This window comes from Maricaulis sp. W15 (assembly GCF_001924955.1).
Taxonomy (GTDB): Bacteria; Pseudomonadota; Alphaproteobacteria; order Caulobacterales; family Maricaulaceae; genus Maricaulis; species Maricaulis maris.
The window spans coordinates 286195-342963 of record NZ_LQXG01000012.1; the positions used below are offsets into that span (position 1 = coordinate 286195).

The window sequence follows — 56769 nt, forward strand, 5'->3', positions numbered from 1 at the left end:
CACGCGCCCAGTGCCGCACCGGCCAGGGTGACAAGGACAAGAAGCAGCAATTCCGACAGGCCGGTAGTGCCGCCCAGCTCCAAACCGAAACGGGTTCTGACAATTTCCGAGACCGCGACAAAGCCGATCCGGGTGACAAGAATGCCGATGATGGCGCCGGCTGCCGCGATGGACGCGGCCTCAAGAATGAGCAGGGCGAAAATGTCACGCGGTCGCGCCCCTGCAGCCCGCAGCACAGCCATCTCGCGCCGGCGTTCGTTCAGGCCTGAGGACAGGGCGGTCAATATCCCGGACAAGCCGACCGCAACCACCAGGCAGGAAATTGCGGTGAAGGCCGTTTCGGCGGCGCCGATCACCTCCCACAGCTGCGACAGCGCGACGCCCGGCATGACGGCGCTCAGGGCTTCGCCGCCATAGGTATTGATCTGGCGTCGCAGGCTCAGCACCCGAATTGGCGAGGTCGCACCAACAAGCACCGCCGTGATGCTGTCCGGGGTCAATGGGGCCGAGATGTTGGCGGTGCCGGTGCGTGGCGGTGCCCCGCTGTCCCAGCCGACATGTATGGCTTTGATGCTTTCGAGCGACACGTGGAGTGATCGGTCGACCGGCGTTCCGGTTCGGGCGAGGATGCCCACAACCGCAAACTCATACCCGGAATGCTCGGCAAAACTGACATCGCCGATCCCGTGCGACAAGGCGATCCTGTCGCCGATCCCGTAATTCAGTCGCCGCGCCACGTCGGCGCCCAGAACAACTTCGTGGCGGCCCTGGAAGGTCCGCCCGGTGGCGAGCACCAAGGGGCGGCTGCGGCCATATTTGTAGTGCCGGAAATAGTCGGGTGTCGTCCCGACCACGCGATAGCCGCGATGACTGTCGCCCAGTGATATCGGCACCGCCCAGTCCACATCCGGCGCCGAAGCGATCAGCAGATAGCTGTCCCAGCTCATATTGGCGGTCGGGTCTCCCAGGCGAAAGACCGAGTAAAGCAACAGGTTCAGCGCGCCGCCCCGCGCGCCGACGATCAGGTCGGTGTCGGAGATGGTCGAGTTGAAGCTGTCGCGTACTCCGGTGCGGATTTTCTCGACGCCGAGGAACAGGGTCACGCTGAGCGTGATCGCCAATATGGTCAGGCCGGCCGACAAGCTGCGGTTGACGAGGCTCTTCCAGGCCAAGGTCAGAAGCGGCGCCCTCATGCCGCTGCCGCATGATTGATGGTGTCCAGTTCGACCATGCGGTCAAACCGGTTCGCCAGCCTGCGGTCATGGCTGACGAACAGCAAGGCGGCGTCCGAGGCGCGGCACTCGGCGGCAAGCAGTGACAGGAAAGCGTCCCGGGTATCATGATCGAGGGCCGAGGTCGGCTCGTCGGCGATCACCAGGCCGGGGCGGCCCAGCAAGGCCCTGGCGGCCGCGACCCGCTGCTGCTGGCCGACACTGAGGGCCGTCGATGCCCGGTCCAGACCGTCGCTGTCCAGGCCCAATACATCCAGCAGCCGGGCGGCTTCCTGCTCCGGGCTCAGACCCGCCGCGCGCAGGCGGCTGGCGCGTTCCGGCGAGAAGCGAAGTGGCAGCAGCACGTTTTCGAGCGGGCTGAGATAGGGCACCAGGTTGAAGAGCTGGAAAATGACCCCCAAGCGCGAGGCGCGAATGGCATCGCGGCGGGACGGACGGTCCGGATCCATCACTTCGCCAAGCACGGTCACGTCGCCGGACAGGCACGGTGTGATGCCGGCGATCAGGCCGAGCAATGTGCTCTTGCCGCTGCCGCTGGCTCCGGCCAGGAACAGGCTCTCGGCGGCTTCCAATTTGAACGCGTCAATGGTCAGCAGGTCGGGGCCGCCGGGCCAGGCGAAACGCAGGTTTGAAATGGCGATTGCGGGCACACTCATCGTGCAAGGCGATGGCGTGGCGCGGCGGCGGTGAGCGCGAATCCTTCCTGTCCGCGCGGTGACAGGAAGACGGTCTCGATCTCTTCAAACCGCTCGAATGCCTCGAACAGGTCCGTCTCCATGCGGGTCAGCCGGTCCGGCTCGGCGCACGTGAATTGATAGACGATCCTTACATTCGAATGGGCGTCGTCATCCGGGTATTCATCGTCGTCCATTGACCCGTCTTCGAACACGCATTCGGCCTCATTGTTGAACCTGACCACGTGGTTCCCGTCCGCAAGCTGCGACCGGGCCAGATCGGCGATGCGCTGCTCCGCGGCTGTCCGGGGCGCGCCTTCAAAGCCGAACAGATTGTCGCCGGGTGTTTGCAGCTCTGCCAACAATACCCCGTCGGCATCGATGGCAATTGTCAGATGGCCCACGCCGTGAACATGGGCGCTGTGCGCGGGGGCGGCGTGATGGTCCGCCGTGAGGACAATCATGCCCGCCAGAAAGAATTCAGTCGGTCCCAATGCGAGCCTCCAGACCTGTTCAGTTCATGCATTGTCAATTTGATGATACGTTATTATGTAACATTGAATTCGCCAAGCATCCCGTCATTTCAATTTTGTCATTTTCAGGAGATCCCCATGCGCCGCCACGACGCGATAGGAATTGGGCTGTCCGGGCTTTGCCTGGTCCATTGTCTGGCCCTGCCGGTTTTGATCTCGGTCAGTCCGGCGCTGTTCTGGATCGAGAGTGAGTGGACCCATTTCGGGCTTGCCATGCTGGCGCTTCTGGTCAGCGTGATCGCGATGCGAAACTGGGTTGGCGGCGTTCGGGGCATGGTGTTGCGGTGGATGGCCGCAATCGCCGTCGGCCTGTTGTTCTATGGCGCGCTGGCGGACATTTCGGAGTTGGCGGAGCAAGGCGTGACGGTTGTCGGCGCAATCCTGCTTGCCCTGTCCCATTCGATGGCCTGGATCGCGGCACGATCAAGCGGCGCGCATCGCCACTAGCCGCGCCGCCGCCGCTGGCGGGCCATCAGATCGCTTGATGTTTGAACCCCATCCGCAATCACCGCAGACCTTGAACGCAGCACCTCACAGGAGACAGGCCAATGACTTCAGATACCGGGAAACACCCCTTGCCGACCGAGTTTTTCAACCGGGAGATGGCGGCTCGCTATGATGAGAGAAACAGCAAGCTCTCACCGGTCTCGGACTGCATGCATTTCCTTTTCAGACTGGTTCTGGAGGACCTCCCGCCGGACGCACGGATTCTGAGTGTCGGGGCCGGGACCGGCGCGGAAATCCTGTCGCTGTCGAACGCCTTCCCTGGTTGGCAGTTTGTGGCCGTTGATCCGTCCGGGCCGATGCTCGACGTGTGCCGCGCGCGGCTGGAAGATGCGGGCGTGATGGACCGGTGCGAGGTTGTGCAGGGCGAGGTGCACGATATTGCCGACGGCGACACATTTGATGCCGTGCTCGCGATCATGGTCGCGCATTTCATCGACCGGGAAAAACGACAGCGCTTCTATCAAGCCAGTCACGCGAGGTTGCGGCCCGGTGGCTTTTTCGTCAGCACCGAGATCAGCTACGACCTCGCTTCGCCCGAATACCCGTCCATGCTTGAAAACTGGGGCCGTATCCAATCGCGGATGGGAGCGACCCCCGACAGTCTCAAGACGCTTCCGGAAACGCTTCGCAACGTGTTGACCGTTATCGCCCCGGATGAAACCGAAAACCTGTGGCGTGATGCGGGATTCGCGCGGCCCATTTGTTTCTTTCAGGCCCTTATGGCGCGTGGCTGGTATGCGCAAAAAACCGGGTAGGAGGCCCACAGGCTGTGTGATCGCCAGCCCAAGCCGACCGCCTCGCGGTTGCGGCCGAACCGCGCTCCCACCGTACGCCTTCTGGCGTCATTTCCCGCAAGAAGCCTCTGTTCCAACACGAAAAAAGGAACGAATTCGATTTCGGAACAGGAGAAAAGGAGTGGCGGAGAGGATGGGATTCGAACCCACGGTACGCTTTTGGCGCACACTCCCTTAGCAGGGGAGCGCCTTCGACCACTCGGCCACCTCTCCACTGACGGGTTTAGAATGCGGCGGCGCGGGCATCAAGTGGGAGTTGCGGCGATTGCGGGACGGATTGCAGGCCGCGTGGTCTGCTCTCCCCACTTTCATATCCCTTTCTGATTGACGATTTACCCCTCACTATCTTAGCGTGCTCAGTGTGTCATTTTTTGAAAAGGGGAATGAGCATGAGAAATGTTATAGTCACGATGGCTGTGTTGGCAGGCACGGTGGGGCTTGCCGTTGGCGGCGTCGCCGTGGGTGGACAAGAGGCGACCAGCGCGGCGGACAAGATTCGCGCCGATGACGTGCGACTGAGTGCGTCTGAAATCAACGCCTATCTCAGGGAGGACGCCCGTTCTGTGCCGGACAATTGCGTCGTCCACTACAACCAGTTCACTGGCGAGTGTTCCGCCGTTGTGTGCACAACGAGCACGGGGTGGCAGACCGTTCATGAGTGTTCCGAGTTCGGCCTCTGACGGCAAGGTCCTGCGAAAATCTGTGGTGTGAGATTGCGGCCGCCTCGAGCTTCGGGGTGGCCGTTTTCTTGATCGCTCGGCGTTGATTTCAGTTCACGCTTTCAAGCGTGCCATGTCGAGCCAGCGGCGATTGGTGCGCTGGACGAATTTGGGAGCATGTCGGGCAGCGGTCAGGATTTCCTGCCAGCGGGCGCGGGCGGATACCGTGTCGCCCTGGACATCGAGCAACATGGCCCAGCGGGCACGCGCTTCCGGACCGGGGAAATAGTCGGCGACGCTGGCATAGGTGGCCAGCGCTTCGTCGATCCGGCCGAGCGCTTCCAGCGTCCGGGCAAACAGCAGGTGGGCTTCGGGATGGCGGATATCCGGGTGGGCGGTCTGCATCGCTTCAAGCTGGGTCAACGCCTCGCCGAACTCGCCGGTCTCATAGAGCGCTTGGGCGAGGGTGAACATCATGGCCGCGTCTTCGGCGAAAGCACCGCTGGCGGCCTCGCGGGCCAGCACCAGCGCATCGTCGGCACGCTTGGTTGCGAGCAGTGCGGCGGCGGCGCGGCGCAAATTGCCCGGCGTCCGGCTGATCTCGATCTGGACCAGGGCGTCGCGCGCCTCGCGACCCGGATCGAGTGCTTTGCGGGCAGCGGCGCCTGCCTTTCGGGCTGAGGTGCTGCCGGCGGCCGAGGGCAGGACTTCCGCGAGCAAGTAGACAATCGATCCGAGGGCCGGGAAGGCGAACAGGATGAAAATCCAGTACATCTGCCGTTGTGTACGAATGACGTGTACGGCGCAGCCGAGCGCCACAAGAATGTGGAGTCCCATCAGAATCGGCATCGTGTCCCCCCGCTGACCAATTCCTGATAAGCGAGACGGTTGCAGGGGGCAAGCGCGCGCGTACTGCGCGTCTTGATCAGGCGCTAGAAAAAGGCCTGCAGGCCTGTCTGTGCCCGTCCGAGGATCAGGGCGTGCACGTCATGGGCACCTTCATAGGTGTTGACGGTCTCCAGATTGGCCATGTGGCGCATGACCTGGAATTCCTCGGAAATCCCGTTGCCGCCGTGCATGTCACGCGCCATGCGGGCGATATCGAGTGCCTTGCCGCAATTATTGCGCTTCATGATCGAGATCATCTCCGGCGCGGCCTTGGCCTTGTCCATCAGGCGGCCGATGCGCAGCGAGCCCTGCAGGCCCAGCGTGATCTCGGTCTGCATGTCGGCGAGTTTTTTCTGAAAGAGCTGAGTCTGGGCCAGCGGCTTGTTGAATTGGTGTCGGTCGAGCCCGTATTGACGCGCCGCATGCCAGCAGAATTCGGCGGCGCCCATGGCGCCCCAGGAAATGCCGTAGCGGGCCCGGTTGAGACAGCCGAACGGGCCTTTCAGGCCGGACACATGCGGCAGGAGGGCGTCTTCGCCGACCTCGACATTGTCCATCACGATTTCGCCGGTGATCGAGGCGCGCAGGGACAGTTTGCCGCCGATTTTCGGGGCGGAGAGGCCTTTCATGCCCTTGTCGAGCACAAAGCCGCGGATTTTGCCGTCATGGGCGTCGGACTTGGCCCAGACCACGAAAACATCGGCGATGGGGGAGTTGGAGATCCACATCTTGGCACCGTTGAGGGTATAGCCAGTCGCGGTCTTGGTGGCGCGGGTCTTCATGCCGGCCGGGTCGGATCCGGCATCCGGCTCGGTCAGGCCGAAACAGCCGATCCATTCGCCCGAGGCGAGCTTGGGAAGGTATTTGGTGCGCTGTTCTTCCGAGCCATAGGCGTAGATCGGATACATCACCAGAGAGGACTGGACCGACATCATCGAGCGATAGCCGCTGTCGACGCGCTCGACTTCGCGGGCGACCAGACCATAGGCGACATAGCCGAGGCCGGCGCCGCCATATTCCTCCGGCAGGGTGCAGCCCAGCAGGCCCTGCTCACCCATTTCGCGGAAAATGGCCGGATCAGTGTGTTCCTCGCGATAGGCGTCGATCACGCGCGGTTGCAGCTTGGCCTGGGCATAGCTGTGCGCGGTGTCGCGAACGAGCCGTTCTTCCTCGGTCAGCTGATCATCGAGACGGAAGGGGTCCTGCCAGTCAAAACGGCCCAGATCCGGAGCATCCTTGGCTTTCAGCGTCGGCTTGTCGGTCATGATGATATGGTCTCCCCGGACGTCATTGGGTTTTGCTTTGATGCCGGATTAGCCGGGGCGGGCAGCGGGGGCAAGCCGCCGGAGCGGTTCGACGTGGCGTGGTATCGCAAACACGGCTAGAGCTGTCAGCAAAGGTGGCCGCATGGTCGCGCCAGGCGCCGTTCGGGGAGGGATGGATGTCGCAGGACAACATGATCGTGCTGGCCACGCTGGTGGCCTACAAGCTGATCCTCATCGGGGTTGGTGTCTGGGCCTCGCGGCGCAATCGGACGGAAAGCGATTTTTTCATCGCCGGTCAGGGCTTGGGGCCTTGGGTCGCGGGCCTGTCCTATGCCGCCTCGACCTCCTCGGCCTGGGTGCTCTTGGGCTTTTCCGGCTTCGTCTATCTCACCGGCCTGTCGGCACTGTGGATGGTGCCGGGCATTTGGGGCGGTTATGTCGCCGTCTGGCTGTGGTTCGGGCGTCGCCTGCGGTCCGAGACCGCCGCGGAGGGCCATGTCACCACGGCGGATTTCCTCGCCGGCGGGCAATCGCCGGGCGGCAAGCGGCTGATCGCCGGCGTCGCCGCGGCCATGATCCTGTTCTGCTTCATCTTCTATATTGCCGCCCAGTTCGGCGCCGCGGCCCAGGCCTTCGAGACCCAGTTCCACTTGCCGCGGATGGAATCCGTGCTGGTCGGGGCGGGGGTGGTCCTCATCTACTCCTTGCTCGGCGGTTTCTGGGCGGTCAGCGTGACCGACATGCTGCAGGGCGCGCTGATGCTGCTCGTCGCCTGCCTGTTGCCGGTTGCGGCGCTTGTTGCGGCGGGCGGTCCGTCCGGCGTGATGGCGACGCTGCAAGCCAATGAGGCCGACGCCTATCTGAGTTTTGGCGGTGACATGCCGGTCATGCTGCTGGCCGGCTTTGTGGTTGGCGTCTGGGGTGTGGGCCTTGGCGCTTTGGGCCAGCCGCAACTCATCACCCGCCTGATGGCGGTCAAGGATGAGGCGGCGCGGCGGCGAGGCTTCCAGATCGCCATTGTCTGGGCCGTGCTGGTCTTTATCGGCATGACGGTCCTTGGCCTGTCCGGCCGGGCGCTGGTTGGTGCCGGGTCAAACGGCGAGGCGCTTTTCTATCAGGTCGCACGCGACTATCTGCCACCGCTGATCGGCGGTCTCGTGATCGCCGCCGTGCTGTCGGCGGTGATGTCGACGGTCGACTCCATCCTGCTGGTGGCGGCCTCCGCCGTCAGCCGCGATCTCGGCGTGTCACGCCGGTTTGCCGGCCAGGAAGTCACCGTCTCGCGCATCGTCATGGTCGCCATTGCCCTTGTCGCCGTGTGGATGACGCTGGCCCTGCCATCGACCATCTTCGCCCGCGTCCTCTTCGCCTGGGCGGCGCTGGGCGCCGCATTCGGCCCGATCATCGTGATGCGGGTGATCGGCGTCCAGTCCGGTCACAGGGCTGTGCTCGCCGCGATGATTGTCGGTTTCGGCCTGACGGTCTTCTTCAATGCGATGGGCGCGATGGATGCCGCGACGCTAAGCGGCCCCGGCGCCGTCGCGGCGCAATGGACACAACTGCCCGGCGACCCGTTCGAGCGCGTGTTTCCGTGGATTCCTGCGCTTTTGATCCTGTGGTTCGGGCGGGTGAGGGCGACGGCGTGATCCCCCCTGCGACACCCTGCGCCTTGACCTTTTGTGCCAGTCGTAACACCACGCCTGCATGATTGCTGAACTCGGGCAATTTGCCCTCATCCTGGCCTTTGTGGTCGCGCTCTTCCAATCCGTCGCCATCTTCGCCGGGCTGCGGACGGGCGATGCTGTGGTGCATGGGTTTGCGCGCACGGGCGCCATTGCGCAGTTTGTGCTGGTTCTGGCGGCCTTTGCCTGCCTGACGGCGCTGTTCGCGATGTCGGACTTCACGGCGCTGGTGGTGGCCGAGAATTCGCACACCGACAAGCCCTTCCTCTACAAGCTGACCGGCGTTTGGGGCAATCATGAGGGCTCGATGCTGCTGTGGGTGCTGATCCTGACGGCCTATACTGCGGCGCTGGCCTGGTCGGCCAAGCCGGTCGAGGCGCGGTTGATCTCGCTGACCTTTGCAGTCCAATCACTGATCACGGCGGCTTTCACGGCCTTCCTGCTCTTCACCTCCAACCCGTTTGCCCGCCTGTGGCCGGGGCCGGAGAATGGCCAGGACCTCAACCCGCTTCTGCAGGACCCCGGTCTCGCCTCGCATCCGCCCATGCTCTATGCGGGCTATGTCGGTTTCTCGATCACCTTCTCCTTTGCGCTGGCAGCCCTGATTGACGGCCGGGTCGATGCTCGCTGGGCGCGGATCGTGCGACCCTGGGCGCTGGCCGCCTGGACCTTCCTCACCATCGGCATCGCGCTGGGTGCCAGCTGGGCCTATTACGAGCTGGGCTGGGGCGGCTGGTGGGCCTGGGACCCGGTCGAGAATGCCTCCCTGATGCCTTGGCTGGCGGGGACCGCCTTCATCCACTCGCTGCGGGTGATGGAAAAGCGCGATACGCTGAAGGCCTGGAGCATCCTGCTGGCACTGTTGACCTTTGCCCTGTCGATGGCGGGGACATTCCTGGTCCGATCCGGCGTCTTGACCTCGGTCCACGCTTTTGCCGTCGATCCGGAACGCGGTGTTTTCATCCTGGCCATCCTGATCGCCCTGATCGGCGGGTCGCTGCTGATCTATGGCCTGCGGGCGGGGCTGCTCAAGCCGACCGGCGTGTTTTCCGCGATCAGTCGTGAGAGCACGTTGCTGATCAACAACCTCGTTCTCGTTGTCGCCTGCGGTCTGGTCTTTTTCGGGACTTTCTATCCGCTCTTCATCACCACGGTGAGCGATGAGACGGTGACCATCGGGGCGCCGTTTTACAACAATACCTTCAACCCTTTCATCGGGGCGTTATTGGTGCTGGTGCCGATATCCGGCCTGCTCGCCTGGAAGCGTGGCCGCCTTACGCCGGTCCTCAAGGACCTCGCGCCTGCCGCCATTGCCGCGCTTGTCGGCGGACTTGCGGCCTTCTGGATCGCCGACCGGGGCTTGTTGGCCGGCGCGCTGGGCACGGCATTGGCGATCTGGATCGCGCTCGGCGTGCTGATCGATCTGGCCAAGCGTTGCAAGCTGTTCCAGATCGACTTCAAGGCCTCGCTGGCGCGGGCGGCCCGCCTTCCGCTGGGTATTTGGGGCATGGCTGTGGCCCATTTCGGGGTCGCCGTGGTGGTCTTCGCCATCACGGGTGTCAGCGCCTGGAAACAGGAGACGAGTGCCTTTTTGATGCCGGGCCAGCATCTCGATATCCGCCAACTCACCCTCACACTCGATGATGTCGAGCAGATCGAAGGGCCCAATTATGTCGCCGAGCGCGGATATCTGACGGCGCGGCGCGACCAGCAGGTGGTCAGCAATCTGACGGCTGAACGGCGCTTGTACCTGGTGCGCGGCATGGCGACGACCGAGTCGGCCATTCATGCCCGCCTGACGGGCGATATCTACGTCACTATCGGTCAACCCAATCCGGACCGCGGCTGGCCGGTCTTCGTCTATATCTACCCGTTTGCGATCTGGCTGTGGATCGGCTCGGGTATTCTGGGTCTGGGTGGATTGTTGTCGATTTCCGACCGCGGCCGCCGGGCTCTGGCGGTTCGCAAACAGCCGCGCGAGGCACAAGCCCGTCCGGAGCCGGCCGAATGAACCGCGTCTTCCTCTTTCTGCCATTGGCCATCTTCTTGGTGATGGGTGTCTATTTCGGCCTCGGCCTGCGCGAGGATCCTTCGGCCATCCCCAGCCAGATGATCGACCGACCGCTGCCGGTGTTCGATCTGCCCGGCATTGCCGATGGCGAACCGGGTCTGGCGAGTAGCGATCTGGCGGGGCATGTCTCGCTGCTCAACGTGTTCGGCTCCTGGTGCCCGCCCTGCGAAATCGAGCATCCGATGCTGATGCAGATCAGCCGCTCGGGACGGGTGCCGATCTATGGCGTCGACTGGCGCGACCGGCCCGGCGATGGAGCGGCCTGGCTGGCCCGGCATGGCAATCCCTACCAACGTGTCGGCGATGATGCCCAGGGGCGGTTGGCGATCGATCTCGGGATCACTGGCGCGCCGGAAAGTTTCCTGGTCGACCGTGAGGGGCGGGTGCGTTTCCACCATGTCGGCATCATTGACGAGACCGTCTGGCGCGATGTCCTCCTGCCCCGTATCGAGGCCCTGGAAGCGGAATGAGACAATTGGCCCGCCTTTTCCTTCTCTTTCTCCTGCCGGCACTCCTGCTCGCGGCACCGGTCGCCATGGCGGCTCCGGAGCCGGATGAACGCCTGCAGGACGAGGAACTGGAAGTGCGTGCGCGCGCCCTGTATCGCCAGCTTCGCTGTGTGGTCTGTCAAAGTCAGAGCATTGACGAGAGCAATGCGCCGTTGGCCGCCGACATGCGCGCCGTTGTGCGCGAACGCCTGCTGGCCGGCGATAGCGATGCAGAGGTACGCGCCTGGTTGCAGACCCGTTATGGCGATTATGTGCTGATGATGCCGCCGCTGCAGGGCAATACCATTTTGCTGTGGTTCTTCCCGGTGATCGCCTTTGCTGGCGGCGCGGTGCTGATCATCCTGTTCGTCCGTGGCCAGTCGGACCGCGCGGCGCCGGCGCTGAACCCGGATGAGGAAGCCGAGTTGGCGCGGCTGCGCGAGGAGGAGGGGCAGTCATGATCTGGTTCCTGATTGCCGCGTTGGCCAGCCTGGTGGCGCTGGTGTTGGTCCTGCCCGTCATGCGCGGTGTCCGCGGCGATGTGTCGGATGGCCGCGCGGTGTTCGACGGCCAGCTGGCTGAGTTGGCGCGGGACCGCGAGCTGGGCTTTATCGACGAGGACGCGGCCCGCCAGGCCGAACTCGATATCCGGCGCCGTATGAGTCAGGCCGGGACAGGGGATGCGGCCGCGTTGGCGCCGCCGGCACCGGCGTCGAAATGGCTGCGGCACGGCCTGGTGGGCGGGGCTGGTGTCAGCGTCATCCTGGCGGTGATCATATATATGTTGATCGGCAGCCCCTTCCTCGTCGGCATGACCCCGGCCCGGGCGCCAGAGCTGCCGCCCGAGGCGCAGGCCGTCATGGCGGAGCTGGAAAATCTTCGCAACGAACTCGCGGAGCGTCCCGACAATCCGCAGGGCTGGGCGGTTCTCGGTCAGGCTTATTTGCGGATGGGGCGGTATGGCGATGCGGCGACCGCCTTTGAAACGGCGATCAATTGGGAGCCGGGTTCGGCGTTCCTGTTTGCCGCGCTCGGTCAGGCGCGCCTGTTTGAAACCGGTGGCATAATGAGTGCCGCCGCGCGTGAGGCCTTTGCCCGGGCGCTGGACATTGATCCGCTCGACGTGCGGGCCCGTTTTTTCATGGCGGAGGCCGTTTATCAGGACGGAGATCGCGAGGCCGCGCTGGCGAGCTGGCAGGCGATCCTGGACAGTGCCGCGCCTGATGCCGCCTATCGCGGCATGGTCGAGGCGCGGATTGCAGCGGCTCTTGCCGACGGCGAGGCCGCAGCATTATCCGGCGATGAGATCGAACCCTAGGAGGCCGGCAATTCGCGGGGTGCCATCTGCGGCACATTGGCGTCATTGCGAGCCCAGGAGACGAAAACGTCGAGCTGGCGCTCGGCTTCTTCGTATACATGGTCCGGAATTTGGGTCCGTTCGGTCACGGCCGTACGGACTGATTGCGGGCAATTCACCGCCAATAATGAAACGGCAAGCGCTCCACCCAAGATGATTGCAGTCGTTTTCATCCACAGCTCCCCAGCGATGAATCGATTAGCAAGTATCGTTACGAAAACGTAATATCGGCGCGAGGTCCATCCCGACTATCGATAAGTCTGCGAAAATTTGCGGCATTGTGCCGTCTTGCTGCCCGGTATGGTTGCTTGTGCCGGTGCAGATGGGCGTTTACCCTGTGGGCACTGGGCGAGGCAGGGTTGGCTGGCAAATTTGGGGCGCCGGTCTCCCGTTTTGGAATGTATGGACAAGCTGACAAAATCAGCGCGCGCCGGTTGTTGGGCGTCGACGCAAGAAATCCTGTTGCAGCTGGTGCAAATCAGCACGACGGGCGAGGGTGGCCATGATGCCTGTATCGACCAGTTGCTGGATACCGTGGCGCAATATTTCCGTCTGCCGCTCGCCATTATTTCCCAGATCGAAGATGGTCGCTACGAGGTGGAATTCGTCCGCGACGTGAACAACGCCGTGGTCGTCGGTCAAGTCTTTGACCTCTGCGAGACCTATTGTGAACGCGTGATTGCGCTTGAACAGCCGATCTATGTCGACCGGGCCTCCGACAGCCTGTTCGCGGACCATCCATTTTATCGGAACTTGGGGCTGGAGACCTATCTCGGCGTGCGCCTGTTCGTCGATGGTGTGGTCTACGGCACGTTGAACCTGACCGGACCGGAAGCGCGCGACAAGCCTTGGTCACCGGAGGAGGTGGCCGTGCTGGAAACCGCCGGAGCCTTGGTCAGTCACCGACTCGCCTTGCGCCAGGCGGATCGCCGCTTCTCGCTCGCAGTGAAAGGAGCCAGCGTCGGCCTGTGGGAATGGGATGTGCGAACCGACGCGGTGTTCTGGTCGCCCCGCTTCATGGAGCTTGCCGGGATCACCGATCCGGATTTCCAGCCTGTATTCGACGATTTTGCGGATCGCCTGCATCCTGCGGATGTCGACCGGGTGATGTTGGCTATCAATGACCATCTTTCGCAGCGGAAACCGTTCGCGATCGAGTACCGGTGGCGGCATGAACACGGCCATTATGTGTGGGTTCAGGCGCGTGGGCAGGCCGCTTGGGCGCGCGGTGGCCAAGCCTTGCGTATGGCTGGTTCCATTGATGACATTACCGAGCGGAAGAATGTCGAAATGCGGGCGAGTGATCGCCTGCGCCTGCTCGAAATGGCCGGGAAAGCGGCGCAGATTGGCTATATCGAGATCAGCCCCGAGGCCGGACTGGGGACGGCGAGCGATGAAGTTTATGACATACTTGGTCTCGATCGGGCCCGGTTCGAACTCTCTTTCGACAATCTCCTGTCATGCGTGCACCGGGATGAGGCCTCGACCGCACGTGTCTTTGTCGAAGACGCGTTGGAAAGCGGTCATCTGGCGTCGGAGACCTTTCGGTTTGTGCGAAAGAGTGACGGCGATGAACGCCTGGTCCACGTGTGGATCCGGGCCGTGCGGGAAGCGGACGGGCGCAATGTGCGGACATTCAGCGTCATTCAGGATGTCACCGTGCAGCGGGCCGATGAACAGAAATTGCGTCATCAGACGGTGGAACTGAAACGCACCAATGTGCAGCTGGAACGCTTTGCCTCGGTCGCTTCGCATGACCTTCAGGAGCCCCTGCGCAAAGTCTCGACCTATGGCGGTCTCCTGGCGCGAGATTACAGCGAGGTGCTCGATGCACGCGGGACCAAGATGGTCACCCAGATGGTCGATGCATCGCAGCGCATGCAGCAACTGATCGCCGACCTGTTGCAGTATTCGCGCTCGTCCCATGTCGCGTTGAAGCTGGAGGACTTGTCTCTGGCGACGTTGATCGAGGAGGTCATGGCGGACCTTGAAATGGCGATCACCGACTGCCACGCCACGATCAACTATCCTGTAGATGCCGTCATCAAGGGTGATCGGGTGTTGATGCGCCAGCTATTCGTCAACCTGATCGGCAATGCCCTGAAATACCGGGACAACACGCGGAAGCCGGTGGTTGATATCGGCGTCCAGGCGGCAACGAATTGCTGCCGGATCGTCGTCAGCGACAATGGTATCGGCTTCGAGCGCAAGCATGCCGGCCGGATATTCGAAGTGTTCCGGCGCCTGCATGCGCGTGATGCCTATCCCGGTACGGGTGTCGGCCTGGCCTTGTGTCAACGCATTGTCGAGCGTCATGGCGGTACGATTCGGGCCGATGGTGAATGTGGTGTCGGTGCAAGTTTTACCGTCGAGTTACCGCTCGAGCCGGTTGATTGTTATTCCCTTATGACTGGCGAGACCGGGGAGGCGCAGTCCATACAATGAGTGTTTGACGAGAGGTGCGGGACGGCTGAAACTCCGAGTCAGCTCCGTACCGGTTCTTTTGTTTTTTAGAGAGTGTCCCTTCATGACCCTTGAATCCCGCATTCTGGCGCGTTCCGAAGCGATCCTGCGATCCTGGCGTACGCTCAATTGGGCGAGCGCGTTTTCGGCTATCATCTATCCGGCGCTCGGCATTGCGCTGCTTACCACCATGATCGTCCTCGGACTCGCCCTCGGCGGGCTGACCCTGCGCTGGTGGTATGCGCCGCTTTGCTTTGGCGTCACCGCGCTGACCATCTTCCTGTGCAATATGGGGATCGGGCCGCTGCACCGGATCTGGCAGCACCGGGCCGGCGAGATCAAATGGCCGGGCCAGGTCATCATCATGATCAATTGTATCCTGGCGATGCAGGGCACATTGAAGGATTGGGTCAATTATCACTCCCAACATCACCGCTTTGCCGACAAGCCGGGTGATCCGCACAATCCGTTCGAGTCCAAGGTCTGGGCCTGGGTTGGGTGGATCCTGTGGCGCGACGAAAAGGACCTGGCGCGTCCCATGCCGATGTGGCTGAAGGACAATCCGGTCGTTCATTTCGCGGACCGCTTCCACATCACCCTGTCGCTGGTCATGCATTTTGCCATTCCGGCCGTGATCTATCTGATCGTCGCGCTGAGCGGCGGATCGCTGATCCTGACCGCCCTGATCCACGCCAGTGTGATCATCGGTCGCGGCCTGCAATTTCACGCCACCACGCTGGGCGTGAATGTGTTCGGTCACATGAAGACGCCGAAATGGTTCGATTATCTGCTGGCCCTGCTGACCGGCGGCGAGGCCCTGCACGACCATCATCATGATTTCCCGCGCTCGGCCCTTCATTTGCCCAAGAAGGGCTTCTGGAACCGGGTCGTCGACTATAACGGGACCGCGCTTCTGGTGATGCGCCGCCTCGGCCTGGCTCGCAATCTGGAGATCGCGCCGCAATTTGCGTGATCATCCCGGCTCACGGCTGCACGGCACCCAAAGCCCCGACCATCCGGTCGGGGCTTTTTCATGCGTTCACGCATGCCGCGTTTTCACTGAAATCGCCGCTTTCGGCCATGGACCTGTCCCCGGTTCGGCGCTAGCGTCTTCGCAAGTGCATCATACCGAATGCTCGATAACGGTTATAAAGGGGAGATCATGTCCGATCTGGAAAGCTTCCGCGAAGAAGTCCGTGACTGGCTGGACGCCAATTGCCCGGCGGAAATGCGCCGGCCCATGGCGAGCGAGAACGACGCTGTCTGGGGTGGCAAGAAGACCAAATACTCCGAACCGCAACAACTGTGGCTCGACCGGATGGCGTCCAAGGGATGGACGGTGCCGGAATGGCCGACCGAGTATGGCGGCGGTGGTCTCGACAAGGCTGAAGCCAAGGTGTTGCGTCAGGAGATGCAGCGCATCAAGGCGCGTTCGCCGCTGCAATCCTTCGGCATCTGGATGCTTGGACCGGCTCTGTTGAAATACGGCACCCATGAGCAAAAACTGGAGCATCTGCCCAAGATCGCGCGCGGGGAAATCCGCTGGGCCCAGGGCTATTCCGAGCCGAATGCCGGGTCCGACCTCGCTGCGCTGATGACCAAGTGCGAGGACAAGGGCGACCATTACCTGATCAATGGTCAGAAAATCTGGACCTCCTATGCCGATCAGGCTGATTGGATTTTTGCCCTCGTGCGTACCGATTTCGAGGCCAAGAAGCATGAAGGCATTTCCTTCATCCTGGTCGACATGGATCAGCCGGGGGTCACCACCAAGCCGATCAAGCTGATCTCCGGAAAATCACCCTTCTGCGAGACCTTTTTCGACGACGCACGAGCCGAGAAGCACAATGTGGTCGGCGAACTCAACAAGGGCTGGACGGTCGCCAAATATCTCTTGACCCATGAGCGCGAAATGATCGGTGGCATGGGATCAGGCGCCATGCGCCCGGCCGGCGATGTCGCTGTCCAGATGCTCGGCAAGGACGAGCACGGACGTCTGGCTGACCCGCTGTTGCGGACGGATATCGTGCGTCTCGAGATCGATGGTCTGGCCTTCATGTCGACGATGGAACGCGTGGCCGACGAGGCCAAGGCCGGGCAGGGCATGGGCGCCAATTCCTCGGTCCTGAAATACTACGGTACCGAGCTCAACAAACGCCGACTTGAACTGATGATGGACAGTGTCGGTCAGGACGGTCTGGAATGGGGCGTCGATGATGATGTTGCGGCCAATTGGCTGCGCACCAAGGGCAATTCGATCGAGGGCGGCACGTCCGAGGTCCAGCTCAACATCATTTCCAAACGCATTCTCGAATTGCCGTCCGCTTAAGAGACGCACCAAAGGGGAGAGACCATCATGGCCATGGTGCTCAATGAAGAAGCCGGCATGCTCAAGGATGCCGCCCGCGGATTTCTCGCGGACAGCGCGCCGGTGGCGCAATTGCGCAAGCTGCGTGACACCGACAATGCGGACGGGTTCGACCGCAAGACCTGGGCCGCAATGGCCGAGATGGGCTGGACCAGCGTCTTGGTGCCTGAAGACCAGGGCGGCGTTGAAATGGGTTATGTCGCAGCTGGCGTCATTGCCGAGGAGATGGGCCGCACGCTGACCGCCTCGCCCTTCCTGTCGACCGCGGTCATGGGCGCCACGGCGCTGTCGCGTTTCGGGTCTGACGGCCAGAAGGGTGAATGGTTGCCGCGCATTGCTGCCGGCGAAGCCATCACGGCAATCGCCGTCGACGAAGGCCGCAAGCACAACCCGTCCAGCGTCACGACGACGGCAGAACGTTCCGGCAATGGGTTCAAGCTGAACGGCAAGAAAAGCTTTGTCGCCGAGGGGCATGTCGCCGACATGATGATTGTCTCGGCACGCACCGCCGGCAGTGAAAGCGAGGCCGAGGGTATCTCGCTCTTCCTGGTGCCCATGGATGCCGCCGGGTTGGCGGTGGACCGTATCAAGACCGTCGACAGCCGCAATTTCGCGACTGTCACCCTGGACGGTGTCGATGTGACCGCCGATGCCGTGCTGGGCGAGGTCGATGGCGGGCTTGCGGCACTGGAAGCCGTGCTCGATGCCGGTCGCGTCGGCCTGTCGGCCGAAATGTCCGGCTCGGCCCAGCAATGCCTTGAAAGCACGGTGGGCTACCTCAAGGAGCGCAAGCAGTTCGGCCAGATCATCGGCACCTTCCAGGCGCTGCAGCATCGCGCCGCGCATCTTTACTCCGAAGTCGAGCTTGGCAAGTCGATCGTGCTGAAAGCCCTGCAGACCCTCGACGCCGCGCCGGAGCATGCCGCGATGATGGTGTCAGCGGCCAAGGCCAAGCTCGGTCAGGTCGCCCAGCTGGCTGCCCAGGAAGGCGTGCAGATGCATGGCGGGATGGGCATGACGGACGAGTTCGATATCGGCTTCTTCATGAAGCGGATCCGGGTGGCCGAGGCGCTCTATGGTGACGCCAACTATCACGCCGAGAAATTCGCCCGCATGCGGCAATACTGATCCGCGAGGTTCGCGGAGGAGGAAACATCATGGATTACCAAGGCAAGGTGGTCGCGATCACCGGCGGCGCCCGCGGCATTGGCTTGGCGATGGCGCAGGCCTTCCACGCCCAGGGCGCCCAAATCGCGCTCGCCGATCTGGACGGGGCCGAACAGGCAGCGGCGCAGTTCGGCGGCATCGGCATGAAAGTCGATGTCACCAAGGAGGTCGAGATCGCGGCCTTTCTCGACAAGGTCGAGGCTGAGTTGGGGCCGGTCGCGGTCTATGTTTCCAATGCCGGCATATTGCGCACCGATGAACCGAGCTGGGATGCGGCTGGCGCTGATGACAAGGCCTGGCAGGACAGTTTCGAGGTCAATGTGATGGGCGCCGTTCGTGGGGCCCGCCAGGTCTGGCCGCGCATGAAGGCGCAGGGCGGCGGCGTGTTTGTTCTGGTGGCGTCGGCCGCCGGCCTGCTGGCCCAGATCGGAGCCTCCTCCTACACCGCCTCCAAACATGCCGCTGTCTCCTTTGCCGAGAGCCTGGCAATCGGGCATGGTGATGAAGGGCTGCAAGTCGTGTGCGTGTGCCCGCAGGCGGTCCGCACAGACATGCTGGGCGGTAGCGAGGATGGCGGCATTGCCGGCGCTGATGGTATCGTTGAGCCGTCCGATGTCGCGGCCGAGACGCTCGCAGCGATCGCAGAGAAGCGCTTCCTGGCGCTACCACATGACAGTGTCCCGGCCTATGAGCGGGCCCGGGCCAATGAGCGCGACCGCTGGATTGGCGGGATGCGGAAATTCCGTCGCATGATGATGGGCGCTCGTGGCCGACCGGTTTAGACCAACATGTAAAAGCATAATCAGAACAGACACAACGGTAGAGAGATCAAGGGGAGAAACATGGATCTGGGTATGTCCGAGCGGGTCAAGCCGCTCATCGAGCAGGTCCGCGCCATGGTGCGCGACGTCGTCATGCCGGTTGAGGCCGAATACCATGCGGAAATCGGCAAGGCCGGTAACCGTTTTGCCTTTACCGAGCGGCAGACTGAAATCCTTGAGAGCCTGAAAGCCGAGGCCCGCAAGCGCGGCCTGTGGAATTTCTGGCTCACCGGTTCGGATCGCGGTTACGGTCTCTCGACTGTTGAATACGCCTTCCTTGCCGAGGAGATGGGCTGGTCGCAACTGGCCGCCGAAACCTTCAACTGTTCCGCGCCTGACACCGGCAATATGGAAGTCATCGAGCGCTACGGAAATGCCGAGCAAAAGAAGAAATATCTCGAGCCTCTCCTCGAAGGCAAAATGCGTTCAGCCTATCTGATGACCGAGCCGGATGTGGCCTCCTCGGACGCCACCAATATCGCCTTCTCCGCCGTCGCGGATGGTGATGAATGGGTGCTCAATGGCGAGAAATACTGGGCCTCGGGCGCCGGTGATCCGCGCTGCGCCGTTTATGTGTTGATGACCCGCACCGAAGGCGATGACGCGCCGCGCCATGGGCGCCACTCGCAATTCCTGATCGACAGCGATCTGCCCGGTATCGAGATCCTGCGCCCGATGACGGTGTTCGGTCATGACGATGCCCCGCACGGTCACATGCATATCCGCTTCACCAATGTGCGCGTGTCCAAGGACTGCCTCATCCTCGGTCGCGGTCGCGGCTTCGAGATTTCGCAAGGCCGCCTTGGGCCGGGCCGGATCCACCACTGCATGCGTGCGATTGGCCAGGCGGAGCGGGCGCTGGAACTGATGTGCCGTCGCTCGGTGGCGCGGACGGCTTTTGGCAAGCCGCTGGCCAAGCTGGGCGCAAATTACGACATCATTGCCGAGCGCCGCATGGCGATCGAACAGGCGCGCCTGCTTTGCCTGAAAGCCGCCTGGATGATGGACCAGGGTGATCCGCGCGCGGCTGCGCCGTGGATTTCCCAGATCAAGGTTGTCGCGCCCCGCGTGGCCCTGGAGACGGTCGATGAGGCGATGCAGATGCATGGCGGCACCGGGGTTTCCCAGGACACGCCGCTGGCGGCCATGTGGACCGGCCTGCGCACGCTGCGCTTTGCCGACGGGCCCGACGCCGTGCACCGCATGGTCATTGGTCGCAAGGAACTCAAACCCTACGCCAATGAGGTCTGATCATGGTGCAGCGTAAACCCGCCCCGCCGCGGGCCGTTCTCGAACAGATCGCCAGGCAGGTCGCCGAAGCGGAGCCGGTGCTCAACATCGCCGAGACCGATGTTCTCGGCGTGACGCAAAAGGCCTATGTCAACGCGCCGGCCGATCTGCGCTTCTTGCTGCTCAAGGCGATGGAGCATGGCGACAAGACCGCGGTGGTCTTTGAAGGCCAGCGCTGGTCTTTCGCCGACCTGGCCGCGAAATCCGTGGCCTTTGCCAACACGCTGATCGACCGCCATGGCGTCAAGCCGGGCACGCGGGTGGCGCTGGCCTTGCGCAATTGTCCTGAATGGATGGCCTGTTTCCTCGGTGTCATCGCGGCAGGCGGTGTCATCGTGCCGATCAATGGCTGGTGGACCAGCGAGGAGATGGCCTTCGGTCTGGAAGACTGCGGTGCCAAGATCGTCATCGCCGGTGCCCGCCAGATCGAGCGCATACGCCCGCACGCCGGACGGCTGGGCCTGACCCTGATCGCCGGTCGTGGCGAGATCGATGGCGTTGCCGACACGTTTGATGCCATGGTCGCCGCCAGTGCCGGCAAGCCGCCGCCGGAATTCGTCATCGATACTGACAGCGATTTCGCGATCTTCTACACGTCGGGTTCGACGGGAAAACCCAAGGGTGCGGTGCTGACCCATCGCGGGGCGGTGACCACCATCCTGTCCTTTGCCTTGCTCGGCGCGGCCCTGAAACTGGCCAATGGCGACCAGGAATTCGTCGACGGCGATCCCGGCGTTCTGGTCTGCCTGCCGCTCTTTCATTGCACCGGGTCACACGCGGTCTTCATGCTGTCCATGTTTTCCGGTCGCAAGATGGCGTTGATGCGCAAATGGGATGCCGGTGATGCGGTCGACATCATCCAGGCGGAAAAACTGACCGACATGGTGGGCGTGCCGACCATGTCGCACGAGTTGACCCTGGAGGCGGAGCGTCGCGGCATTGTGCTCGAGACGCTTCAGTCCATGGGGACAGGTGGCGCCAAGCGTCCCGAAGCCCATGTCGAGAAGATCAATGAGGTCTTCCCGCAGGCCTGGTCGTCCTCCGGCTACGGCCTGACCGAAACCAATGCGCTAGGCACGTTCAACGGACTGGGCGAATACCAGGCCAAGCCGGGTTCATGCGGCGCGCCGCTGCCGGCCGTGACCTTTATCAAGACGGTGGATGAAAACGGCAACGAGACCCCGACCGGCGAACCGGGCGAAGTCTGGATCCAGTCACCGGCGGTATTCCGCGGCTATCTCAACCAGCCCGAGGCGACCGCTGACGTTCTGACCAAGGACCGCTGGTTCAAGACCGGCGATGTCGGCATCCTCGATGAGGATGGTTTCCTGTTCATCGTTGACCGCATCAAGGACATGGTCCTGCGCGGCGGCGAGAATGTCAGCTGCCTGGAAGTGGAGGGCGCGCTGGCGCACCATCCCGACATTCTGGAAGCGGCGGTCATCGGTATTCCGGACGAACGTCTTGGCGAGCGGGTCGGAGCGGCGATCCTCGCCCGGGAAGGTGCGACCCTGACCGATGAGGACATCAAGACTTTCCTCAAACCTCACCTGGCACCGTTCAAGATCCCCGACCGGATCTGGCTGATGGATACCCCCTTGCCGCGTGGCGGGACCAGCAAGATCGACAAGCCGGGCTTGCGTAAAATGCTTTTGACCCAAGGGGAGACCGCCTGATGCCCGCTATCAAGACAAGCGACCTAGCCGCCAAGGTCGGGACAGAGATCGGTGTGTCCGACTGGACCGAGATCACCCAGGACCAGATCAACACTTTTGCCGATGTCACCGATGATCATCAATTCATCCATATCGACCCGGAAAAAGCCGCCCAGACGCCGTTTGGCGGCACGATCGCGCACGGCTTCCTGACCCTGTCCATGCTGTCCTCGCTGGCTGGCGGAACCGCATTGGTGCTCGACGGGATCGTGATGGGGATCAATTACGGCTTTGAGAAAGTCCGCTTCCTCACCCCGGTTCGCTCTGGCAAGAAGATTCGCGGGCGTTTCACCCTGGCCGAGGCGGTCGAACGCAATCCGGGCCAGTGGATGCTCAAATATGATGTTACGGTTGAGATCGACGGCGAGGACAAGCCGGCGCTGATGGCGCAATGGCTGACCCTCCAGATCGTCGGCTGACCGGCATGCACCACAATCAGGGAATTGAGACGACATGAGTGAAATTCGTTTTGACGGCCGCGTCGCCATTGTCACCGGCTCGGGCCAGGGGCTGGGCCGTACTCACGCGCTGGCGCTGGCCTCACGCGGCGCCAAGCTGGTCATCAATGATCTGGGCGGGTCGCTGGATGGCACAGGCACCGGCTCGGCCGCCGAGGATGTCGCCGCGGAAATCCGTGCTGCGGGTGGCGAGGCGATCTCGCACCGCGCCAATGTCACCAAGGCCGACGAGGTGGCCGACATGGTCGCCCAGGCGATGGACAAGTGGGGCCGGGTCGACATTCTGGTCAACAATGCCGGCATCCTGCGCGACAAATCCTTCGCCAAGATGGAGCTGGATGATTTCCGCGCCGTGGTCGATGTCCACCTCAATGGCTCGGCAGTGTGCACCAAGGCGGTCTGGGACATCATGCGCGAGCAGGAGTATGGCCGCATCGCCATGACGACATCCTCCTCGGGCATGTATGGCAATTTCGGCCAGTCCAATTATGGCGCTGCCAAATTCGGCCTCGTCGGCCTGATGAACACGCTGCATCTGGAAGGCGCCAAATACAATATCCGGGTGAACGCCCTGTCGCCGACCGCCGCGACCCGGATGACCGAAGGCCTGCTCCCGCCGGCCGCGCTTGACTTGATGACGCCGGAATCGGTGTCGACGGGTCTGGTCTTCTTGGTCAGCGATGAATGCCCCAGCCGGACCATATTGTGCGCCGGGGCGGGTGGTTATGCCGTTACCAAGATCCATGAGACCGACGGCATCCATCTGCCGCCCGAGCAGCAGACGCCGGAGAATGTCGGCGCACGCTTTGCCGAGATCTGCGATGAGGCCGGCCAGAAAGAGCTGGGCGCCGGCGGCGAGCAGACCATCAAGTTTCTCACCAAGGCGGCGGCGAGTGCTGGCGTCAAGCTGGGCTGACCCCAACAACAGGAGAGGCCAAGGCCATGAAAGCACTTGTCTGCAAGGAATTCGGTCCCGAGGACCAGCTGGTCGTCGAGGATATCGACGCCCCGGCCATCCAGCCGGGCCATGTCCGCATTGACGTGAAGGCCGGGGGCCTCAACTTCCCCGACCTGCTCTGCGTGCGCGGGCAATACCAGTTCAAACCGCCGCTGCCTTTCGTGCCGGGCACGGAAGGCGCCGGTGTGATTTCGGAGCTGGGCGAGGGCGTCGAGGGCTTCGCGGTTGGCGACAAGGTCCTCTTCAATACGCCGGTCGGGGCCTTTGCCGAGCAAGCGGTCGTTCCGGCCGCCTCGGTGACGCCGATCCCGGATTCAATGCCCTTTGATGCCGCCGCCGGTCTGACGATCGTCTACGGCACCTCCTATCACGCGCTCAAGCAACGCGGCCAGATCAAGCCGGGCGAGAGCCTGCTGGTCCTTGGCGCGGCCGGCGGTGTCGGCCTGGCCACGGTCGAGCTTGGCAAGGCAATGGGCGCCAAGGTGATTGCAGCGGCCTCGAGCGATGAGAAACTGGCGGTGTGCAAGGCCCATGGCGCTGACGAGTTGATCAACTACTCGACCGAGGACCTCAAGGCGCGGATCAAGGAGCTGACCGGCGGCAAGGGCGTCGATGTGATCTATGACCCGGTCGGCGGCGATTATGCTGAAACGGCCTTCCGCGGTATTGCGCCCGGTGGACGTCATCTCGTCATCGGTTTTGCCGCTGGTGAGATCCCTAAACTCCCACTCAACCTGCCCCTCCTGAAAATGGCCAGTGTGGTCGGCGTGTTCTGGGGTGCTTTCGCGGGTGCCATGCCCAAGGCGCACAAGCAGAATATGGACGAGCTGTTCGCGATGTTCGAAGCTGGCAAGATCAAGCCGCATGTTGCCGGAACCTACAAGCTGGAGGACTTCATCGAAGGCTTCAACGCCCTGTCCGGCCGCAAGGCGATCGGCAAGGTGATCCTGGCGCCCTGACGCCCAAGCGGAACCCAGAATTGACGGCGCGCCCGATCGGGCGCGCCGTTTTCGTTTCCGGATGGACAAAACAGGCGGAGCGCTTGACCCGCAGCCTGTCTGGCCCATCATCCTGTCAGTTGTTTTACGCGTTTCCGGGGAGGGAAGCATGAAGTTCGTGACCGCCGCATCCATGGCCATCCTGTTGGCCACACCGGCAATGGCCCAGCAGCACGCGCCGCCATCCGAAGTCCTCGCCGTCCATGACCATGTCGCGGCGGTCTCCGCGGACCGGATCGAGGCCGATATCCGCACCTTGGCCGAATTCGGGACCCGTCATACCTTGTCCGAAACCGAGAGCGATACGCGCGGCATCGGCGCCGCGCGGCGCTGGATTTTCGATGAGTTCGAACGCATTTCCACAGATTGCGGCGGCTGTCTGGAGGTCATGTACGTCTCCGACATGATTTCCGGTGAAAGGCGGATTCCCGAGCCGGTCGAGGTGGTCTCGGTGATCGCCATCCAGCGCGGCCGGATCGACCCGGATCGTTATGTGATGATGTCCGGCGATATCGACAGCCGGGTCACCGACCCGCTGGACGGCACCTCCGACAGCCCGGGCGCCAATGATAATGCTTCCGGCATGGCGGGCGTGATCGAGGCCGCCCGCGTGCTCAGCCAGCACGAATTTGACGGCTCGATCATCTATGCCGGCCTGTCGGGTGAGGAGCAGGGCCTGTTCGGGGGCCAGATCGTGGCCGCCCACGCCATCGAAAATGGCTGGCGCATCAAGGGCGTGCTCAATAATGACATGATCGGCAATATTGCCGGCATCAACGGGGTCATCAACAATACCACCGCCCGCGTCTTCTCCGAAGGTACCCGCGCCGTGGAAACGCCCGAGGAAGCCCGCATCCGACGCTTCACCGGCGGCGAGGTCGACAGCCCGTCACGCAATCTGGCCCGCTTCGTGGACCGCACCGCCGATCAATACATCCCCAATCTTGATGTGATGATGGTCTATCGGCTCGACCGTTTCGGTCGCGGCGGCCATCACCGGCCGTTCAACGCGGTCGGTTATCCGGGTGTGCGGATCATGGAGACCAACGAGCATTACGACCGACAGCACCAGGACCTGCGCAGCGAGGATGGCCGCCCCTATGGTGACACGATTGACGGTGTTGATTTCGACCACGCCGCCCGCCTGACCGCGCTCAATATCGCGGTGATGGCCCAGATGGCGGGGGCGCCGCCATTTCCGTCCAATGTGACGGTTGAGGGCGCAGTGCAGCCGTCCACCACACTGAGCTGGAACATGGCGGATGGCCCGGAAGCCGCGAACCTTGCCGGCTACCGCGTTTATTGGCGCCTGACTGACCAGCCTCAATGGCAGTGGAGCCGCTTTGTCGGCCTCACCGATACGTTCACGCTCGAGAATGTCGTGATCGACAATTATTATTTCGGAGTATCGGCGGTGGCGCTGGACGGATCGGAAACGCCGGTTGTCTTCCCGGGGCCGGCCGGTTCGTTCGGGAATTAGGTCGGAAGAATGAGGCGGGAGGGGCGGCGCATGGTCGGCCCCTCCACGCCGTTTCGCGATGCTTAGTCGCGGGCGATGATGGTATAGGTCACCATCGCGCCGGTTGCGGCATTGGGTGCGGTCCAGCTCGAACCGAGAGCGAGGCCGGACTCGATCGGGGCGCAGCCGGCTTCACCGGTGGCCCGCACGACACAAAGTTCACCGTCCTCGACATGCCAGGTGCCGGAAATTCCGACATTGGTCGTGTAGGTGCCATCTTCGTGGAAATAGGTGACATAGGATCCAGCATCGCTGGAGACCTGCAGTGCGTTGTCGAGCAATGGCTGGATGGGTGAGGCCTGCAGGGCCGCAGCCAGAATGATTGAATTGAGCAGCATGTGTATTTCCCCTTGGACGGATGCGTTTGGTTTTATGACCGGCAGGATTGCCGTTTCATGCATCCGGTATGAGGTTAATTCGTGAGTTCGCCCGTCTCAACACATCTCTTTGCAAAAATCGTGTGACAGGCGAATCTCTTCAAAAATGTCATGCCAGTGACATTCGGCGGATGATCCGCCCGGGTCGGCGCAGTCACCGTCTGACGAAACCGGCTGCCGTGTTCTTCAGCAGTGGATCGGAACTTCGGCCGCACAGTATGGTGCCGCCGCAGTGCTGACCCAGTGCTGACCTGGGGCTGGGCGGTGTGGGCGGGGTGATCGTCAGAAGGAAGAAAGGCCCACCGGATCGCGCTGCCGCACGAGCTGATGGGCCTTTTGTTCACACGATTAATCCGTCCGTTTAGCGGAGGGGGTATCTGTTACTGGCGGCTAACCGGCTTCGCGGATCGAGCTATTGCGCGGATCGCGACCGGCGATGTCACGATGGGTGACTTCTTCGCCGCTTTGATTGGCGACGCTGATCGGGGCCAGCTGTTCGCCCGTGCGAGCGTCATAGACTTCCAGCGGCAGGCCGTCCTCGCCATAGACCCATTTGTCGCCCCATTGCTGCATCGCCATGAGGATCGGGAACAGCGCCTCGCCGCGCTCGGTCAGGACATATTCCTGACGTTGCCCGCGCACACCGACCTCTTCGCGCATCATGATGCCGTTCTCAACAAGCTTGTTGAGTCGGTCCGTCAGGATGTTTTTTGCAATACCTGTGCTTTCGTGGAAATCACTGAAGCGACGCGCGCCCTTCATGGCATCACGTACGATAAGGAGCGTCCACCAATCGCCCACTTGATTCAAGGTCTGCGCGATCGCGCACGACATTTCATCAAAACGTTTCCGGCCCATTCCCGGTCCCCCAAACACCAGGTCGCTGCCCGTGCGACCATCCAAGCTTACACCAAAAACAACCACAGCATCCGGCCCCCGAGGCGAGATGTTGTCTCTGTGATCCATGCGCGCCACAGTGAGACCCAAGCGCCTCATGACCCGCAAATGCAGGGTCATAAGATACAGGCTCTTACGTGTTTGGCGACCCCTTATGTTGACATGACAACTGGTTAGACGCTGATTGGTCTGACATTTCCAACTTTGGTTAATGTGACAAGTTATTGACAGGAAAGCTCTTTATGGACGCCGCTTCGATCGACCAATTGCAGGTAATAGTTGATGACCAATCGCGGCTGGGGATCACGCTCATTCTCTTCTTGATGATGATCTCGGTGGCGCTGACTTTGCGCCTGTCCGATTTCGCATTGGTCCGGCAAGAACCCCTGCGGGTTCTGGGAGGGGTCGCGGTCCAGCTGGTCGGGCTCCCGCTCTTGACGCTGGGTCTTATTCTCGTGCTGTCGCCGCCGGCCAGTATCGCTTTGGGCATGCTTATTGTCGCCAGCTGCCCGGGCGGTAATGTCTCCAACGTGTTGACCCGGGCCGCCGGTGGCAACACCGCCTATTCGGTGACACTGACCTCGATATCGAGTGTGTCGGCCGCAGTCATGACGCCGCTCTCCATCCTGTTCTGGTCCGGACTTTACGCACCGGCCGGAGATCTGGTCAGAGCGCTGGAGATCGATCCCGGTCCGTTTTTCCTGCAGACTGCCATCCTGCTGGCACTGCCGCTGTGCCTGGGCATGGTCATCAATGCCTGGAAGCCCGCCATCGCGGCCCGGGCCGCCGCCATTCTCGGCCCCCTGGCGCTGGCCTGTATTGCGTTGCTGGTTGCCGTCGGCATTGTCCAGAATTGGTCGATCTTCCTGGCTGTCGGTTCGATCATCATTCCGATCGTGATCCTGCATAACAGCGCCGCTTTCGGCCTCGGCTGGCTGGCCGGGCGCGGTATGGCAATGGAGGCCGCGCGCCAGCGCGCCCTGACTTTCGAGGTCGGCATCCAGAATGCCGGGCTCGGACTGGTCATCCTGCTCAGCCAGTTCGACGGGGTGGGCGGTGCGGCAGCCATCATCGGCACCTGGAGCATCTGGCACCTGATCGGCGGATCGCTGCTGGCGGGCTTGTTCCGGCTGCTCGATTCGCGGACACTTCGGGCAAACGCCACAGAGCGCGAGAGCTGACGGGAGGTAGACATGTACGATATCAAGATCACGGGCGGCCAGGTTCATGACGGGGCCGGAGGGGCGCCGATCACCGCCGATGTCGCGATCAAGGATGGGCGCATCGCCGCCATCGGTTCGGATCTCGGTCCTGCTGCCCGGACAATCGACGCGACCGGCAAGCTGGTGACGCCTGGCTTCATCGACATTCACACCCATTATGACGGCCAGGCCAGCTGGGATGGCGAACTGCGCCCCTCGATCGATCATGGTGTCACCACGGCAGTGATGGGCAATTGCGGTGTCGGCTTTGCGCCGGTGCGCGAGGCGGATCACGACAAGCTGATCAAGCTGATGGAGGGTGTCGAGGATATTCCCGGCACCGCCCTGCACGAAGGCCTGACCTGGGATTGGGAGAGCTTTCCGGACTATCTCGACGCATTGGCCAAGATCCCGCGCACCATCGATATCGCCGCCATGGTCCCGCACGATCCGCTGCGGGTCTATGTGATGGGCGATCGTGCCGTTCACTCCGAGCCGGCCAACGACGACGACATCGCCGAGATGCGGCGTCTGACCCGCGAAGCGCTGGAAGCGGGCGCAGTCGGTTTCGCCACCGGTCGCTCGGACGTACACAAGACGGCTGATGGTGAGTGGACGCCGTCGTCTGAATCCACCCGCGAGGAACTGGCCGGCATCGCCCGTGCTTTCAATGGCCTCGACTTCGGCGTTGTGCAGGCAGTGTCCGACTTCAACCTGGAGCGCGGCGAGCAGGATTTCGACGATGAGTGGAGCATTATTGCCGACTATGCCAAGGCGTCTGGCCGGCCCTTTTCCTTCTCGCTCATGCAGCGCGATTTCGCGCCGGATCAGTGGCTCAAACTGATCGAGCGTACCGAGAAACTCAAAGACGAGGGCGTGGATGCCCGCATGCAGGTCGCTCCACGCGCCATTGGCGTCTTCCTCGGCTTCAACTGCACCTTCCATCCTTTCATGGGCTATCCGAGCTACAAGACCATCGCCGACCTGCCGCTTGATGAGCGTGTCGCGCGGATGAAAGACCCGGACTTCAAGGCGAAGATCCTGTCGGAGAAAACCGACAAGCTCTCCGGTCCCGGCTCATCGGTGCCGCCGCTGGCGGACTTGCTGATGGAGCATATCGAGTTTGTCGCCGAGAAATTCTTCCAGCTCGGCAATCCGCCCGACTATGAGCAGGCTGGCGAAAACTCACTGGCAGCGCGGGCCCGGGCCAAGGGCGTCTCCCTGATGGAGATGGTCTATGACACGCTGCTGGAACGCGATGGCCACGAGCTGATCTATCTGCCGCTCTATAATTATACCGAACTCAATTACGACAATGTGCTCAAGATGATGGAGCACCCCCAGGCGCTGTATGGCCTGTCCGATGGTGGCGCCCATGTCGGCACGGTCTGCGACGCATCGATGCCGACATTCATGCTCACCCACTGGACCCGTGACCGTAAACGCGGCCGCAAGCTCGACCTGCCGCGCGTGGTTCGCATGCTCACCGGCGCCCAGGCCGACTATATGGGCATGACCGATCGTGGCTATCTGCGTGCCGGCCTCAAGGCCGATCTCAATATCATTGATCTGGACCGCCTGCAGATGGAACCGCCCCACATGGAGCGCGACCTGCCCGCCGGCGGGCAGCGCCTGTTGCAGGGCGCGACCGGATATGTCGCGACGATTGTTGCCGGCGAGGTGGTGATGGAAGAGGGCAAGCTGACAGGCGCCATGCCGGGCACGGTCTATCGGGCCGGGCAGCAGGCGCTGGCGGCGGAATGACGCCTGGCCTGTGTGCCCGTGCCAGCTATTTCGACAGGGTGGCAGTTTCCTTCAAGGGACACGGACTGAAGGTCCATGCCCCTCGGTCACACGCTTAACGCTTGCGGGCTTTGCGCGCCGCATAGCGCTCGTCGCGGGCCGCTTTCTTGGCGGCTTCTTCGGCCACGAGGGCGTCGGCGGCCGCTTTTTCGGCGGCGAGGACGGCGGCGGCCTTCTCGGCGCGTTCAGCTTCCTTGCGGGCTTCGGCTTCGGCCTTCACGCGCTCGCGCTCAATCCGGCGCGCTTCGCGGGCCGCATCTGCGGCTTCGCGTTCGGCCCGCCGGGCCGCCAGCTGGGCCTCGTCCGGCTTGGGCGCATTCTTGAATTTTTCGAGAAGCCTTTTCTTGGCTTCGGCAGCGTGTTTATTGCGGTCGGCGAAGCTCGGGTTGGCGAAGTTTTTCAAGCTGTTTTTGTCCCTGGTCAGGTTTTGGGGCCGAAATGGCCAGCCGGTCGTCGATAACGACCGGCCCCTATCTGCCCCTGCGCTCTTGCAAGCACAACCCCTATCCGGGGTCATGTCGGATGAGTCTTCCGGTTTATCGCCGCTTCAGCGTGGCCGCGGGCGGGGTCCGATCCGGGTTATGCCATCGCCTCGGCAGCCCACGCCTTCACCTTCGCCATTGCCCGCCAATAGGGGAAAGGACCGTGGCTGATGCGGGCGACCCCGAGGGTGGCGAGGCTGGATCTCGTGGCCGCGCCGGGCATGCTCATGACATTGACGGGCAGGCGGACTGCCTCCACCACGCGGCTGATCAGCTCCGGCGCGACCAGGCCGGGCACGAAGAAGCCGGAGGCACCGGCCTCGGCATAGGCTTGGCCGCGCTCGATCGCGGCGTCGATCAAGTCAGGATGTGTCGCACCGTCTTTCTGGCGCAGGAAAAGATCGGTGCGGGCATTGATGAAAAGATCGATGTCAGCGGCTTGGGCAGCGGCGCGCACGGCGCGCAGACGGTTGATTTGTTCGACGAGCGGATAGACCGGGTAAAGACCATTCTCGGTTTCGCCTCCAATCAGCTGATCCTCGAAATTGATGCCGACGGCACCGGTTGCAAGAAGGCGGCTCACATTGTCGGCCAGGCGCTCCGGCTCACGCGCGAACCCGGTCTCGAAATCGACACTGAGTGGCAGTTTGCTGGTTGCGGTGATGCGGGTCGCGACTGCCAGCAATGTCTCGAGCGGCAGGTTTTCCCCATCCGGCCAGCCTTGCGCTTCAGCGACGGAGTGGCTGCCGGTTGCCAATGCCTTCGCCCCTGCCGAGGCGACCGCCGCGGCACTGCCGGCATCCCAGATATTGAACAGGACCAGCGGGTCGCCGGGTCGGTGCAGGGCGGCAAAGGTTTTGGCGTTTTCAGCTTGCGTCATCGTCGTGTCTCCATGGAAGGGTTGGAGACGATGTGGGGAAGGCACGGCAGGTTTGCGACCCGGTTCTTGCGCAAACCCGGTCGATACCCGGCTTGGCCGCGATCAGGTTTGCCTACGCTCCATTGCCTGGGGTCAAAGCCTCAAACCGGGCTTGTATACTTTATGATCGCGGCGTGGCAGGTGGGTGGGTGATAATAACATCATGATTTGTTTATGAATTTTTTGGCCTTGAAGGCGAGCTTTTACCACGCCCTCTGCGCGTTAACCATAGTTTCAAGCGGCGCCCGGATGTTGCTGTGCACGAGACGTCCCGACGGAACGTTCGAGTCGACGGAGAGTGCCGCATGGCCGAGATACGGAAACGAGTATTGCTTCTCGAGGACATCGAGGCGAACGCGAATCTTATCCGTTTCTCGCTCGAGACCGTGTCCGACTTCGAGGTGATCCACGCCAGTAACGGCCGCGATGCGATCGAGTGTTTTAGATCCAATGCCTTTGACATCTGCCTGTTTGACCATTTGATGCCGGGCATGACCGGGCTCGACGCCATGCGTGCAATCCGTCGCCTGCCGAATGGCACCGGTGTGCCATTTGTCTTCCTGACGGCTCGCTTGGATGTCGGGAACTGGAAGCAACTCAATGAGAGCGGCGCCCAGGCAGTGATCCCCAAGCCTTTCGATATCATGTTGTTGGGCGCGCAACTCATTGACGTGCTCCGCACCTCTCAACATCGAGACGCCGAACACGGCGAGGACACCGGCGACGCTTCGCCTTGGGCTGCTACGCCGTCGCGGTCGGGAGGCGCTCACCGGCCCGGTATTGCCTATCGCCGGTTCTGACCGGCGCCAATACGTCCAGACCTGCTAGATCAGAACGTGTCCGAAGGCACGCCGCTCGTGGTCGAGCAGCCAGCGCTTTCGCCATAAACCGCCGCCATATCCGGTCAACGAACCATTCGCACCGATAATACGGTGGCAGGGAATGAGAATTGCGATCGGGTTGGCGCCATTGGCACGCGCGACGGCGCGGGTCGCGGTGGGTTGATCAAGCGCGACGGCCTGGTCTCCATAGCTGCGGGTCTCGCCGGCGGGCACTTTGAGCAGGGCGTCCCAGGCGCGTTGCTCGAAGCGCGTGCCGACCGGCGCGAGCGGGGTTTTGAACGTCGCGCTCTGTCCATTGAAATAAGCGCGCAATTCGTCGGCGAGCCTGTCGATCGGGCCGGTTCGTCCAAGGCTGATATCCGAGTCTGCGTCAGCTTTCAGCTTGCCGAGTTCTGTCGGCAGGATGCCGCGGTCGAAAAACTCCAGAAGGCGCAGATGGTCGTTATCGGCGATGGCCAGGAGGGGGCCGACCGGGCTGTCGACCCAGTCCGCCTTGAGGGCGGCCTCAGGGGCCGGTTCGCCGCCGAGCAGCTGCGTGAAAGCCTGCCGGAAACCGGCATCGTCGTCGAACAAGGGTTCGGGGTGTTCCGGTTTCACCGGACGTAGCTGGCGCCATTGATGTCGATACAACTGCCCGTCGCGCTGCGACAGGCGCCCGAGGCGAGGAAAGCGCACATGGCGGCGATCTCGTCGGGATGGGCCAGCTCGCCGATCGGGATTTCGGCCTTGGCGCGGGTGCGGTCGTCCTCGTGCTGCGGACCCATGCGGGTATCGATCCACCCCGGGGCGAGGGCATAGGCGTAGACACCATCGCTGCCCCATTGCCGGGCAATCGTCTTGGTCAGCGACAGGAGGGCGCCCTTGGAAGCGCCATAGGCCATGTGATTGCGATCCTCGCCGCGATAGCCGGCGCGGCTGGCGATATTGATGATCGACCCACCGCCCGAGGCGACCATTTCCGGGATTGCGGCCCGGCAGATATCGGCGACTGCCATCAGATTGACCTGCAGCGTGGTCGCCCAACTGGATTCCCAATCGGTATCCGAACTGTCCAGCGGGCTCGCCCAGTGGATGCCGGCATTGTTGACGATGATGTCGAGCCGACCGGAGGCCAGGTGCAGCGCCGCGTCATAGAGATCGCGCCCGGCGCCCGGCAGGGACAGGTCGGCCTGGACGGCACCGAGTGCGGCCGGGCCGATGGCCTGCACGGCCGTGTCGGCATCGGCCATGTTCTGATTGCCGTGCAGCACCACTTCGGCCCCCTGGGCGGCGAACATGTGGGCCGCCGCCAGGCCGACGCCATGGCTGGAGCCGGTGATCAGGGCGCGCTTGCCCGCCAGTTGTCCCGTCATTTCAAGCCTATTTCATCTGCCTCTTTGCGACGGTTTCGTACATCTTGCCGTAGGGCGGAGCAAGCAGGCGGGACGGGTGCCATTTGCCGGTGCGGAAGACCGAGCGCTCATGGCTGAAAGTCAGGAAGCCGGCCTCGCCGTGATAGCCACCCTGACCTGATGCCCCGACACCCCCGAAGGGCAGGTCTGGCACAGACAGGTGGAGCAGGTTGATGTTGACGCCCGCGCCGCCGGACATCGTGCTGTCGAGCACGCGGTCGGCCTGGGTCTTGTCGGTGGAATAGACATAAAGCGCCAGCGGGTGGTCACGTTCATTGACGAAGTCGGTCGCCGCATCGAGCTCGGAATAGCCGATCACCGGCAGGACCGGTCCGAAGATTTCTTCCGTCATCACGCGGCTATCGACCGGAGGGTTGAGGATCACGGTCGGCGGGATTTTGCGCGCGGCCTGGGCTGCCTGGCTGTCATGCTCGGGTTGCAGGATTTCGGCGCCGCCGGCGCGGGCTTCCTCAATCATCCCGTTGAGGCGCTCATAATGCCGGTCCGACACGATGGCGGTGTAGGCGTCGTCGCTGGCCGCATCCTTGAACTGGTGTCGGGCGACCTTGATGATCGCTTCGCCCAATGCCTTCTCCCTGCCCTTCGGGGTGAGGACATAATCCGGCGCGACACAGGTCTGGCCGGCATTGAAAAACTTGCCCCAGCCGATCGATTTGGCGGCCGCATCCTGGGGGTAGTTCGGGGTCACGATGGCGGGGGATTTGCCGCCCAGCTCGAGCGTAACCGGTACGAGATTTTCCGCCGCCGCCATCGCCACCAGCCGGCCGACCTGGGTCGAGCCGGTATAGAAGAGATGGTCGAATTTCAGCTTGGTGAAGGCCTCGCCGACCGCCGGTCCACCGGTGATCACGGTGACATGGTCTTCCTCGAAGGCTTCGGCCAGCAGGGATTTCATGACCTCCGCCGTGGCCGGCGTGTATTCAGACGGCTTGATCATCGCCCGGCACCCGGCCGCCAGGGCGGCAACCAGCGGTGCCATGGCGAGTTGGAACGGGTAATTCCACGGCGAGACAATGCCGGCTACGCCCTTGGGCTCGCGGCGGATCGTGGCCGATCCCGGCATCAGCGTCATCGGCACACCGACCTTGCGGGTCTTCATCCACTTGGCCAGATGTTTTTTGGCGTGTCCGGCATCCTGGATCACGAAGGCGATCTCGGCGATGACGCTTTCCTGCTTCGCCCGATTGCCGAAATCCTGGCTGATCGCTTCGGCGATGGCATCGGCATGCTTGCGGCAAAGATCAGCGACCCGGTCGAGATCGGCCTTGCGCTTGTCGATCGGCCGGTGACGCTCGGCCCGGAAGGCGGATTGCTGGGCCGCCAGAAGGGCTTTCATGCGTTCGATCTGCTTGGCTTCGGCTTCACTCATCGTGGCCTCCTTAACTACGCGTTGTCTTCGACGATCATGGCGGCCGCGCGGGTCGCGATCATGATCGTGGGTGCATTTGTGTTGCCGCCGACTAGGCGCGGCATGACCGAGGCGTCGATGGCCCGCAATCCGGCGACGCCCCTGACCCGGCAGCGGCTGTCGGTGACGGCGAGGTCGCCGGATCCCATCGCGCAGGTCGAGGTCGGATGGTACAGCGTTTCAGCGCGGGCTTTCACATCCTCACGCAGCCCGTCCATCGTGGTGATGTCGGCACCGGGATAGCGCTCTTCCTTGCGGTCATGATCAAAGGCCGGCGCATTGAGAATGTCGCGCACCTTGGCCAGCCCGTCGGTCATCACGTCGAGATCGAAGTCCTCGGCGAGATAATTGGGTTGGATGGCCGGATGGTCGGTGGGGTCGGTGGTTTTCAGCCGGATCTCGCCGCGGCTCTTTGGATAGAGTTGGCAGACATGCAGGGTGATGCCGTGACCGCTCGTCTTTTCAACGCCGTGCGGGTTCGAGATCGCCGGGATGAAGACCAGTTGCAGGTCGGGGAGATCGTCGGCAAAGGTCGACTTGATGAAGGCGCCGCCCTGCACCGGATTGACCGTGAACGGACCATCGCCGCGCAAGGCCCAACGCGCCACCATATACATGTGGCTGGGCAGGGAGCGCAGCGAGTTGCCGATCGATGTCGATGACTTGGTCCAGACCTGGGCCGTGACATCGAGATGGTCCTGCAGATTCTTGCCGACACCGGGCAGGTCGTGCACGACACTGACCCCGGCCTCGCGCAATTCGTCAGCCGGGCCGATCCCCGACAGGAGCAATGTCTGGGGCGAGTTGATCGCCCCGCCCGAGAGGACGACTTCCTTGCGTGCATTGATGACGCGGAGTTCGCCCTCGATCTCGACCTCGACGCCGGTGGCGCGGCCATTCTCGATGACGATGCGATGGACCAGGGCGCCGGTCTGGACTGCGCAATTCTCGCGCTCCAGGGCCGGGCGCAGGAAGGCGTCGGCGGCCGAACAGCGCTTATTGCCTTTCTGGGTGACCTGATACGGGCCGAAACCTTCCTGGTCCGGACCGTTGAAATCGTCATTGCGCTTGTATTGCAGCTGGTCTGCCGCCTTGAGGAAGTCCTCGGTCAGCGGGTTGAGCGGCTTGATGTCCTGGACCCAGAGCGGACCGTCCGTGCCGTGCAGATCGCTGGCGCCACGGGTCTGGTGCTGGACTTCCTTGAAGGCGGGCAGGGCATTGTTCCAGCCCCAACCCTCGGCGCCGTAAGCGCTCTCCCACTCGTCGTAATTTTCCGGGGCACCGCGCATATAATGCATGGCGTTGATGGAGGATGAGCCACCCAGTGTCTTGCCACGCGGCCACAGGAGTTTGCGGTCGTTGAGGTGTTTTTGTGGTTCGGTCCAATAACCCCAATTGAATTGCTCGCCGGTGACCGCGTATTGCAACAGCATTGGCGTGCGGATGATTGGTGAATTGTCGGTGCCGCCAGCTTCCAGAACGAGGACCGAGACGGACGGGTCGCGCGACAGGCGCTCCGCCACCGTGCAGCCGGCCGAGCCGGCGCCGCAAATGATATAGTCGTAGTCGAGCTTACTCATTGCCTGCCTCCGTCATCCCCGCTTCGGTCTCGGAGGCGGACATCTCGCCATAGTGGGCGGCAAGGGCGCGCATCGCGATGATCGACTCCTCGGTCCGGGCACTCCACGTGGTGTCGGCCGCGGTGCGGGCGATGACGATATTGCGGCGTTCATCGACCCAGACATACTGGCCGTAGACGCCAGCCATGAAGTATTCCCCGTCATGGTTCTCCGGCACCCAGAAGTGCAGGCCATAGCCGCGATGGGCGTAGACCGAATCGGGCCCGGCCTCCTGGAAGGGCGCATTCGGTCGGGTCGCTTGGGCAACCCAGCCTTCGGGCAAGAGACGCGCGCCGTCCCAGACCCCGTCCTGCAGATAGAACTGGCCGAAGCGGGCATAGTTCTCGAGCGTGGCATTGAGGCAGCAATAGCCGATCGCCATGCCGTTCTCGCCGGGGATGTTTTGGTTCCAGTAGGCCTCGCCGGTCATGCCGAGCGGCTGCCAGATGCGGTCCTGGACGATATTGGCCAGATTGTCGTTATAGACACCGCGAACGACCGCCGAGAGCACCTGGGTATTGGCACTGACATAGTGCAGGTCTTCGCCGGGCGCGCGATTGCGCTCGATCTCGCCAACCAGACGGTCAATGTTCTGGCCATAGATATTGGCGCCTAGAAAGAGACGGCGGATGTCCGAATTCGGGGCGTTATAGTCCTCCTCGAAATCCATGCCCGCCGACATCATCAGGAGATGGCGCAGTGTCGTGTCGCCATAGTCCGTACCGCCATATTGCGGCGCGAACATTTCGGCGCTCTGGTCGAGATTGGCGATTCGGCCATCCTGCATGGCCATGGCGATCAGGGTCGCGACATAGCTCTTGCCGACAGACCAGGATGTGTGGCGAGTGTCGGCATCGGCGCCGAGGCGGTAGGTCTCGTAAACGACCTCGCCATCATGCAGCACCATAAGGCCCGTTGTGTCACTTTCGGCCATCCAGTCATCAAGGGTCCGGTCGGCGCCGTCAAACTGGTAGCTGATCGCTACCGATTGAAGATTCCGCGGCAAATGAGCGGCTGAGTCGGATGGATTGATCGCGCGCCAGGGGAAGACATCGCTCATGTTGGAAAATGTTTCAACAAGCCGTTCGGGCTGGGTGGCGGCCTGGATTTCCGCTGGCGAATACTCGGACCAGGGGCGGTAGAACCAGCCTGCTGCGGCGAGCGCGCCGGCGCTGAAAATTATGACTAAGCCAATGATAAGTTTCTTCATTTTTCTCCCCATGACAGCGATTTGAACGCTGTTCACTGTTTACCGTATCAGAGTTGGGACAGGAGAAAAGGGTCAGATTTCCGCCGGCATTTCAAAACGCTGGGTGAGGTATCCGTGCATCAGGCCGGGCATGTTTTTTGCGCAGTCAGGATAAACCGGCTGACAGCGGTGTCGAGCGGTGTTCATATATTGGACAGATGCGCGGAATGGTTGGCTAATAAAACCGCGCCACAGGGGAGAAATTCCAATGAAACTGTTTTCCAAAGCCGTCGCGATGGGCACGACGGCTATTCTGAGCGGGCTTTTTGCGGGTAGCGCGATGGCTCAGGTCGACGTGATCACCGTGACATCCCAGAAGCGCGAGCAGACGCTTCAGGACACGCCGGTCTCGGTCGCCGTTGTGACCGGCGAGCAGATCGAGCAATCGCAGATTCGCGATGCCGCGGACCTGCAGACCCTGGTCCCGTCGCTTCGGGTTTCCGAGTTTGCGACGTCCACCAACACCGAGTTCAACCTGCGCGGCGTTGGCACGTCGAGCTTCAACCCGGGCCTCGAGCCGTCGGTCGGCGTCTTCATTGACGGCGTTTACCGTCCGCGCTCCGGCTCCGCGATCAACGACTTGATGTCGGTTGAGCGCGTCGAGGTCATCCGGGGACCGCAGTCCACGATTTTCGGCCGCAATACGCCGGCCGGTGTCGTCAGCATCATCACCCAGGCGCCGGATTTTGATTTCAACTATGCCGGCGAAGTGACGGTCGGAAATTACGGCATGCGCCAAGCGCGCGGCACCGTGACCGGCCCGCTGTCTGACAACGCAGCTTTCCGTCTGGAAGGCAATGTCCACCAGAATGACGGCTATATTGAAGTCGTTGATGGCCGCGAGGCCAATAACCGCGACCGTATGAGCATTCGCGGCCAGTTGCTGTTCAACCCGAGCGACAATACCGAAGTCCGCATCATCGCGGATTGGGGTGATATCGACGAGAATTGCTGTGCGGCACCGTTCGCCTTTTATGATCCGATCGACCTCGCGGCGCTTGTCGGCCTTGGCGGTACGGCGGTTCCGGCTGATCCCAATGGCGGCGACACGATCGCCATTGACGGTGACCTGAACACCCAGCTGACCACGCAGGGTATTTCGGCCCAGGTCGACCATGATTTCGACAGCTTCACCTTCACCTCGATCACGGCCTTCCGTAATTATGATGAGGACCAGCTGTTTGACGCCGACTTCTCTGACCTCGACCTGGTCAGCCTGCGTCACATCCAGAACCAGTATGACAGCTTCACCCAGGAATTCCGCCTGACCTCGACCGGCGACAATATGGTCGACTGGATGTTCGGCGGTTTCTATTACAACAACGAGCTGAGCTTCGATAATTCGACGCCTTATGGTGCGGATGCCCGCGCCTTCTTCGATGCGGCGTCAGCGCCGGCAGTGGCCGACCTCGTTGCTTCGTTCGGACTTCCGGCCGGTACGGGCGGCGTCTCGCTGCTTGAGATCTTCCTCGACATGAACCAGGCCGCTGGCGTTGGCGCCTTCGTGCCGCTGGCGTCAGGCAATGGCGCGCTTCCGACCACGCCGGCTGAAGGCTTTGTTGCCACCAGCCACGGCCTGATTTCGGAAAGCTATCAATACGACACCAATGCCTGGTCGGCGTTCGGCCAGATCGATTGGCATCTCACCGACCAGTTCACGGTGACGCTGGGTGGTCGCTATTCCGACGAAGACAAGGAAATGGTCACGGCCATCAACCAGCCGGGTCCGTTGTCGGCCTTCTCCTTTGTCGATCTGGCACAGGATCTGCGCCTGGTGACGCCGGGTACCTGTGATCCGGGCCTCTTCCCGGTCATTGGCGGCGATGCCTGTGCGTATCTGGTGCCGTCGATCCTGTTTGGTCAGGCTCAGGCCGAAGCCTTGGCAGGCGATCCGACCTTGTTGAATACGCTGATCGGCCTCGGCATTTCGCCGACCGCTCCGCTGCCGGCGGCATTTGCCAGTAATCCGGACCTCAATCCGCTGCTCGCTTTCACGGCCTTCCAGAACTTCCCGCCGGTCAATGCAGCCGACTTCCCGACCTCGCGTAACGACACCAACTTCTCGGGCAATATTATCCTGTCCTATGATGTGTCGGACACGTTCAACGTCTATGCGAGCTACGCGACGGGCTTCAAGCCGGGCGGTTTCAACGTCTCGACCAATGCCGCCTTCACCGGCGTTTTCGAGTTCGAGGAAGAGACCGCAGAGAGCTTTGAAGTGGGGGCCAAAGGGTCCTTTGACGGCGGTCGCTTCGTCTACGCGCTGGCCTACTTCAACCAGGAAATCACTGATTTCCAGACCAACAATTTCGTCGGCAATGGCTTCGCACTCGAGAATGCCGGTTCGATTGAAGTCTCCGGTCTTGAGTTCGAGGGGCAGTGGGCACCGACCGACAATCTGCTCGTCACCGGTGGTTTCACCTACCTGTTCGAAAGCATCTACGGCGAATATCTCTACGCGCCGTGCCCGGACAGCTTTGATTCGACCGATCCGAATTTCGCGCTTTGCGTGCCAGGTGCCGAGCGCACCAATGGTGCCGGCGTGACCGCACTCTTCAACGACCTGACCGGTCGTGACCGCGGCAATTCGGAATTCGTGGCGGCGATGACGGCGACCTACACGCACCAGGTCGGTGACAATATGGAGATGTCCTGGCGTGGCGAGATGAGCCACATCTCGGATTTCTCGCACACCACCAGCCAGGACCCGCGTCCGTTCGCAAACCAGGATGCCTTTCAGCTCTACAACGCGTCGGTGACGCTCGGTGCCGATGACGGCGCTTGGGCCTTGCAGGTGTGGGGTCGGAACATCTTTGACGAGAATTACACCAAGGGCGGTTTCCCGTCGGTTGGTTATCTCGGCACCAGCTACAACGCCTATCCGGGTGATCCGCAGACCTACGGCATCACGCTGCGTGTTCGCGGCTAGTGAACATTGTTCAAATAAGCGTATGATCGCGGGCGGGAACCAGGTGTTCCCGCCCGTTTTCATGTGCGGCGGAGCCAGTGATGGGATTGTTTTTCCTGATTGTCGGATCAGTGGTCGGCGTCAGTGTCATGGTGTTTTTCAACGCCCGGCTGGGTATCAGCACCCAGGCGAAGCTGAGCGGGTTGGACGAGGCGATCATGCGCCTCGATACGGACCGCGTCGGCTTTGAAGCCGGCGAGGGGGTGCTCGCCCCAGACGGCGAGGGCGCCCTGGTCGCCGAACGCTCCGGCGCGTGTCTTGGTCTTGTGGTGGCGCGCGGCAGCGACTTCGTGATCCGCTATCTCGGCCCCGGCAGCGTCCGTGATGTGGCCATCGACAACGACCATACGCTTCACCTGCGTCTCAATGATTTTGTCTTCGCACCGGCCCGCTTGCGCTTTGACAGCGCCGAGATCGCCGCAGACTGGGCCGAGCGGCTCACTGCCCTGCAGGCGGTCGCCGTCGAGGTCGCGCCCCTTCAGGCAGGGGCAAGGAGCTAAAGATGGACGTTCCCGCCTTTGTCCAGAACTGGAACCCGATCACGCTGGCGATTCCGTTCTTCACCCTGTCCGTTTTTGCCGAGATGCTGCATGCGCGCCTGACCGGCAAGACCCGGTTTGAAACCCGCGACACCGCGGCCAGCCTGGTCATGGGGCTGGGCAATAATGTGTCCTCGATCGTGTTCGGCATCCTGCTTGGTGGTTGGTCGGTCTTCGTCTATGAGCACCGCCTGCTGGATATCTCTTTCGCCTGGTGGGTCTGGGTGATCGCCTTCGTGCTTGATGATTTCTTGTATTACTGGTCGCACCGTTTTGCTCACACCGTGCGCTGGTTCTGGGCCGACCACATCGTCCATCACTCGTCACAGCACTACAATCTCACGACGGCCCTGCGCCAACCCTGGATCAGCCCATTGACCCTGAAATTCCTATGGCTTGGTTCGGCCATGGTCTTCCTGGGCTTTCATCCGGCCATGGTTGCTTTTGTCGGCGCGCTCAACCTGATCTACCAGTTCTGGATCCATACCGAGGCGATCAAGCGTTGCCCGGCCTGGTTCGAGGCGGTGATGAACACGCCGTCGCACCACCGCGTCCATCACGCCACCAACCCGATTTATCTCGACAAGAACTACGCTGGCATTTTCATCATCTGGGACAAGATGTTCGGCACTTTCCAGGTCGAACGCGCCGACGAACCCTGCCGCTATGGCATCGTCAAGAATCTGGGCACCTACAACCCGATCAAGATCTGTCTGCATGAATGGATGGGTATCGTGAAGGACATGGCCGGCGCCAAGTCCCTCAAACACGCAGCGATGTATCTGCTCGCCCCGCCTGGCTGGTCGCCGGACGGCTCGCGCGAGACGTCCAAGCAGCTCCTTGCCAAATGGCAGGCCCGTCAGGCCGCCCAGCCCAAGCCCGAATCCGAAGCGGCAGAGTAGCGGCGGAGAACCGCTGAGCGGGTGATAGGGGCAAGCGGTTGGCGCCTTTACCCGCTCCGGCGATTTCGGATCACGTTCCACTGTGACGATCGGCGCGTGTATTTCAGACCTGCTGCGTTTGCCATGACGGTCACGAAGTCTCTGCACCCAATCGCGCATCCCGCCTTGTATTACGACGCTCACCCGGTCTAATGGGCGTCAAACACGAACCCACCGGAATCGCCCCATGCGCCTGTCCCGCTACTTCCTGCCCGTCCTCAAGGAAACGCCCTCTGACGCCGAGATCGTGTCGCACCAGCTGATGTTGCGCGCCGGCATGATCAAGCAGCAGGCGGCGGGGATTTATGCCTGGTTGCCGCTGGGCCATCGCGTGCTGAAGAAAATCGAGCAGATCGTGCGCGAGGAACAGGACAGGGCCGGCGCCGTCGAACTCCTGATGCCGACCATCCAGTCGGCGGATCTGTGGCGCGAAAGCGGGCGTTATGAGGATTATGGCGACGAGATGCTGCGCATCACCGACCGTCATGATCGCGAGCTGCTCTTCGGGCCGACCAATGAGGAAATGATCACCGAGATTTTCCGCTCATACTGCAAGTCCTACAAGGACTTGCCGAAAATGCTTTACCACATCCAGTGGAAATTTCGTGATGAGCGCCGGCCCCGTTTCGGGGTCATGCGCGGTCGTGAATTCCTCATGAAGGACACTTATTCCTTCGATGTCGACGAAGCGGCGGCCCGGCGCTCCTACAACCGCATGTTCGTGGCCTATCTCAACACTTTCTCGCGGCTTGGCCTCAAGGCTGTGCCGATGAAGGCCGATACCGGTCCGATCGGCGGCGATCTCAGCCACGAATTCATCGTGTTGGCCGAAACCGGCGAGAGCGAGGTTTTCTGCCATGCCGATCTCGTCGAGATGGGTGCGCCGGGACTGGATGTCGATTTCGATGGCGATCTGCAGCCCTATGTCGACCAGCGCACGGCGCTCTATGCGGCGACCGACGAGATGCACGAGCCTGAGCAGTTCGCCGCCGTCCCGAAGGACCGACAGCTCTCGGCCCGCGGCATCGAGGTCGGTCATATCTTCTATTTCGGCACCAAGTATTCTGAACCGATGAAGGCGCTGGTCCAGCATCAGGATGGTCAGCCGCGTGCCGTGCATATGGGCTCTTATGGTGTTGGCGTGTCGCGACTTCTGGGCGCGATCATCGAGGCGCATCATGACGAGAAGGGGTGTATCTGGCCGGAAAGCGTTGCGCCCTTTGGTGTCGGCATCATCAATATGCGCGTCGGCGACGCCGAGTGTGATGCGGCTTGTGAAACTGCTTATGCCGCGTTGGCCAAGGCCGGGCTCGACCCGCTCTATGACGACACCGACAATCGGGCGGGCGCCAAATTCGCGACCGCCGATCTGATTGGTTTGCCCTATCAGCTGGTTGTTGGTCCGCGTGGACTGAAAGAGGGCAAGATCGAGCTCAAGGTCCGCCGCAATGGTGAGACGCATGAACTCTCGCCCGAGGATGCGGTGGCGCGGCTCTCGGACCGGGCGTTCAGCGATGACTGAGGCGGCGCGCGGGACTGGCGAGGCATTAACGGGCGGGGCGCGCCCTTTCAGCCCCTATGAATTCCTGCTCGCCTTCCGCTATCTGCGGGCCCGCCGCAAGCATGGCGGCGTTGCCCTGATCGCCTGGATTTCCTTCGGTGGGATTGCGCTCGCCGTCACCGGCCTGATCGCTGTCATGTCGATCATGAATGGTTTCCGGGCTGAACTTTTCAGCCAGCTTCTCGGTTTCCAGCCGCATGTCTATGTCGATACACGTGAAATTCCATCTGACGATATAGATCGCCTGCTTGCGGAAATCGAAGCGATGACCGGCGTCAAAAGCGCCGACCCGGTGGTGACCGGTCAGGTCCTGGCCTCGTCCGAGCGTTACGAATCCGTGCTTCAGGTGCTCGCGGTGCGGCCGTCCGATCTCGCCCGGATGGATGTGATCCAGTCCGGCGATGATCCCCGCAGTCTGACCGGCATCCAGTATGGCGATCTCGAGACCTTTGGTGACGGGCATAATGGCGGCGATGGCATCGTCATCGGGACCGGCGTGGCCCAGCGACTTGGCGTGACGATCGGTGACCGGGTCACTTTCACGGCCGCCCGCGCCGCACCGACCGCCTTCGGCATCCGGCCGCAGCAAAAAGCCTATTATGTCGAGGCGATCATCGCGGCCGGTGTCTCCACCATCGACAATAATCTCGCCTACATGCCGCTGGATCAGGGTCAGCTCTATTTCAACCGTGGGGACGTGGTCGACACGATCCAGATCCGTCTCGACATTCCGGAAATGGCACCGCAATTTGTCGCCCCGATCCGCGCCCTCGCAGGTCCGAATGCGCTGGTCTATGACTATACAAGGCTTGATCCGGCCTTCTTCAACGCCTTGCAATTCGAGCGCACGGCGATGCGACTGATCCTGTCCATCGTGGTGGCGATCGCGGCCATGAACATCATTTCCGGCTTGGTCATGCTGGTGAAGAACAAGTCGCGCGATATCGCCATACTGCGTACGATGGGCGCGACCCGAGCCTCGGTGATGCGGGTTTTCCTGATTGTGGGCGCCAGCATCGGCATGGCCGGTACGCTGGCCGGCCTGTTGCTGGGCATACTCTTCGTGACCTTTATCGGTCCGATCCAGGACTTCATCACCTGGACAACCGGGGCCCAGGTCTGGGATCCGAACGTCTATTATCTCTACCGCATCCCGGCCAAGATGGATTGGGGCGAGGTGGCCTTCATCTCGATCTTCGGGCTGGCCGTTTCCCTGCTGGTGACTTTGCCGCCGGCCTGGCGGGCGGCGCGTCTCGATCCGGTGGAGGCGCTGCGTTATGAGTGATTTCGTTCTCGAACTCGACGCGATCGACCGCACCTATGTCACCGAGGCCGGGGAATTGCCGGTGCTGCGCGGCGCCAGTCTCAGCCTGTCGCCCGGCGAGATTGTCGGCCTGGTCGGTCCGTCCGGATCTGGCAAGTCGTCTCTTTTGCACGCGGCCGGCCTGCTCGAACGCCCCAATGCCGGCGATGTGCGGGTGAGGGGGCGGGCAACACGTGAGCTGTCGGATCGTGATCGCACCGCGATCCGGCGTCGCGAAATCGGCTTTGTCTACCAGTTTCACCACCTCCTGCCCGAGTTTGATGCGCTGGAGAATATCGTCCTGCCGCAATTGATCGGCGGCGTTCCGGCGCGCAAGGCGCGCGAACGGGCGGAGTTGCTGCTGACCCAGCTGGGTCTAGGCGACCGGATCCTGCACCAGCCCTCGCAATTGTCCGGCGGCGAACAGCAGCGGGTTGCGATTGCCCGCGCCCTGGCCAATCGCCCGCACGTGCTGCTGGCCGACGAGCCAACCGGCAATCTCGATCCAACAACGTCCGAGAAGGTGTTCGACGCTTTCCGGGAGACGGTGAAGGCAGAGGGCGCCGCGGCCCTGGTCGCGACCCATAATCACGAGCTGGCCGGTCGCATGGATCGCATTCTCACCTTCGCCGACGGGCATCTCACGCCGTATGTCGCCGACTGAGGTCTGATAGCTTCAAAACCACACTGAAACAAAAGTGGAACATTTCGCTTGACGGCGCGTCTTTGCCGAAATAGAACAAAGGCAGAACAAGCGTTTTGGGGAGAGTGTCATGCGCCGGGTTGTTCAAGATGTTTCCGCCGCCACCGCCGTTTTGGGTTTTGCCTGGATGATCGCGATGTGGGGATCGGTTCTCGGCGCGGCCTGAACCGGTTAAACTGATTGATCTGACTCGGTGGCGCCGACGGCGTCAGGTCCGGGCAGGGCGGGATCAGTTTTCAGGCCGGATGTCAGGAGAGCCCCATGGGCGCGCAATATCCATTTGTGCATTTGCGGGTGCGCTCGCCCTATTCGGTCCTGGAAGGCGCCATTCGCATGCCGAAAATGGTCGAGGTCTGCCAGACCCATGGCATGCCGGCCATCGCGCTGACTGACACGAACAACCTGTTCGGAGCGCTGGAATTTTCCGAAGTCCTGTCGGGCGCCGGTGTGCAGCCGATTGTCGGCTGCACACTCAAGGTCCGGCTCAGTGACCCGCATCCCGGCGAACGCGCGGAGCCTGATGGCACGCTGGTACTGCTGGCCCAGGATGAGGTCGGCTATGGCAATCTCATGGCGCTCTCCAGCGCGGCCTATCTGGATGTGGACGGGTCGGAAGAACCGCATGTGCCGATGGCACTGGTCCTGGAACACGCCGCCGGGCTGATCTGTCTGACGGGGGGGCCTGATGGTGTGCTGAACCGGCTGGTCACTAGCGGACGTCAGCCCGAGGCTGGCGGGTTTCTCGGCCAGTTGGAAGCCGCCTTCGGTGACCGCCTCTATGTCGAATTGCAACGCCACGGGCTGGCACCGGAACTGGAAGCGGAAGACTGGCTGGTCGAGACGGCCTATGCACGGGATCTGCCGCTGGTGGCGACCAATGAGGCGTATTTTCCCGACGCCTCAATGCACAAGGCACATGACGCGCTGTTGTGCATCTCGGAGAGCTCCTTCGTCTCGGTTGCCGATCGGCGCCGGGTCACGGCCGATCACTACCTGACCACGCCGCAGGAAATGAATGAGCGCTTCGCTGACCTGCCGGAAGCGCTGAACAATACGGTTGAGATCGCCCGCCGCTGCGCTTTCCGGGTGCGCACCCACGCGCCCATCCTGCCGAGTTTTCCGACAGTGGGCGGCCGTGACGAGGGCGAGGAATTGGTTGCCCGTGCCCATGAAGGCCTCGCCGAGCGTCTCGCCAGCATTAATCCGGCGGCACCGGAAACTGAATATCGCGAACGCTTGGATTTCGAACTCGGCATTATCCGCCAGATGGGCTTTCCGGGCTATTTTCTGATCGTTTCGGACTTCATCCAGTGGGCCAAGAACAATGATATTCCCGTCGGGCCGGGGCGGGGGTCAGGCGCCGGTTCACTGGTCGCCTACGCACTGACCATCACCGATCTCGATCCGCTTCGTTTCGGCCTTCTGTTCGAACGCTTCCTCAATCCGGAACGGGTCTCGATGCCCGACTTCGACGTCGATTTCTGCCAGGAGCGGCGCGGCGAGGTGATCCGCTATGTCCAGGAACAATACGGCCATGACCGGGTCGCCCAGATCATCACCTTCGGGACCTTGCAGGCCCGAGCTGTGGTACGCGATACTGGCCGGGTCCTCCAGCTTCCGCTCGGCCTCGTCGACCGTCTCGCCAAGATGGTGCCGGCCAATCCCGCCAATCCGGTCACGCTGGCCCAGGCGCTGGATATCGAACCACGGTTGCGCGAAATGCGCCGCGATGACGACTCGGTCGATAGCCTGCTGACTGTGGCGCTGAAGCTGGAAGGGCTTTACCGCAACGCCTCGACCCACGCCGCCGGCGTGGTCATTGGCGATCGCAAACTGTCTGAGCTTGTCCCGCTCTATCGCGATCCGCGTTCCGATATTCCCGCGACCCAGTTCAACATGAAATGGGTCGAGCCGGCCGGACTCGTGAAATTCGACTTTCTCGGTCTCAAGACCCTGACCGTCATCGCCCGGGCGCTGGGCTATATCGCCTCGGCAGGCAAGGATGTGCCGGATATCGAGGGCATTGATTTCGACGACCAGGCGACCTTCGACCTGTTGCAGTCGGGTCATGCGATCGGCGTGTTCCAGCTGGAATCGTCGGGCATGCGCGATACGCTCAAGAAGATGAAGCCGGATGCGATCGAGGACCTGATCGCCCTGATCTCGCTGTATCGACCGGGCCCGATGAAGAATATTGACGTCTATGTCGATCGCAAATTCGGCCGGGCCGAGGTCGATAATCTCCACCCCGATCTCGAAGGCGTGCTGTCGGAAACCTATGGCGTCATCATCTATCAGGAACAGGTGATGCAAATCGCCCAGATCCTGTCGGGTTACTCGCTCGGTGAAGCCGACCTTCTGCGTCGGGCCATGGGCAAGAAGAAGAAGGAGGAGATGGACAAGCAGAAAGTCCGTTTCCTCGAGGGCGCCGAGAAAAACGACGTCAGCCGCGAGAAGGCCTCCTATATTTTCGAACTGGTGGCCGAGTTTGCCGGCTACGGATTCAACAAATCGCACGCCGCCGCCTATGCCGCCATCGCCTACCGGACCGGCTATCTGAAAGCCAATTATCCGGTCGAATTCATGGCCGCCCTGATGTCGCTGGACGCGGCCAATACTGACAAGCTGGCCGCTTTCTTCCAGGAAATCCGGCGCATGAAGATCGAGGTGCGGCCGCCCGACGTGAATGCCTCGCAAGCGGATTTTTCGGTCGAGGAGGGCGCGATCCGCTTTGCCCTTGGCGCGATCCGGAATGTCGGGTTTGTCGCCATGGAACACATCGTCGCCGAGCGTGAGGCTAATGGGCCGTTCTGCGATCTCTATGATTTTGCCGAACGCATTGATCCGCGCCAGGTCAACAAGCGCACCTTTGAAAACCTCGCCAAGGCCGGTGCCTTCGACTCGCTCGATCCTGACCGGGCGCGTGTCATGGCGTCCGCCGAGACGCTGATCTCGATGGCGCAGCACGCCGCCGAGCAACGCGAAAGCGCCCAGGCCAGCCTGTTTGGCGGTGGCGGTGAGGAAGCGCTTCTGGAACGGCCGCGCCTGCCAGAACCCGACCCCTGGACGGCGACCGAACGTCTGGATGCGGAATTGTCCGCCATCGGCTTTTACCTGTCCGGCCACCCGCTCGACGATCTGGCCGAGCATCTGGCCGGACGCGGCGTGGTCTTTTTCGCTGAAGCGCCGGGCCGCGTGGCAGACGGAGCCACCGCCCTGCGCCTGGCCGGCATGGTCCGGCGCCGCCAGGAGCGGGTCTCCAACAAAAACGGTGAGCGCTTCGCCTGGACGACTCTGTCGGATCCGACCGGGGAATTCGAGATCTTCGTCAATTCCGAGCTGTTGCGGACCTCACGCGAAATTCTCGATAGCGGCCAGGCTGTTCTGGTCAATTGTCGGGTCGATGAGCGCGATGAGCAGATATCCTTCTTCGCCGACCGGATCGAACCACTCGACACCAAGGTATCGGCCGAGCGTTTGCGGATACGTCTTGATGTGGCTGAGGCCCTGGCGGGCGTGCATGCCCGGCTGGAGCGGGCCAATGGTCGCAAAGATGCGTCCCATGACGCCGTGATCGACCTGTTGATGCCGCTGCGCGATGGCGGCGAAATCGAGCTGCGCCTGCCCGGTCGCCACAGCGCCGACGCCGCCCTTCAGGCGGCGCTCAAGGGCGTGAAGGGTGTGGCCTCGGTGGAGACGGTGTAATGCCCGGGTGGTGGGTGATGGTCGAAGTGTCCGCCCTTGATGTGCGATCCGCGGCGAGTGGAAAAACTCTCCGCGGATATACAACCTCCGGCCTCATACTGGCTCGTGATCTGACTGAATTGGAAAGTAAAGCAATCCAGTTCGCGGCGCAGCACTATAAATGCAATGATCTCGCCGGACTGGATCGAGCCCGGGCACCCGTGTTTCGCCTGATTGAAAGGCGTCCGTGTCGCGCGTTGAATTGGTGGTCAAGCCGTCTGCGCCAGCGTCACGCTTTGCGTCGGGGCGGCAGCTGGTGGAGCGATGACGAAGATGGTGATCCCGGTACCCAACCCCGAGCACCGGACTAGTCATCCGCACGGGCATCCCAGCGCTGCGTTTGCGGCGGTCTCGTGTGCTTGCCAACCTGTCTTTGCTCGCCGAGAGCTGGCCAACAAACGCCCCGACGCGGCACTGCAGGCTGCCCTGAAGGGTGTGGCCTCGGTCGAGACGGTGTGATCCAGCGGCATCCGCGTTCAGAGCCGGCATCCCGTTGTCGGCAAGGGGCTGTGCCAGGCAAGATCGAGCACCCGTGCCGGATCTGCAGGCTTGCGTGAGATCAACGCGCTGGCAATAGTCTCGCGATCCAAAAGGGGGATGAATCGATGATGCGATATTTGACTGCCGGATTGCTGGCTCTGTCTGCCAGCTCGCAGGTGATGGCCCAGGAGACGCCCGACGCGCTGCTGCAGGCCTTCATTGCCGCAATCGAGGCGGAAGACTCGCAGGCCTTGGCCGGCCTTTATGTTGAAGATGCCGACAGTTACACGCCCAGCGCCAATCATGCCCGCGGCCGCGCTGCGATCGCGGCTGACTGGCAGGGCTTTTTTGATGCCTTCGACAATATCGAGCTCGAGATCGACGCGCATGGCTCGGCCCATTCCGGCACGACCCATGCCGCCTGGGGTCTCTGGACCCTGTCCCAAACGCCCGCCGGCGGCGGCGAGTCCTTCGTGCTGACAGGACGTTTCATGGATGTCCAAACCCAAATTGATGGGCGCTGGTATTATGTCGCGGACCATTCCTCGGCATCGCCGGTTGCGGTTGCGATGGACCCCGACTGAGCCCAGTTTGTGGCGTCGGGGGATGGCTTCAGGGGCAGCCCCGGCGCCAATGGTGAGCCTGTCAGCGGCGTGGCCGCTGCGGCGCAAGCCAGCACTGCTTTTCCGGCGGCCTCACGCGCTTGCCAAGGCGACCTTGCGAGCCTATAAGCCGCGCCATTACGCACACGGGGCTACGTCCGGTCTTTGGCCTGACGCTCCGGTGTCGCCTGCAGGTGCAGGTGGCTCCGCTCCGTGGAGGCCAACCGGAAAAGGAAAACACGATGGCTCTCCCTGATTTCAGCATGCGTCAGCTGCTTGAAGCTGGTTGTCACTTTGGACACCAGACCCACCGCTGGAACCCGAAGATGAAGGATTTCATTTTTGGTGAGCGGTCCAACATTCACATTATCGACCTGTCCCAGACCGTCCCGCTGCTGCACCAGGCCCTGGTGAAAGTGCGCGAAACGGCGGCCAAGGGTGGCCGGGTCCTGTTCGTCGGCACCAAGCGCCAGGCTTCCGAGCCGCTGGCCCTGGCTGCCGGTCGCTGCGCCCAATACTATATGAACCAGCGCTGGCTCGGCGGTACGTTGACCAATTGGCGCACGATTTCCAACTCGATCGCCCGTCTGCGCGAGCTGGAAAGCATGTTTGAAGGTGAGGGCGGCCTGGCCGGTCTGACCAAGAAAGAACAGCTGATGCTGACCCGTGAGCGCGAAAAGCTTGATCGCTCGCTCGGTGGTATCAAGGACATGGGCGGCACGCCGGACCTGATGTTCGTGATCGACACGAACAAGGAAGGCATCGCCATCCAGGAAGCCAAGAAGCTGGGCATTCCGGTCATCGCCGTGGTCGATACCAATTGCGATCCGGACCTGATCGACTTCCCGATCCCGGGTAATGACGACGCCAGCCGTGCGATCTCGCTTTACTGCGACCTGATCGCCGACGCTGTTCTTGACGGCATGAGCGACAGCCAGATGGCGATGGGCATGGATCTCGGCGAAGCCGAAGCACCGGTCGAGACCCTGATCGAAGCCGAAGCGGCTCCGGTTGATGAGGCTCCGGCCCAGGAAGCACCCGCGAAGGAAGCTGCAGCAGAAGAGGCCCCGGCCGCGGACGCCGCACCGGAAGCTGATGCGGCCGCCACGGACACGTCATCCGAATCTGACAAGACCGAAGCGTAACGTTTCGATCCAAAGCGAAATCCAGGAGAAACCGATGGCTGCCATTACCGCTGCTCTCGTGAAGGAACTGCGCGAAAAAACCGGCGTAGGCATGATGGACTGCAAGAAGGCGCTGAGTGAAAACGACGGCGACTTCGAAGCCGCCGTTGATTGGCTGCGCAAGAAAGGCCTGTCCAAGGCTGCCAAAAAGGCTGATCGCGTTGCTGCCGAAGGTCTCGTCGCCGTTGCCACCGATGGTGGCAAGGGTGCCGTGGTCGAAGTGAACTCGGAAACCGATTTCGTGGCCCGGAATGAAAAATTCCAGGCCACAGTCAAGGAAATCGCCTCGCTCGCCATTGGCGGATCGGGCGATGTTGCCGAGATCAAGGCCTCTTCGCTGGCCTCCGGTTCCACGGTCGAAGATCATCTCACCAACCTGATCGCCACGATCGGTGAGAACATGGCCCTGCGCCGTGCCGCCGTCGTGACCGCTGAACCGGGTGTCGTTGCGTCCTACGTCCACAATCCGGCTGTTGCCGACATGGGTGCCATCGGCGTGCTCGTTGGCCTGAAATCGGATGGTGACAAGGACAAGCTGGCCGAGCTCGGCCGCAAGATCGCCATGCACGTCGCCGCCGGTTCGCCGGCCGTCGCCGTCTCGGTTGATGTTGACGGTGTCGATAGCGCGATCGCCGACAAGGAACGCGAAGTCTTTGCCGACCAGGCCCGCCAGTCTGGCAAGCCGGAAGCCATCGTCGAAAAGATGGTCGAAGGCCGCATGCGCAAATTCTATGAGGAAGTCGTGCTGTTGAAGCAGGCTTTCGTGATGGATCCGGATTCGACGATCGAACAGGTCCTCGAAGCCGCAGCCAAGGATGTTGGCGCACCGGTCACCATTTCGGGCTTCGTCCGCATGGCGCTGGGTGAAGGCGTCGAGAAGGGTCCGGAAGAGGATTTTGCAGCCGAAGTCGCTGCGGCCTCCGGCCAGTCCTGATCCTCGTTGACAACAAGCGGCGGCGCTTTTCAGCGCCGCCGCTTTCTATATGCTGCACGCCGTGACTGATTCCTCTGCATCCGGGCCGGCTGATGGCCAGGCGGGCGCGCCGAAATTCCGGCGCGTACTGCTGAAAGTTTCTGGTGAAGCCCTGATGGGTTCCCAGAGTTACGGTATCGATATCGATACGGCTGACCGGATTGCGCGCGAAGTCGCTGCGGCCGTCACGCGCGGCACAGAAATGTGCCTCGTGATCGGTGGTGGCAATATCTTCCGCGGCCTGTCCGGCGCCGCCAAGGGCATGGACCGGGCCGCTGCCGACTATATGGGCATGCTGGCTACCGTCATGAACGCGCTGGCGATGCAGACCGCGCTCGAGCGGATCGGCGTCCAGACGCGGGTGCAGTCGGCCATTCCCATGACCACGGTGTGCGAACCCTATATTCGCCGTCGCGCCACCCGGCACATGGAAAAGGGCCGCGTCGTGATCTTTGCGGCCGGCACCGGCAATCCCTTCTTCACCACCGATACTGCTGCCGCACTACGCGCTGCCGAGATGGGGTGCGATGCGCTGTTGAAGGGCACACAGGTCGATGGCGTTTACTCCGACGATCCACGCACCAATCCGGATGCCGAACGCTATGACCAGCTTGATTATCTCGACGTGCTGACCCGTGACCTTCGGGTCATGGATGCCTCGGCGGTGACGTTGATGCGCGAAAATGCGATACCGATTGTCGTGTTTGACATTCACAAGACGAATGGTCTTGCACGGGTGCTGGCCGGGGAGGGCCTGTGCACCATGATCGGCAAGATGAAGACCGACGTGTCAGCCGGCTGAACCAGGAAAGAGCAAGAACACCATGAGTGACGAGTATGACGAGAATGATCTGAAGCGGCGCATGGACGGGGCCATCGAGGCCCTGCGCAAGGAATTCGCAGGTCTGCGGACCGGTCGCGCCAGTGCCGGTCTGCTCGATCCGATCAAGGTTGAAGCCTATGGTGCCCTGACGCCGATCAACCAGCTCGGCAATATCTCGGTTCCCGAGCCGCGCATGATCACGCTGCAGGTCTGGGACAAGTCCATGGTTGGCGCTGTCGACAAGGCAATCCGCAATTCCGGCATCGGTCTCAATCCGGTCATGGAAGGCCAGTTGCTGCGTATTCCGATCCCGCCGCTCAATGAAGAGCGTCGCGCCGAGATCGCCAAGCTGGCCGGCAGCTATGCCGAACATGCCCGTGTCGCGGTGCGCAATGTACGGCGTGACGGCATGGACGCGCTGAAGAAGATGGAGAAGGATGGCGACTTGTCCGAGGACGAGCAGAAGGCCTTCTCCGAAGACGTCCAGAAGCTCACCAATGAGGCGATCAAGCGCATTGATGAGAGTCTGAAGGGCAAGCAAGACGAGATCATGCAGGTCTAATCATGCCGTTTGGCGGAGCGAAAGAATGACTGACGACGCTCCTGCTGACCAGCCGGGTCCGGGCCATGCGGCCATCATCATGGACGGCAATGGCCGCTGGGCGAAGGCCCGCGGTCGTCCGCGTTCCTTCGGCCACAAGCGCGGGGTCGAGACGGTGCGGCAGATTGTTGAAGATGCCGGTGATCTCGGCGTCCGCTATCTGACGCTGTTCTCCTTTTCGACCGAGAACTGGAACCGGCCGGCGGACGAGGTCGGGGCTTTGTTCGAGCTTCTCAAACATTATGTCGAGGCCGATCTGGAAGGCCTGGCCCGCCGTGGCGTGCGGATCCGCATTGTCGGTCGCCGCGACAATCTGGGCTCGGATCTGACCGCGATCATTGAGCGCGCCGAAGACCGGACCCGTGACAATGACGCCTTCCATCTCACTATTGCGTTCAATTATGGCGGGCGCGACGAAATCCTGCGGACCTGTCAGGCGATCGCCCGTGAGGCTGCAGACGGGCGCCTTGATCCCGATACGCTTGATGAGGCGACCCTTGGCACGCATCTCGACACCGTCGGCCTGCCCGATGTCGACCTGATGATTCGCACCAGTGGCGAGCAGCGCATTTCCAATTTCCTGCTCTGGCAGGCGGCCTATGCCGAACTCGTCTTTCTCGACGTCTTGTGGCCGGATTTCTCGCGCCAGGACCTGGCCCGGGCGATTGATCTCTACCGACAGCGCAGCCGGCGCTATGGAGGCGTGGATGCCGGCGCCGCGTGACCCGGTCTTCCGGCGTCGACTGATCTCCGCCCTGATCCTCGGCCCGCTGGCGGTCGTGCTTCTCTATCTTGGTGACCTGGCCTTTACGGCCTGGGTTGCTGCCTTTGCGGCCGCGATGGCGTGGGAATGGATTTACATGTCCGACCGCGACGCGCCGCCCGTTGCCTACGCCATCGCCTGTGCAACGGCGTCCGGAACCGTCTTGTTGGCCGGACAGACGAATGTGATCGACGCGCTCGCCTGGGGTGCGGCCGGGACGCTGGCCAGCGGGATCGAGCGCTGGCGGCGGGGTTGGTCGAGCGAGGTGCTCGGTGTGCTCTATGTCTCGCTGTCTGCGGCCCTGCTGGCCTCGATGCGGGCCATGCCGGATCACGGACTGCAGTCGGTCATCCTGTTGTTCGCCATCGTCTGGGCGGCGGACAGTGTCGCCTATCTGGTCGGTACCTGGGTCGGTGGCCCGAAACTCCTACCCCAGGCCAGCCCGAAAAAAACCTGGTCGGGCTTTCTCGCCGGCGTTGTTGCCGGCGGTGCGGCCGGGTGGGCGGCGGGCGGCCTTTTCGGTCTCGAGGCGTCCCGGGTCATTCCGTTTGCCGTGATCGTTGCGCTGGCCTCGGTTGGTGGCGATCTCGCCATGTCGATCTTCAAGCGCAGTTTCGGGGTCAAGGACTCAGGCACGCTGATCCCGGGGCATGGCGGCGTGCTGGACCGGGTTGATGCGCTGATGCTGGCGGTGATTGCTGCTGTCCTTGTCAATCGTATCTGGCCACTCGGCTGGGCTGCCGCATGACGGCCCGCCGGATTTCCATACTCGGGGCCACCGGCTCGGTGGGCTTGGCCACACTCGACCTGATCGGCCGGGCGACGCCCGGCACATTTCAGGTGGTTGCGCTGACCGCCAAGACCAATGCGGCCGAGCTGGCCCGGCAGGCGATCCGTTTCGGGGCTGAATGCGTCGCCATCGCGGACCCGGCGGCGGCACCGGCCCTGGAGGCGGCGCTCAAGGATCATCCCGGTATCGAGATCGGTGTCGGCGAGGACGCGGTCTGCGATGTCGCCGGACGCGATGCTGACTGGACCATGGCCGCCATCGTCGGTGCCGCCGGACTCAAGCCAACCTTGGCCGCCCTGCGCCAGGGGCGGGCGCTGGCCTTTGCCAACAAGGAATGCCTGGTCTGCGCCGGGGCGCTGTTCATGGATGAGGCCGCCCGCTGTGGCACCACGCTGTTGCCGGTCGACAGCGAGCATAATGCTGTCTTTCAGGTCTTCGATCCGGTCCAGCGCGCTGCCATTCGCTCGATCACGCTGACCGCATCGGGCGGCCCGTTCCGGGAAGCCAGTCGCGAGGATATGGCCCGTGCCACCCGAGCGGACGCCTTGGCACACCCTACATGGGAAATGGGGGCCAAGATCACCATCGACAGCGCCACCATGATGAATAAGGGGCTGGAGGTCATCGAGGCGTGCTGGTTGTTCGACCTGTCGCCGGATCGGGTCGAAGTGGTGGTG

The 56769-nt window shown here is 62.3% G+C and carries 52 protein-coding genes and 1 tRNA gene (2 of these 53 cut by a window edge); 37 read left to right on the forward strand and 16 right to left on the reverse strand.

All coding sequences use genetic code 11. The features are described 5' to 3' along the window. The 3 genes in view from AWH62_RS06800 to AWH62_RS06810 are tightly spaced (each overlapping or abutting the next) and all read right to left on the reverse strand, a layout consistent with a single transcriptional unit that may run on beyond the window. A protein-coding gene (locus AWH62_RS06800) for an ABC transporter permease (protein ID WP_075189726.1) crosses the window boundary here: on the reverse strand, positions 1 to 1193 show its 5' portion. It extends 58 nt beyond the left edge of the window; 1193 of the gene's 1251 nt are visible here — the first part of the coding sequence; it begins with the start codon at positions 1191 to 1193; its stop codon lies beyond the left edge, outside the window. After that, positions 1190 to 1888 carry an ATP-binding cassette domain-containing protein gene (locus AWH62_RS06805; protein ID WP_075189727.1) on the reverse strand — a complete coding sequence of 233 codons (699 nt, stop codon included), beginning with the start codon at positions 1886 to 1888 and terminating at the stop codon, positions 1190 to 1192. The genes AWH62_RS06800 and AWH62_RS06805 overlap by 4 nt, the downstream gene beginning before the upstream one ends. Continuing rightward, positions 1885 to 2400 carry a DUF2796 domain-containing protein gene (locus AWH62_RS06810; protein WP_075189728.1) on the reverse strand — a complete coding sequence of 172 codons (516 nt, stop codon included), beginning with the start codon at positions 2398 to 2400 and terminating at the stop codon, positions 1885 to 1887. The genes AWH62_RS06805 and AWH62_RS06810 overlap by 4 nt, the downstream gene beginning before the upstream one ends. A gap of 117 nt (positions 2401 to 2517) precedes the next feature. Here AWH62_RS06810 and AWH62_RS16995 point away from each other — a divergent pair, with 117 nt between their 5' ends. Both AWH62_RS16995 and AWH62_RS06820 read left to right on the forward strand, forming a co-directional pair. Next, a complete protein-coding gene (locus AWH62_RS16995; RefSeq protein WP_075189729.1) occupies positions 2518 to 2886 on the forward strand; it encodes a MerC domain-containing protein in 369 nt (122 codons plus the stop codon). A gap of 128 nt (positions 2887 to 3014) precedes the next feature. Continuing rightward, on the forward strand, positions 3015 to 3701 hold the full coding sequence (locus AWH62_RS06820; RefSeq protein WP_233128268.1) for a class I SAM-dependent methyltransferase: 687 nt from the start codon (positions 3015 to 3017) through the stop codon (positions 3699 to 3701). A gap of 161 nt (positions 3702 to 3862) precedes the next feature. Here the strand turns inward: AWH62_RS06820 and AWH62_RS06825 are convergent. Beyond that, positions 3863 to 3953, reverse strand: a tRNA-Ser gene (locus AWH62_RS06825). Positions 3954 to 4129: 176 nt separating this feature from the next. Here AWH62_RS06825 and AWH62_RS06830 point away from each other — a divergent pair. Then, positions 4130 to 4420, forward strand: a complete 291-nt coding sequence (locus tag AWH62_RS06830) for a hypothetical protein (RefSeq protein WP_143742967.1) — start codon at positions 4130 to 4132, stop codon at positions 4418 to 4420. 93 nt (positions 4421 to 4513) lie between these two features. Here AWH62_RS06830 and AWH62_RS06835 read toward each other — a convergent pair whose 3' ends face one another. Both AWH62_RS06835 and AWH62_RS06840 read right to left on the reverse strand, forming a co-directional pair. Beyond that, on the reverse strand, positions 4514 to 5248 hold the full coding sequence (locus tag AWH62_RS06835; protein ID WP_083635058.1) for a CDC27 family protein: 735 nt from the start codon (positions 5246 to 5248) through the stop codon (positions 4514 to 4516). Positions 5249 to 5331: 83 nt separating this feature from the next. Then, positions 5332 to 6552: an acyl-CoA dehydrogenase gene (locus tag AWH62_RS06840; RefSeq protein WP_075189733.1), complete on the reverse strand. Its 1221-nt coding sequence runs from the start codon at positions 6550 to 6552 to the stop codon at positions 5332 to 5334. Between the two features lie 176 nt (positions 6553 to 6728). Here AWH62_RS06840 and AWH62_RS06845 point away from each other — a divergent pair, with 176 nt between their 5' ends. From AWH62_RS06845 to ccmI, 5 genes are read left to right on the forward strand one after another with little or no spacing between them, the layout of a single operon-like run. Then, on the forward strand, positions 6729 to 8198 hold the full coding sequence (locus tag AWH62_RS06845; RefSeq protein WP_075189734.1) for a sodium/proline symporter: 1470 nt from the start codon (positions 6729 to 6731) through the stop codon (positions 8196 to 8198). A gap of 58 nt (positions 8199 to 8256) precedes the next feature. Continuing rightward, on the forward strand, positions 8257 to 10245 hold the full coding sequence (locus tag AWH62_RS06850) for a heme lyase CcmF/NrfE family subunit (protein WP_075189735.1): 1989 nt from the start codon (positions 8257 to 8259) through the stop codon (positions 10243 to 10245). Then, complete coding sequence (locus AWH62_RS06855) at positions 10242 to 10775, forward strand: DsbE family thiol:disulfide interchange protein (protein ID WP_075189736.1); 534 nt, start codon at positions 10242 to 10244, stop codon at positions 10773 to 10775. Before AWH62_RS06850 ends, AWH62_RS06855 begins: the two co-directional genes overlap by 4 nt. Continuing rightward, positions 10772 to 11254, forward strand: coding sequence for a cytochrome c-type biogenesis protein (locus AWH62_RS06860; RefSeq protein ID WP_075189737.1), 483 nt, complete (start codon positions 10772 to 10774; stop codon positions 11252 to 11254). The genes AWH62_RS06855 and AWH62_RS06860 overlap by 4 nt, the downstream gene beginning before the upstream one ends. Further along, positions 11251 to 12111, forward strand: a complete 861-nt coding sequence (ccmI, locus tag AWH62_RS06865; protein WP_075189738.1) for a c-type cytochrome biogenesis protein CcmI — start codon at positions 11251 to 11253, stop codon at positions 12109 to 12111. Before AWH62_RS06860 ends, ccmI begins: the two co-directional genes overlap by 4 nt. Here ccmI and AWH62_RS16805 read toward each other — a convergent pair. Then, a complete protein-coding gene (locus AWH62_RS16805) occupies positions 12108 to 12323 on the reverse strand; it encodes a hypothetical protein (RefSeq protein ID WP_143742968.1) in 216 nt (71 codons plus the stop codon). The genes ccmI and AWH62_RS16805 overlap by 4 nt on opposite strands. A 229-nt stretch (positions 12324 to 12552) precedes the next feature. On the opposite strand from AWH62_RS16805, the gene AWH62_RS06870 reads away from it, so the two are divergent. From AWH62_RS06870 to AWH62_RS06920, 11 genes are all read left to right on the forward strand, one after another. After that, on the forward strand, positions 12553 to 14595 hold the full coding sequence (locus AWH62_RS06870) for a PAS domain-containing protein (protein WP_075189739.1): 2043 nt from the start codon (positions 12553 to 12555) through the stop codon (positions 14593 to 14595). A gap of 82 nt (positions 14596 to 14677) precedes the next feature. Next, a complete protein-coding gene (locus tag AWH62_RS06875; protein ID WP_075189740.1) occupies positions 14678 to 15586 on the forward strand; it encodes an acyl-CoA desaturase in 909 nt (302 codons plus the stop codon). Positions 15587 to 15775: 189 nt separating this feature from the next. Continuing rightward, positions 15776 to 16942 carry an acyl-CoA dehydrogenase family protein gene (locus AWH62_RS06880; RefSeq protein WP_075189926.1) on the forward strand — a complete coding sequence of 389 codons (1167 nt, stop codon included), beginning with the start codon at positions 15776 to 15778 and terminating at the stop codon, positions 16940 to 16942. A gap of 27 nt (positions 16943 to 16969) precedes the next feature. Beyond that, positions 16970 to 18109, forward strand: coding sequence for an acyl-CoA dehydrogenase family protein (locus tag AWH62_RS06885; RefSeq protein ID WP_075189741.1), 1140 nt, complete (start codon positions 16970 to 16972; stop codon positions 18107 to 18109). A gap of 29 nt (positions 18110 to 18138) precedes the next feature. After that, complete coding sequence (locus AWH62_RS06890) at positions 18139 to 18930, forward strand: SDR family oxidoreductase (protein ID WP_075189742.1); 792 nt, start codon at positions 18139 to 18141, stop codon at positions 18928 to 18930. A gap of 60 nt (positions 18931 to 18990) precedes the next feature. After that, positions 18991 to 20220: an acyl-CoA dehydrogenase family protein gene (locus tag AWH62_RS06895; protein WP_075189743.1), complete on the forward strand. Its 1230-nt coding sequence runs from the start codon at positions 18991 to 18993 to the stop codon at positions 20218 to 20220. 2 nt (positions 20221 to 20222) lie between these two features. Continuing rightward, a complete protein-coding gene (locus tag AWH62_RS06900) occupies positions 20223 to 21935 on the forward strand; it encodes a class I adenylate-forming enzyme family protein (RefSeq protein WP_083635060.1) in 1713 nt (570 codons plus the stop codon). After that, positions 21935 to 22393, forward strand: a complete 459-nt coding sequence (locus tag AWH62_RS06905; protein ID WP_075189744.1) for a MaoC family dehydratase — start codon at positions 21935 to 21937, stop codon at positions 22391 to 22393. The genes AWH62_RS06900 and AWH62_RS06905 overlap by 1 nt, the downstream gene beginning before the upstream one ends. 34 nt (positions 22394 to 22427) lie before the next feature. Further along, entirely contained in the window at positions 22428 to 23348 is a 921-nt protein-coding gene (locus tag AWH62_RS06910) for an SDR family NAD(P)-dependent oxidoreductase (RefSeq protein WP_075189745.1), read from the forward strand. A gap of 26 nt (positions 23349 to 23374) precedes the next feature. Further along, positions 23375 to 24349 (forward strand): NADPH:quinone oxidoreductase family protein, encoded by a 975-nt coding sequence (locus AWH62_RS06915; protein ID WP_075189746.1) that lies wholly within the window; start codon positions 23375 to 23377, stop codon positions 24347 to 24349. A 148-nt stretch (positions 24350 to 24497) separates the two neighbouring features. Continuing rightward, positions 24498 to 25868 carry a M28 family metallopeptidase gene (locus tag AWH62_RS06920; protein WP_075189747.1) on the forward strand — a complete coding sequence of 457 codons (1371 nt, stop codon included), beginning with the start codon at positions 24498 to 24500 and terminating at the stop codon, positions 25866 to 25868. Positions 25869 to 25930: 62 nt separating this feature from the next. Here the strand turns inward: AWH62_RS06920 and AWH62_RS06925 are convergent, their stop codons facing one another. Further along, entirely contained in the window at positions 25931 to 26245 is a 315-nt protein-coding gene (locus AWH62_RS06925; RefSeq protein ID WP_075189748.1) for a hypothetical protein, read from the reverse strand. Between the two features lie 429 nt (positions 26246 to 26674). Next, a complete protein-coding gene (locus AWH62_RS06930) occupies positions 26675 to 27301 on the reverse strand; it encodes a helix-turn-helix domain-containing protein (protein ID WP_233128269.1) in 627 nt (208 codons plus the stop codon). A 122-nt stretch (positions 27302 to 27423) separates the two neighbouring features. On the opposite strand from AWH62_RS06930, the gene AWH62_RS06935 reads away from it, so the two are divergent. Next, the gene (locus tag AWH62_RS06935; RefSeq protein ID WP_075189750.1) at positions 27424 to 28362 is read left to right on the forward strand and encodes a bile acid:sodium symporter family protein; all 939 of its coding nucleotides are present in this window, start codon (positions 27424 to 27426) and stop codon (positions 28360 to 28362) included. Between the two features lie 12 nt (positions 28363 to 28374). Continuing rightward, on the forward strand, positions 28375 to 30147 hold the full coding sequence (locus tag AWH62_RS06940; RefSeq protein WP_075189751.1) for an amidohydrolase family protein: 1773 nt from the start codon (positions 28375 to 28377) through the stop codon (positions 30145 to 30147). 94 nt (positions 30148 to 30241) lie between these two features. Here the strand turns inward: AWH62_RS06940 and AWH62_RS06945 are convergent, their stop codons facing one another. Further along, entirely contained in the window at positions 30242 to 30589 is a 348-nt protein-coding gene (locus AWH62_RS06945; RefSeq protein WP_075189752.1) for a DUF6481 family protein, read from the reverse strand. Between the two features lie 176 nt (positions 30590 to 30765). Further along, the gene (locus AWH62_RS06950) at positions 30766 to 31548 is read right to left on the reverse strand and encodes an isocitrate lyase/phosphoenolpyruvate mutase family protein (RefSeq protein WP_075189753.1); all 783 of its coding nucleotides are present in this window, start codon (positions 31546 to 31548) and stop codon (positions 30766 to 30768) included. Positions 31549 to 31892: 344 nt separating this feature from the next. Between AWH62_RS06950 and AWH62_RS06955 the strand changes: the two genes are divergently transcribed. After that, the gene (locus AWH62_RS06955; RefSeq protein WP_075189754.1) at positions 31893 to 32387 is read left to right on the forward strand and encodes a response regulator; all 495 of its coding nucleotides are present in this window, start codon (positions 31893 to 31895) and stop codon (positions 32385 to 32387) included. A gap of 24 nt (positions 32388 to 32411) precedes the next feature. Here AWH62_RS06955 and AWH62_RS17215 read toward each other — a convergent pair whose 3' ends face one another. Genes AWH62_RS17215 through AWH62_RS06980 form a run of 5 tightly spaced genes read right to left on the reverse strand, consistent with a single transcriptional unit; the run spans position 32412 to position 38078 of the window. Beyond that, positions 32412 to 33026 carry a methylated-DNA--[protein]-cysteine S-methyltransferase gene (locus AWH62_RS17215; RefSeq protein ID WP_075189755.1) on the reverse strand — a complete coding sequence of 205 codons (615 nt, stop codon included), beginning with the start codon at positions 33024 to 33026 and terminating at the stop codon, positions 32412 to 32414. Next, positions 33023 to 33781: an SDR family NAD(P)-dependent oxidoreductase gene (locus tag AWH62_RS06965; protein ID WP_075189756.1), complete on the reverse strand. Its 759-nt coding sequence runs from the start codon at positions 33779 to 33781 to the stop codon at positions 33023 to 33025. Before AWH62_RS06965 ends, AWH62_RS17215 begins: the two co-directional genes overlap by 4 nt. 7 nt (positions 33782 to 33788) lie before the next feature. Then, positions 33789 to 35210, reverse strand: coding sequence for a coniferyl aldehyde dehydrogenase (locus AWH62_RS06970; protein ID WP_075189757.1), 1422 nt, complete (start codon positions 35208 to 35210; stop codon positions 33789 to 33791). 14 nt (positions 35211 to 35224) lie between these two features. Continuing rightward, positions 35225 to 36829 (reverse strand): GMC family oxidoreductase, encoded by a 1605-nt coding sequence (locus tag AWH62_RS06975; protein WP_075189758.1) that lies wholly within the window; start codon positions 36827 to 36829, stop codon positions 35225 to 35227. Continuing rightward, positions 36822 to 38078 (reverse strand): serine hydrolase, encoded by a 1257-nt coding sequence (locus tag AWH62_RS06980; RefSeq protein WP_075189759.1) that lies wholly within the window; start codon positions 38076 to 38078, stop codon positions 36822 to 36824. The genes AWH62_RS06975 and AWH62_RS06980 overlap by 8 nt, the downstream gene beginning before the upstream one ends. A gap of 247 nt (positions 38079 to 38325) precedes the next feature. Between AWH62_RS06980 and AWH62_RS06985 the strand changes: the two genes are divergently transcribed. From AWH62_RS06985 to AWH62_RS07055, 15 genes are all read left to right on the forward strand, one after another. After that, positions 38326 to 41046, forward strand: coding sequence for a TonB-dependent receptor (locus AWH62_RS06985; RefSeq protein WP_075189760.1), 2721 nt, complete (start codon positions 38326 to 38328; stop codon positions 41044 to 41046). Positions 41047 to 41126: 80 nt separating this feature from the next. Beyond that, positions 41127 to 41585 carry a hypothetical protein gene (locus AWH62_RS06990; protein ID WP_075189761.1) on the forward strand — a complete coding sequence of 153 codons (459 nt, stop codon included), beginning with the start codon at positions 41127 to 41129 and terminating at the stop codon, positions 41583 to 41585. 2 nt (positions 41586 to 41587) lie between these two features. Then, positions 41588 to 42526: a sterol desaturase family protein gene (locus AWH62_RS06995; protein ID WP_075189762.1), complete on the forward strand. Its 939-nt coding sequence runs from the start codon at positions 41588 to 41590 to the stop codon at positions 42524 to 42526. A gap of 226 nt (positions 42527 to 42752) precedes the next feature. Continuing rightward, complete coding sequence (gene proS / locus AWH62_RS07000; RefSeq protein ID WP_075189763.1) at positions 42753 to 44087, forward strand: proline--tRNA ligase; 1335 nt, start codon at positions 42753 to 42755, stop codon at positions 44085 to 44087. Next, the gene (locus AWH62_RS07005; RefSeq protein ID WP_075189764.1) at positions 44080 to 45411 is read left to right on the forward strand and encodes a lipoprotein-releasing ABC transporter permease subunit; all 1332 of its coding nucleotides are present in this window, start codon (positions 44080 to 44082) and stop codon (positions 45409 to 45411) included. Before proS ends, AWH62_RS07005 begins: the two co-directional genes overlap by 8 nt. Further along, on the forward strand, positions 45404 to 46093 hold the full coding sequence (locus tag AWH62_RS07010) for an ABC transporter ATP-binding protein (protein WP_075189765.1): 690 nt from the start codon (positions 45404 to 45406) through the stop codon (positions 46091 to 46093). Before AWH62_RS07005 ends, AWH62_RS07010 begins: the two co-directional genes overlap by 8 nt. Positions 46094 to 46393: 300 nt before the next feature. Continuing rightward, a complete protein-coding gene (gene dnaE / locus AWH62_RS07015; protein WP_075189766.1) occupies positions 46394 to 49837 on the forward strand; it encodes a DNA polymerase III subunit alpha in 3444 nt (1147 codons plus the stop codon). Between the two features lie 644 nt (positions 49838 to 50481). Then, complete coding sequence (locus AWH62_RS07020; protein ID WP_075189767.1) at positions 50482 to 50940, forward strand: nuclear transport factor 2 family protein; 459 nt, start codon at positions 50482 to 50484, stop codon at positions 50938 to 50940. A 260-nt stretch (positions 50941 to 51200) separates the two neighbouring features. After that, entirely contained in the window at positions 51201 to 52103 is a 903-nt protein-coding gene (gene rpsB, locus AWH62_RS07025) for a 30S ribosomal protein S2 (protein ID WP_075189928.1), read from the forward strand. 34 nt (positions 52104 to 52137) lie between these two features. Continuing rightward, positions 52138 to 53076, forward strand: coding sequence for a translation elongation factor Ts (gene tsf, locus AWH62_RS07030; RefSeq protein WP_075189768.1), 939 nt, complete (start codon positions 52138 to 52140; stop codon positions 53074 to 53076). Positions 53077 to 53125: 49 nt separating this feature from the next. Continuing rightward, complete coding sequence (gene pyrH / locus AWH62_RS07035; RefSeq protein ID WP_075189769.1) at positions 53126 to 53917, forward strand: UMP kinase; 792 nt, start codon at positions 53126 to 53128, stop codon at positions 53915 to 53917. Positions 53918 to 53939: 22 nt separating this feature from the next. Continuing rightward, positions 53940 to 54500 carry a ribosome recycling factor gene (gene frr / locus AWH62_RS07040; protein WP_075189770.1) on the forward strand — a complete coding sequence of 187 codons (561 nt, stop codon included), beginning with the start codon at positions 53940 to 53942 and terminating at the stop codon, positions 54498 to 54500. 25 nt (positions 54501 to 54525) lie between these two features. Next, positions 54526 to 55263 carry an isoprenyl transferase gene (locus tag AWH62_RS07045; protein WP_075189771.1) on the forward strand — a complete coding sequence of 246 codons (738 nt, stop codon included), beginning with the start codon at positions 54526 to 54528 and terminating at the stop codon, positions 55261 to 55263. Beyond that, a complete protein-coding gene (locus AWH62_RS07050; protein WP_075189929.1) occupies positions 55247 to 56050 on the forward strand; it encodes a phosphatidate cytidylyltransferase in 804 nt (267 codons plus the stop codon). Before AWH62_RS07045 ends, AWH62_RS07050 begins: the two co-directional genes overlap by 17 nt. Further along, positions 56047 to 56769: the 5' portion of a 1-deoxy-D-xylulose-5-phosphate reductoisomerase gene (locus AWH62_RS07055; protein ID WP_075189772.1), read on the forward strand. It continues 468 nt past the right edge of the window; only the first 723 of its 1191 coding nucleotides appear in the window; the start codon lies at positions 56047 to 56049; the stop codon falls past the right edge of the window. The genes AWH62_RS07050 and AWH62_RS07055 overlap by 4 nt, the downstream gene beginning before the upstream one ends.

What these genes read in the sequence shown, in the direction of transcription:
- AWH62_RS06805 (WP_075189727.1), bottom strand. Translation starts at nt 1,888, where the DNA reads ATGAGTGTGCCCGCAATCGCCATTTCAAACCTGCGTTTCGCCTGGCCC.
- AWH62_RS16995 (WP_075189729.1), top strand. Translation starts at nt 2,518, where the DNA reads ATGCGCCGCCACGACGCGATAGGAATTGGGCTGTCCGGGCTTTGCCTG.
- AWH62_RS06830 (WP_143742967.1), top strand. Translation starts at nt 4,130, where the DNA reads ATGAGAAATGTTATAGTCACGATGGCTGTGTTGGCAGGCACGGTGGGG.
- AWH62_RS06835 (WP_083635058.1), bottom strand. Translation starts at nt 5,248, where the DNA reads ATGCCGATTCTGATGGGACTCCACATTCTTGTGGCGCTCGGCTGCGCC.
- AWH62_RS06840 (WP_075189733.1), bottom strand. Translation starts at nt 6,552, where the DNA reads ATGACCGACAAGCCGACGCTGAAAGCCAAGGATGCTCCGGATCTGGGC.
- AWH62_RS06845 (WP_075189734.1), top strand. Translation starts at nt 6,729, where the DNA reads ATGTCGCAGGACAACATGATCGTGCTGGCCACGCTGGTGGCCTACAAG.
- AWH62_RS06850 (WP_075189735.1), top strand. Translation starts at nt 8,257, where the DNA reads ATGATTGCTGAACTCGGGCAATTTGCCCTCATCCTGGCCTTTGTGGTC.
- AWH62_RS06855 (WP_075189736.1), top strand. Translation starts at nt 10,242, where the DNA reads ATGAACCGCGTCTTCCTCTTTCTGCCATTGGCCATCTTCTTGGTGATG.
- AWH62_RS06860 (WP_075189737.1), top strand. Translation starts at nt 10,772, where the DNA reads ATGAGACAATTGGCCCGCCTTTTCCTTCTCTTTCTCCTGCCGGCACTC.
- ccmI (WP_075189738.1), top strand. Translation starts at nt 11,251, where the DNA reads ATGATCTGGTTCCTGATTGCCGCGTTGGCCAGCCTGGTGGCGCTGGTG.
- AWH62_RS16805 (WP_143742968.1), bottom strand. Translation starts at nt 12,323, where the DNA reads ATGAAAACGACTGCAATCATCTTGGGTGGAGCGCTTGCCGTTTCATTA.
- AWH62_RS06870 (WP_075189739.1), top strand. Translation starts at nt 12,553, where the DNA reads ATGGACAAGCTGACAAAATCAGCGCGCGCCGGTTGTTGGGCGTCGACG.
- AWH62_RS06875 (WP_075189740.1), top strand. Translation starts at nt 14,678, where the DNA reads ATGACCCTTGAATCCCGCATTCTGGCGCGTTCCGAAGCGATCCTGCGA.
- AWH62_RS06880 (WP_075189926.1), top strand. Translation starts at nt 15,776, where the DNA reads ATGTCCGATCTGGAAAGCTTCCGCGAAGAAGTCCGTGACTGGCTGGAC.
- AWH62_RS06885 (WP_075189741.1), top strand. Translation starts at nt 16,970, where the DNA reads ATGGCCATGGTGCTCAATGAAGAAGCCGGCATGCTCAAGGATGCCGCC.
- AWH62_RS06890 (WP_075189742.1), top strand. Translation starts at nt 18,139, where the DNA reads ATGGATTACCAAGGCAAGGTGGTCGCGATCACCGGCGGCGCCCGCGGC.
- AWH62_RS06895 (WP_075189743.1), top strand. Translation starts at nt 18,991, where the DNA reads ATGGATCTGGGTATGTCCGAGCGGGTCAAGCCGCTCATCGAGCAGGTC.
- AWH62_RS06900 (WP_083635060.1), top strand. Translation starts at nt 20,223, where the DNA reads ATGGTGCAGCGTAAACCCGCCCCGCCGCGGGCCGTTCTCGAACAGATC.
- AWH62_RS06905 (WP_075189744.1), top strand. Translation starts at nt 21,935, where the DNA reads ATGCCCGCTATCAAGACAAGCGACCTAGCCGCCAAGGTCGGGACAGAG.
- AWH62_RS06910 (WP_075189745.1), top strand. Translation starts at nt 22,428, where the DNA reads ATGAGTGAAATTCGTTTTGACGGCCGCGTCGCCATTGTCACCGGCTCG.
- AWH62_RS06915 (WP_075189746.1), top strand. Translation starts at nt 23,375, where the DNA reads ATGAAAGCACTTGTCTGCAAGGAATTCGGTCCCGAGGACCAGCTGGTC.
- AWH62_RS06920 (WP_075189747.1), top strand. Translation starts at nt 24,498, where the DNA reads ATGAAGTTCGTGACCGCCGCATCCATGGCCATCCTGTTGGCCACACCG.
- AWH62_RS06925 (WP_075189748.1), bottom strand. Translation starts at nt 26,245, where the DNA reads ATGCTGCTCAATTCAATCATTCTGGCTGCGGCCCTGCAGGCCTCACCC.
- AWH62_RS06930 (WP_233128269.1), bottom strand. Translation starts at nt 27,301, where the DNA reads ATGACCCTGCATTTGCGGGTCATGAGGCGCTTGGGTCTCACTGTGGCG.
- AWH62_RS06935 (WP_075189750.1), top strand. Translation starts at nt 27,424, where the DNA reads ATGGACGCCGCTTCGATCGACCAATTGCAGGTAATAGTTGATGACCAA.
- AWH62_RS06940 (WP_075189751.1), top strand. Translation starts at nt 28,375, where the DNA reads ATGTACGATATCAAGATCACGGGCGGCCAGGTTCATGACGGGGCCGGA.
- AWH62_RS06950 (WP_075189753.1), bottom strand. Translation starts at nt 31,548, where the DNA reads ATGACGCAAGCTGAAAACGCCAAAACCTTTGCCGCCCTGCACCGACCC.
- AWH62_RS06955 (WP_075189754.1), top strand. Translation starts at nt 31,893, where the DNA reads ATGGCCGAGATACGGAAACGAGTATTGCTTCTCGAGGACATCGAGGCG.
- AWH62_RS06965 (WP_075189756.1), bottom strand. Translation starts at nt 33,781, where the DNA reads ATGACGGGACAACTGGCGGGCAAGCGCGCCCTGATCACCGGCTCCAGC.
- AWH62_RS06970 (WP_075189757.1), bottom strand. Translation starts at nt 35,210, where the DNA reads ATGAGTGAAGCCGAAGCCAAGCAGATCGAACGCATGAAAGCCCTTCTG.
- AWH62_RS06975 (WP_075189758.1), bottom strand. Translation starts at nt 36,829, where the DNA reads ATGAGTAAGCTCGACTACGACTATATCATTTGCGGCGCCGGCTCGGCC.
- AWH62_RS06980 (WP_075189759.1), bottom strand. Translation starts at nt 38,078, where the DNA reads ATGAAGAAACTTATCATTGGCTTAGTCATAATTTTCAGCGCCGGCGCG.
- AWH62_RS06985 (WP_075189760.1), top strand. Translation starts at nt 38,326, where the DNA reads ATGAAACTGTTTTCCAAAGCCGTCGCGATGGGCACGACGGCTATTCTG.
- AWH62_RS06990 (WP_075189761.1), top strand. Translation starts at nt 41,127, where the DNA reads ATGGGATTGTTTTTCCTGATTGTCGGATCAGTGGTCGGCGTCAGTGTC.
- AWH62_RS06995 (WP_075189762.1), top strand. Translation starts at nt 41,588, where the DNA reads ATGGACGTTCCCGCCTTTGTCCAGAACTGGAACCCGATCACGCTGGCG.
- proS (WP_075189763.1), top strand. Translation starts at nt 42,753, where the DNA reads ATGCGCCTGTCCCGCTACTTCCTGCCCGTCCTCAAGGAAACGCCCTCT.
- AWH62_RS07005 (WP_075189764.1), top strand. Translation starts at nt 44,080, where the DNA reads ATGACTGAGGCGGCGCGCGGGACTGGCGAGGCATTAACGGGCGGGGCG.
- AWH62_RS07010 (WP_075189765.1), top strand. Translation starts at nt 45,404, where the DNA reads ATGAGTGATTTCGTTCTCGAACTCGACGCGATCGACCGCACCTATGTC.
- dnaE (WP_075189766.1), top strand. Translation starts at nt 46,394, where the DNA reads ATGGGCGCGCAATATCCATTTGTGCATTTGCGGGTGCGCTCGCCCTAT.
- AWH62_RS07020 (WP_075189767.1), top strand. Translation starts at nt 50,482, where the DNA reads ATGATGCGATATTTGACTGCCGGATTGCTGGCTCTGTCTGCCAGCTCG.
- rpsB (WP_075189928.1), top strand. Translation starts at nt 51,201, where the DNA reads ATGGCTCTCCCTGATTTCAGCATGCGTCAGCTGCTTGAAGCTGGTTGT.
- tsf (WP_075189768.1), top strand. Translation starts at nt 52,138, where the DNA reads ATGGCTGCCATTACCGCTGCTCTCGTGAAGGAACTGCGCGAAAAAACC.
- pyrH (WP_075189769.1), top strand. Translation starts at nt 53,126, where the DNA reads ATGCTGCACGCCGTGACTGATTCCTCTGCATCCGGGCCGGCTGATGGC.
- frr (WP_075189770.1), top strand. Translation starts at nt 53,940, where the DNA reads ATGAGTGACGAGTATGACGAGAATGATCTGAAGCGGCGCATGGACGGG.
- AWH62_RS07045 (WP_075189771.1), top strand. Translation starts at nt 54,526, where the DNA reads ATGACTGACGACGCTCCTGCTGACCAGCCGGGTCCGGGCCATGCGGCC.
- AWH62_RS07050 (WP_075189929.1), top strand. Translation starts at nt 55,247, where the DNA reads ATGCCGGCGCCGCGTGACCCGGTCTTCCGGCGTCGACTGATCTCCGCC.